The sequence below is a fragment of the Exiguobacterium sp. A1_3_1 genome, assembly GCF_048985645.1.
Taxonomy (GTDB): domain Bacteria; phylum Bacillota; class Bacilli; order Exiguobacteriales; family Exiguobacteriaceae; genus Exiguobacterium_A; species Exiguobacterium_A indicum.
The window spans coordinates 1-40,645 of sequence record NZ_WBYY01000007.1 but is presented as its reverse complement, the minus strand read 5'-3'; the positions used below and the strand labels follow the sequence as shown (position 1 = coordinate 40,645).

Annotated in this window: 42 protein-coding genes and 1 riboswitch; of the genes, 30 read left to right on the top strand and 12 right to left on the bottom strand. The window is 50.4% G+C overall.

Going from position 1 to position 40,645, the window contains the following annotated elements:
• The 13 genes from F8N00_RS01805 to F8N00_RS01745 all read left to right on the top strand — a co-directional run.
• A partial coding sequence (locus F8N00_RS01805) for a hypothetical protein (RefSeq protein WP_421017640.1) occupies nt 1-679 on the top strand: 679 nt, incomplete at its 5' end.
• A 110-nt stretch (nt 680-789) separates the two neighbouring features.
• Entirely contained in the window at nt 790-1,950 is a 1,161-nt protein-coding gene (locus tag F8N00_RS01800; protein WP_023466966.1) for an ROK family transcriptional regulator, read from the top strand.
• Nucleotides 1,951-2,171: 221 nt separating this feature from the next.
• Complete coding sequence (locus F8N00_RS01795) at nt 2,172-2,654, top strand: hypothetical protein (RefSeq protein ID WP_050678941.1); 483 nt, start codon at nt 2,172-2,174, stop codon at nt 2,652-2,654.
• A 29-nt stretch (nt 2,655-2,683) separates the two neighbouring features.
• On the top strand, nt 2,684-3,994 hold the full coding sequence (locus tag F8N00_RS01790; RefSeq protein ID WP_050678942.1) for an ABC transporter substrate-binding protein: 1,311 nt from the start codon (nt 2,684-2,686) through the stop codon (nt 3,992-3,994).
• Nucleotides 3,995-4,066: 72 nt separating this feature from the next.
• Nucleotides 4,067-5,029 carry a carbohydrate ABC transporter permease gene (locus tag F8N00_RS01785; protein WP_029343340.1) on the top strand — a complete coding sequence of 321 codons (963 nt, stop codon included), beginning with the start codon at nt 4,067-4,069 and terminating at the stop codon, nt 5,027-5,029.
• Between the two features lie 13 nt (nt 5,030-5,042).
• The gene (locus tag F8N00_RS01780; protein ID WP_023466970.1) at nt 5,043-5,828 is read left to right on the top strand and encodes a carbohydrate ABC transporter permease; all 786 of its coding nucleotides are present in this window, start codon (nt 5,043-5,045) and stop codon (nt 5,826-5,828) included.
• Nucleotides 5,829-5,853: 25 nt separating this feature from the next.
• Nucleotides 5,854-7,848 (top strand): beta-galactosidase, encoded by a 1,995-nt coding sequence (locus F8N00_RS01775; protein WP_421017639.1) that lies wholly within the window; start codon nt 5,854-5,856, stop codon nt 7,846-7,848.
• 14 nt (nt 7,849-7,862) lie between these two features.
• Nucleotides 7,863-9,986, top strand: coding sequence for an alpha-galactosidase (locus tag F8N00_RS01770; RefSeq protein WP_035399050.1), 2,124 nt, complete (start codon nt 7,863-7,865; stop codon nt 9,984-9,986).
• Nucleotides 9,983-11,155 carry a galactokinase gene (locus tag F8N00_RS01765; protein WP_035399048.1) on the top strand — a complete coding sequence of 391 codons (1,173 nt, stop codon included), beginning with the start codon at nt 9,983-9,985 and terminating at the stop codon, nt 11,153-11,155. The genes F8N00_RS01770 and F8N00_RS01765 overlap by 4 nt, the downstream gene beginning before the upstream one ends.
• Entirely contained in the window at nt 11,156-12,154 is a 999-nt protein-coding gene (galE, locus tag F8N00_RS01760) for a UDP-glucose 4-epimerase GalE (protein WP_421017638.1), read from the top strand.
• 30 nt (nt 12,155-12,184) lie between these two features.
• Nucleotides 12,185-13,681, top strand: a complete 1,497-nt coding sequence (locus tag F8N00_RS01755; RefSeq protein ID WP_421017637.1) for a UDP-glucose--hexose-1-phosphate uridylyltransferase — start codon at nt 12,185-12,187, stop codon at nt 13,679-13,681.
• Nucleotides 13,678-14,682, top strand: a complete 1,005-nt coding sequence (locus F8N00_RS01750; protein WP_421017636.1) for an aldose epimerase family protein — start codon at nt 13,678-13,680, stop codon at nt 14,680-14,682. The genes F8N00_RS01755 and F8N00_RS01750 overlap by 4 nt, the downstream gene beginning before the upstream one ends.
• 130 nt (nt 14,683-14,812) lie before the next feature.
• Nucleotides 14,813-15,223, top strand: coding sequence for a VOC family protein (locus tag F8N00_RS01745; RefSeq protein ID WP_421017635.1), 411 nt, complete (start codon nt 14,813-14,815; stop codon nt 15,221-15,223).
• On the opposite strand, the gene F8N00_RS01740 is transcribed toward F8N00_RS01745, so the two are convergent.
• The 7 genes from F8N00_RS01740 to F8N00_RS01710 all read right to left on the bottom strand — a co-directional run bounded on the left by F8N00_RS01740 (nt 15,197) and on the right by F8N00_RS01710 (nt 22,050).
• Nucleotides 15,197-15,697, bottom strand: coding sequence for a methylated-DNA--[protein]-cysteine S-methyltransferase (locus F8N00_RS01740; RefSeq protein ID WP_058265562.1), 501 nt, complete (start codon nt 15,695-15,697; stop codon nt 15,197-15,199). The genes F8N00_RS01745 and F8N00_RS01740 overlap by 27 nt on opposite strands.
• 78 nt (nt 15,698-15,775) lie before the next feature.
• Complete coding sequence (locus F8N00_RS01735) at nt 15,776-17,173, bottom strand: dihydrolipoyl dehydrogenase family protein (RefSeq protein WP_058714020.1); 1,398 nt, start codon at nt 17,171-17,173, stop codon at nt 15,776-15,778.
• Between the two features lies 1 nt (nt 17,174).
• On the bottom strand, nt 17,175-18,392 hold the full coding sequence (locus F8N00_RS01730) for a dihydrolipoamide acetyltransferase family protein (protein ID WP_421017634.1): 1,218 nt from the start codon (nt 18,390-18,392) through the stop codon (nt 17,175-17,177).
• Nucleotides 18,393-18,405: 13 nt separating this feature from the next.
• On the bottom strand, nt 18,406-19,404 hold the full coding sequence (locus F8N00_RS01725) for an alpha-ketoacid dehydrogenase subunit beta (protein ID WP_421017633.1): 999 nt from the start codon (nt 19,402-19,404) through the stop codon (nt 18,406-18,408).
• Between the two features lies 1 nt (nt 19,405).
• Entirely contained in the window at nt 19,406-20,455 is a 1,050-nt protein-coding gene (pdhA, locus tag F8N00_RS01720; protein ID WP_058265565.1) for a pyruvate dehydrogenase (acetyl-transferring) E1 component subunit alpha, read from the bottom strand.
• Nucleotides 20,456-20,468: 13 nt separating this feature from the next.
• Nucleotides 20,469-21,611 (bottom strand): Glu/Leu/Phe/Val family dehydrogenase, encoded by a 1,143-nt coding sequence (locus tag F8N00_RS01715; RefSeq protein WP_133208336.1) that lies wholly within the window; start codon nt 21,609-21,611, stop codon nt 20,469-20,471.
• Nucleotides 21,612-21,648: 37 nt separating this feature from the next.
• A complete protein-coding gene (locus F8N00_RS01710; protein WP_023466986.1) occupies nt 21,649-22,050 on the bottom strand; it encodes a thioesterase family protein in 402 nt (133 codons plus the stop codon).
• A 331-nt stretch (nt 22,051-22,381) separates the two neighbouring features.
• Here F8N00_RS01710 and F8N00_RS01705 point away from each other — a divergent pair, with 331 nt between their 5' ends.
• From F8N00_RS01705 to paaX, 12 genes are all read left to right on the top strand, one after another.
• Nucleotides 22,382-23,659 (top strand): phenylacetate--CoA ligase, encoded by a 1,278-nt coding sequence (locus F8N00_RS01705; RefSeq protein ID WP_336449390.1) that lies wholly within the window; start codon nt 22,382-22,384, stop codon nt 23,657-23,659.
• 18 nt (nt 23,660-23,677) lie between these two features.
• Complete coding sequence (gene paaA / locus F8N00_RS01700) at nt 23,678-24,649, top strand: 1,2-phenylacetyl-CoA epoxidase subunit PaaA (RefSeq protein ID WP_133208338.1); 972 nt, start codon at nt 23,678-23,680, stop codon at nt 24,647-24,649.
• Nucleotides 24,650-24,663: 14 nt separating this feature from the next.
• On the top strand, nt 24,664-25,008 hold the full coding sequence (gene paaB, locus F8N00_RS01695; protein WP_023466991.1) for a 1,2-phenylacetyl-CoA epoxidase subunit PaaB: 345 nt from the start codon (nt 24,664-24,666) through the stop codon (nt 25,006-25,008).
• A complete protein-coding gene (gene paaC / locus F8N00_RS01690; RefSeq protein WP_214748542.1) occupies nt 25,005-25,790 on the top strand; it encodes a 1,2-phenylacetyl-CoA epoxidase subunit PaaC in 786 nt (261 codons plus the stop codon). The genes paaB and paaC overlap by 4 nt, the downstream gene beginning before the upstream one ends.
• Nucleotides 25,791-25,804: 14 nt before the next feature.
• A complete protein-coding gene (paaD, locus tag F8N00_RS01685) occupies nt 25,805-26,299 on the top strand; it encodes a 1,2-phenylacetyl-CoA epoxidase subunit PaaD (protein WP_336449389.1) in 495 nt (164 codons plus the stop codon).
• Between the two features lie 15 nt (nt 26,300-26,314).
• A complete protein-coding gene (locus F8N00_RS01680) occupies nt 26,315-26,638 on the top strand; it encodes an EthD family reductase (protein ID WP_023466996.1) in 324 nt (107 codons plus the stop codon).
• The gene (locus tag F8N00_RS01675; protein WP_336449388.1) at nt 26,616-27,395 is read left to right on the top strand and encodes an enoyl-CoA hydratase/isomerase family protein; all 780 of its coding nucleotides are present in this window, start codon (nt 26,616-26,618) and stop codon (nt 27,393-27,395) included. The genes F8N00_RS01680 and F8N00_RS01675 overlap by 23 nt, the downstream gene beginning before the upstream one ends.
• Nucleotides 27,396-27,400: 5 nt before the next feature.
• On the top strand, nt 27,401-28,909 hold the full coding sequence (locus F8N00_RS01670; protein WP_421017632.1) for an aldehyde dehydrogenase family protein: 1,509 nt from the start codon (nt 27,401-27,403) through the stop codon (nt 28,907-28,909).
• Between the two features lie 74 nt (nt 28,910-28,983).
• The gene (locus F8N00_RS01665; protein ID WP_421017631.1) at nt 28,984-29,850 is read left to right on the top strand and encodes a 3-hydroxyacyl-CoA dehydrogenase; all 867 of its coding nucleotides are present in this window, start codon (nt 28,984-28,986) and stop codon (nt 29,848-29,850) included.
• Nucleotides 29,847-31,055 (top strand): acetyl-CoA C-acyltransferase, encoded by a 1,209-nt coding sequence (locus F8N00_RS01660; protein WP_421017630.1) that lies wholly within the window; start codon nt 29,847-29,849, stop codon nt 31,053-31,055. The genes F8N00_RS01665 and F8N00_RS01660 overlap by 4 nt, the downstream gene beginning before the upstream one ends.
• The gene (locus F8N00_RS01655; RefSeq protein ID WP_421017629.1) at nt 31,052-31,819 is read left to right on the top strand and encodes an enoyl-CoA hydratase-related protein; all 768 of its coding nucleotides are present in this window, start codon (nt 31,052-31,054) and stop codon (nt 31,817-31,819) included. Before F8N00_RS01660 ends, F8N00_RS01655 begins: the two co-directional genes overlap by 4 nt.
• Before the next feature lie 73 nt (nt 31,820-31,892).
• Nucleotides 31,893-32,777, top strand: coding sequence for a phenylacetic acid degradation operon negative regulatory protein PaaX (gene paaX, locus F8N00_RS01650; RefSeq protein WP_023467002.1), 885 nt, complete (start codon nt 31,893-31,895; stop codon nt 32,775-32,777).
• A 56-nt stretch (nt 32,778-32,833) separates the two neighbouring features.
• On the opposite strand, the gene F8N00_RS01645 is transcribed toward paaX, so the two are convergent.
• Nucleotides 32,834-33,373 carry a gamma carbonic anhydrase family protein gene (locus F8N00_RS01645; protein WP_023467003.1) on the bottom strand — a complete coding sequence of 180 codons (540 nt, stop codon included), beginning with the start codon at nt 33,371-33,373 and terminating at the stop codon, nt 32,834-32,836.
• Nucleotides 33,374-33,464: 91 nt separating this feature from the next.
• On the opposite strand from F8N00_RS01645, the gene F8N00_RS01640 reads away from it, so the two are divergent.
• From F8N00_RS01640 to F8N00_RS01625, 4 genes are all read left to right on the top strand, one after another.
• Nucleotides 33,465-34,403 carry an NAD(P)H-dependent flavin oxidoreductase gene (locus tag F8N00_RS01640; RefSeq protein WP_023467004.1) on the top strand — a complete coding sequence of 313 codons (939 nt, stop codon included), beginning with the start codon at nt 33,465-33,467 and terminating at the stop codon, nt 34,401-34,403.
• Nucleotides 34,404-34,540: 137 nt separating this feature from the next.
• Nucleotides 34,541-34,969: a DMT family transporter gene (locus tag F8N00_RS01635; RefSeq protein ID WP_023467005.1), complete on the top strand. Its 429-nt coding sequence runs from the start codon at nt 34,541-34,543 to the stop codon at nt 34,967-34,969.
• A 15-nt stretch (nt 34,970-34,984) separates the two neighbouring features.
• Nucleotides 34,985-35,653: a Crp/Fnr family transcriptional regulator gene (locus F8N00_RS01630; RefSeq protein ID WP_023467006.1), complete on the top strand. Its 669-nt coding sequence runs from the start codon at nt 34,985-34,987 to the stop codon at nt 35,651-35,653.
• 12 nt (nt 35,654-35,665) lie between these two features.
• Nucleotides 35,666-36,148 carry a DMT family transporter gene (locus tag F8N00_RS01625; protein WP_174315987.1) on the top strand — a complete coding sequence of 161 codons (483 nt, stop codon included), beginning with the start codon at nt 35,666-35,668 and terminating at the stop codon, nt 36,146-36,148.
• 53 nt (nt 36,149-36,201) lie between these two features.
• Here F8N00_RS01625 and F8N00_RS01620 read toward each other — a convergent pair whose 3' ends face one another.
• From F8N00_RS01620 to F8N00_RS01605, 4 genes are all read right to left on the bottom strand, one after another.
• Nucleotides 36,202-37,422: an MFS transporter gene (locus F8N00_RS01620; RefSeq protein WP_174315988.1), complete on the bottom strand. Its 1,221-nt coding sequence runs from the start codon at nt 37,420-37,422 to the stop codon at nt 36,202-36,204.
• Nucleotides 37,423-37,436: 14 nt separating this feature from the next.
• Complete coding sequence (locus tag F8N00_RS01615) at nt 37,437-38,036, bottom strand: winged helix-turn-helix domain-containing protein (RefSeq protein WP_075642670.1); 600 nt, start codon at nt 38,034-38,036, stop codon at nt 37,437-37,439.
• 231 nt (nt 38,037-38,267) lie between these two features.
• Nucleotides 38,268-38,798 carry a peptide-methionine (S)-S-oxide reductase MsrA gene (gene msrA / locus F8N00_RS01610; protein WP_023467010.1) on the bottom strand — a complete coding sequence of 177 codons (531 nt, stop codon included), beginning with the start codon at nt 38,796-38,798 and terminating at the stop codon, nt 38,268-38,270.
• A gap of 95 nt (nt 38,799-38,893) precedes the next feature.
• Nucleotides 38,894-38,997, bottom strand: a riboswitch (SAM riboswitch).
• Between the two features lie 62 nt (nt 38,998-39,059).
• Entirely contained in the window at nt 39,060-40,238 is a 1,179-nt protein-coding gene (locus tag F8N00_RS01605; RefSeq protein ID WP_174315989.1) for a M20 metallopeptidase family protein, read from the bottom strand.
• A gap of 77 nt (nt 40,239-40,315) precedes the next feature.
• On the opposite strand from F8N00_RS01605, the gene F8N00_RS01600 reads away from it, so the two are divergent.
• Nucleotides 40,316-40,609, top strand: coding sequence for a putative quinol monooxygenase (locus F8N00_RS01600; RefSeq protein ID WP_174315990.1), 294 nt, complete (start codon nt 40,316-40,318; stop codon nt 40,607-40,609).
• Nucleotides 40,610-40,645: the final 36 nt, after the last annotated feature.

The following is a 40,645-nucleotide window of genomic DNA, read 5'->3' as shown; positions in this document are numbered from 1 at the left end:
TGATCGACGCATGCCATCGATTGAACTGGTCGAAAAGGATGATCACTATGAAGCGATGCTTGTTCCGAGTTATGACCATACGTATCCTTCGACACAAATCCGGACGATCCGCTTAGCGGATATCTCCGTCAATCTGATTGTGACTCCGCAAGAAACACTGCTTGTTTCTGCGCTTTTTCATAAACCGGTTCAAGTGACGGATATTGTTTCCTGGATGCAATTGTATACGATTAGTTTTGCCCAGTCGGATGATACTGGTTATTTCGTCGAACAAGCGGATGAAATTTTAGAAGTCGTCTTGTATCAGAAACATCCGATCGTCATCGCGACACGTGGTCAGGATCGATTGTATTACGATACGACGGGGGCGATCGAGGTCCGACGGGCGATGAATGAATCGGTCGGCGAGCGTCCGTTGCTTTATTTGAATGGGGAAGCCTGGTACGGTGTTCCACGTCTGACGTTTAATCGCATGAAGGATGAGTTACACGTCAACGGCACATTTTTATATGCGGACTATATGGATGCACACCACGGAAAAATCGGTTTCTTTCGCGAGAATGATCCGTCTCAACCGATTGTTTTGCTGGTCGGTCAAGCCATCGTCGAAATTGAACTGACCGAGAATCCGGACGGTTCACGTGTCTTGATCTTGGAACAACCATACGACGAAGCATGAAAGTGCACAAAAACCGTTCAGCAGATGAACGGTTTTTGTGTGAGACCGTGAAATCCCTTACAAAATATGCGAAGATAGTAAAGAGACAGACCAAAGGGGTTGAGGGGGACATGGCGAAAGAAACACCGCGTAATTCTAAATGGATGCGTTCTTATAATCGAGCACTCGTCTTGCGACTGATCCGGATGCATCAACCGATTTCGCGGGTCGAGTTAGCACAACGGACGAACTTGACGAAGCCGACGGTATCAAACATCGTCAGTGAATTGATTGCAGAACAACTCGTGACGGAGCGAGAGCTTGGGGTATCAAATGGGGGACGAAAACCGATCATGCTCGAACTCGTCGCAACAGAGCAATACGTCATCGGCATCGATGCAACAAGTCACCAATTCATCGGTGTCGTTGCGGATTTAAGTGGGAACACGATTCATGAGTCCGAAGCCGTGGGACGCTTTGAGACGAATGAAGAACTGATTGAAGCAATCGGTCGCTTATGCGAGACCTTGATTGCACAGACAAAAGGACGGGGAACGATTCACGGAATCGGGATCTCCGTCCACGGGATGGTCAATCCGGAGACAGGTGTCATTCTTTTTGCTCCACGATTCCATCTGCATGACGTTGAGTTGAAGGTACAACTCGAAGCACGTTTTGACTATCCTGTCTTCATCGAAAATGATGTCCGGGCACTCGCTTCGTTTGAGTTATTGTTCGGTGAAGGCGTCGGGGTCGAACAATTCTTCTATCTCTATGCTGGGGAAGGGATCGGGGGTGCTTATGTGCTCGACGGACAGCTTGTCGACGGACAACATCATATTACGGGAGAGGTCGGACATATGCGCCTTGATCTCGATGGTCCGATTTGCTCGTGTGGGAACCGAGGATGTCTTGAAGCGTTGGCAGGCGAAAAAGCATTGTTACGGGATTATGCTGTCGTTGATCCACAAGTCTCGACGCTTGCTGATTTGCGCAAGCGGTTGAACGAGGGAGACGAGCAGGCGGTTCGTGCGTATGAACGGGCGGGGGAATATATCGGAATCGGTGTCTTGAATACGATTCATCTTTTGAATCCACGCCGGATTTTACTTGGGGGACCGATGTTCGAGCTCGCACCTACGATCGTTGATCAAATCAAGGAACGGGTCGAGCACACGGCGTTGACCGCTGCTTCACGTGAAACCGATGTCAAGATGGTCCCGTGGGGTGAAAAACAGGGAGCACTCAGTGCAGCGGCCCTTGCAACGAACAGTTTATTTCAAACGATTTAATGAGCCGATTCCGTGTCTTGCGAACCAGCAAGAGATGGAATCGGTTTTGTTATTCAAAAATAATTTAATGAAACCGTTTACAAATTAAAAAGTGATGTGCTATAGTCGGTGTAAAGTTAGATAATAAATTTAATTTACTAAGTTCATGGTCAACTAAGTGGAGGTGGATGCAGGTTAGCAGGGGCTAATCAAGCTGAAGCAGGAAAGGGAGGCATCGCGCAATGGAACCATACGATCCATGGGTTTCGTACCGTGAAGCTTTCGGGCGTTACGGAGCAATCCGCGGTTTTTATTTTCATCGGTCGACGCAACAGATGACAGAACAGGGTCCAGGCGATGTCCCGACAGACGAGCAGGATATCGTGCTCGTCCGACCACGACGTGACGGTGTGTTTCAATTCCGGATGTCATCGGTACAAGGGGTCCTGACGATCCGTTCATCCGAGCTACACATTCGAAAAAATGAGAGCGGATACATTGAATTACGCGCACTCATGCAACACATGCGCTCTGCCGGTTGTTTAACGCTCGGTGGGGAGTTATATCTCTTCGTCCGACCGGACGTTGATACGCTGGCGTACCGTCTTCGATTGATTGCCCGCGTATTGATTCAGCTACAGGGAATGCCGATTCAGACGAAAGTGATCGAAGAATGGTGCAAACAAGCACAAATTGAAGGGGAACACGCTAGACGATACGCTTGACTACTTACACATATAAGGGGAGCTCTTACATGAAATTCAAAAAAACGAAACTCGTTGCTGCAGCATCAGTCCTAACATTATCCGCATTCCTTGCTGCTTGTGGTGGCGAAGACGAGCAACAAACGAAAACGAAAGACGGCAAGACGATCGTCACATGGTGGGGCTGGGCGCCACAACCAGAAGCGGGGAAAGCAGTCGTTGATGCGTTCAACGAATCGCAAGACAAATACGTCGTTCAATTCAAACGCTACAGTGAAGACTATGAAAAACAATTACAAGTCGCGATGTTGTCAGGTAAGGGTCCAGACATCATCGGTCTAAAAGAACCGATGATCCAGCAGTACAAGGATCGTGTCGTACCCGTTGATTCGTACATGGATAAAGCAGCAGGCAAAGGCTGGAAAGACAAGTTCGTCGAGCTTGGAATCGAACAAACGACACTCGACGGTAAACAATATGCAGTGCCAATCGGGTTCACAGGTCAAGCGTACTTGATGTACAACAAGACGATGCTCGACAAATACGGCGTGACACCACCGAAGAACTACAAAGAAACAGTCAGTGCAGTCAAGAAGATCAAAGACTCAGGCGATAAAGTCATCCCACTCATGCTCGGAGCAAAAGATGCGTGGATCGATATCGACGTCTACAACGTCCTCAGTCACCAAGTGGCACCAGGCTACATCCAAAAAGTTCTTTCGGGTGAAGCGAAGTGGACAGACGACGAGATGGTCAAAACAGCGCAAATCTGGCAAGACCTCTTCAAGGATAAAGTCTTCCAAGAAGGTGCACTTGGTCTAGCGACGTACAATGACGGGATGAACCAATTCTTCGATAAAAAAGCAGCGATGTGGGTTATCGGTTCATGGGAAGCACACTCGATGACGACGAAAGAGAAAAAAGAAAAATGGAAAATCGATGATGAGCTCGGATTCGTTCCACTCCCGAACTTAGCAGGCGGAACAGAGCAACCCGTCATCGCATCGATCGACATGGCACTTGGTGTCAACAAAGAGTCAAAACAACAAGAAGGTGCAGCGGAGTTCATCGCCTTCATGAGCCAAGGAAAAGGACAAGAAGTCTACATGGGTGAGTTCGAGATGGCACCTGGAATCAAGGACGTCAAAGTCGATTCAGATGCTGCCTTCACATCGGAAGGTGAAAAAGAGTCGTACAAGATGTTGAACGACACATTAGCAAAAGCGGTTGCTAGCCGTGGTATCCGGGATACGAAATTAAACGATATCCTCGGTAAGGAACTTCAAAACATCGCGACAGGACAAGATCCGAAAGAAGCATTACAACGCGTTCAAGACGCAGCGGATCAATCAGCGAAATAAGACTCGACAGTGAAGTGGTACGCCTGCGTGCCACTTCCTGATTTTTGGACTTGAGGAAAGTGGGGAATCCATATGCAGACAGAGCGACAGGAATTGCCGATTAAACCAAAAGCAGAACCGCTCCAGCCGGTAGCGACACGTACGCCTGCGCCAAGGAAGAAAAAGAACATGAAGCGGAACATGGTCGGATGGGCTTTCGTTGCCCCAATCGTCTTGTTCGTCGTCAGCTTCATCTATTATGGGATCTTCTATAACGCCTATAACTCGTTCTTCTCGTGGGACGGAATCTCGTTTGACAAAGCGTTCGTCGGACTCGACAACTATGCTGAGATGTTCCAAGATCCAGACTTCTATCTCTCGCTGAAGAATACGTTCATCTTCACGATTTTAACAGTCACGATCCAAGCCGGTATCGGTCTTGTCTTGGCGTACTTCCTGCATACACCGGGACCAATGCGGACGGCGATGAAGTCGGTCTTCTTCTTCCCGGTCGTCTTGAGCCCTGTCGTACTCGGTGCGGCATTCTCACAAATCTATGATTTCCAGTTTGGTTACATCAATGAGTTCCTCCGTGCAATTGGTCTCGGTAGCCTCGAACAGAACTGGCTCGGTGACCCGGATATCGCGCTTTATTCCGTCATTGCAATCAACATCTTCCAGTGGACGGGTTCTTCAATGGTCATGTACTACATGGCGATGTTGACGATTGAGAAGGAAATCTTCGAAGCAGCAAAAATCGATGGAGCTGGATTCTTCCGGACACTGTGGAGCATCGTCTTCCCGAACTTGAAAGGAACGACGTTCACACTTTCGATCCTCGGTGTCATCGGTGGTCTGAAGACGTTTGACTTAGTCTGGATCACGACAGCCGGCGGACCGGGATCGTCGACGGAGTTCATTTCGACTTATCTATTCCGGAAATCGATGTTGCAACAGGAAGTCGGTTACTCGAGTGCTGTTGCCATCATCCTGTTGACGATTGCCTTACTCATCACGTACTTCCAATTGCGCGTACAAAAGAAAATGGATAACTAAGGAGGAACGACCCATGGATGTAGAATCTAAAAAAAGCCGCTGGATGATCAACCTTGTATTGGTGCTGGCATCAATCGTCTGGTTATTCCCGATTTTCGTCATGTTCAAAGAGAGTCTCCGAATCAATGGATTCGACAACTATATCGCGACACTGCAAAACCCGAACTTCCCAACGTTCGTCTTCAACAGTTTCTTCGTTGCCTTCTTCATGATCATCATCTCGATCACGATTCTGGCATTCGCGGCGTTCGCCTTCTCGAAACTTGAGTTTGCTGGAAAACGCCTGTTGTTCAACATGGTCTTAGCGGGTCTGATGTTACCCGTCGCTTCGATGATCGTTCCATTGTTCTTCACGCTCCGTTCGTTTGACGGACTGAACAACCACTGGGGACTGATCGGAGCGGAAGTCGCATTCTTCTTACCATTCGGTCTGATGCTCATCAAAGGGTACTTCGATGAACTACCAAACGAACTGATGGAAGCGGCGTATATCGATGGAGCGACGATTCTTGAAGTCTTCTTCAAAGTCATGCTACCACTCGCAAAACCAGCGCTCGCAACAGCTTTAATCTATGCGTTCCTTAACTCATGGAACGAATACTTGATGGTTCTTACGTTCATGACGGATCCTGCCTATCAGACAGTGACGATGGCACCAAGTTTCTTCAAAGATGCGCTCGGTGGGGATCCAGGAAAAATCTACGCGTCACTTGTTTTGATCAGTTTACCGACGATGATCTTCTATATCTTCTTCCAACGTTTCTTCCAAAAAGGAATGACGGCGGGTGCAGTAAAATAATTGTTTTTGCGTAAGGGGGAGCACAATGTATTTAGGAGTCGATTATTATCCAGAACAAACACCACGAGCACTATGGGAGGAAGACTTCCGACTGATGAAGGAACTTGGCGTCAACGTCGTTCGTCTCGCGGAATTCGCTTGGTCGATGATGGAGCCGGAAGAAGGCGTCTATGACTTCAGCTTTTGGGATGACGTCATCGAACGCTTGAGTGCGGAAGGATTCGATATCGTACTCGGGACACCAACTGCGACACCACCGGCTTGGTTATGTACGAAGTATCCAGAAATCTTACCGGTCGATGAGAACGGTGTGACGATCAGCTTTGGTGCTCGTCGCCATTATACGGTCCACAGCGAAACGTACCAGCGTCTATCCGTCAAGATCACGGAAGAAATGGCGAAACGATACGGTCAACATCCTCGTGTCATCGGGTGGCAAACGGATAATGAATACGGGCATGAGAAATCGGATCGTTCTTACGGTGATGTCGACCGCGCTGCTTTTCAGCGTTGGCTAGCGAACCGTTACGGAACGCTTGATGCCTTGAACGAAGCGTGGGGAACCGTCTTCTGGAGTCAGACGTACACGGCGTGGGAGCAAATCCCGGTACCACGTAAAGTCTATCAGGAACACAACCCATCCTTGCTCGTCGACTTCGATCGCTTCTGTGCCGAAGGCTATACGTACTACAACAAATTACAAGTTGATGTCTTACGTCGCTACATTCCAGAGGACGTCTTCATCACGCACAATCTGGTCTACAGTGACATGGCGGTCAATCAACAACAAATGGCGCAAGACCTCGATTACGTGGCGTTCGATAACTACCCAGTCTGGGGTGGACTACCGGAGCCGAACCGGTTCGAGAAGATGGCGAGCGATCACGATCTGTGCCGCTCTTCGAAGCAAGGAAAAGGGTTCTGGGTCATGGAACAGTTGAGTGGCGCACAAGGCTGGAGTAAAATCGGTTACTTGCCACGACCAGGACATATTCGCCTCTGGACGTACCAAGCGGTCGCGCGGGGAGCAGAAGCGATCGTCTACTTCCGCTTCCGGGCTGCTCATTTCGGAACAGAGGAGTTCTGTCACGGCATCATCGATCATGACGGCAAACCGAAGCGGAAATTCGAAGAGGTCAAACAAATCATGACGGAACTGAATACGTATGGCGATGAGATCAACGCGAGCCGTTATGACGCGAAAGTCGGTGTCTATTTCGATCAAGAAAACGTCTGGGCGTGGACACACCAGCCACACAGTGATGCGTTTGATTTCCGGACGGAGTTCGTCCGCTTCTATGGTGGAGCGGTTCGTCAGCAAGTCGCAACCGACATCGTCTTCCCAGGTGATGATCTATCTCGTTATAAACTGATCATCGTTCCACTCTATTTCTTAACGAATCCAACGTTCGATGATGCCTTGATTGCGTACATGGAACAAGGCGGTCACGTCATCTTCACGTACCGGACAGGCGTCAAGGATGCACGGAACCATGTCGTACCGACGACGTTACCAGGTAAGTTCGCGCCGTATGCGGGCATCGAGATCGACGAATACGAGTCACTCCAATCCGTTCAGCAACATCAGGTGACAGGCATCGGCGAGATGGCAGGACAATCCTCAACAGCCCGCCTCTGGTGTGACCTCATTACACCCACGACAGCAGAGACGCTTGCTGTTTATAAAGATACGTTCTACGAGGGTGTAGCGGCTGTGACGCGCAATGCCTATAAAGGAATGATTACCTACATCGGCTCATCGATTGATGACGCGATGATTGATACGATTTACCGTCAAGCGTTCACTGAGGCCGGCATCGAGATGATCGAGGCGCCGGATCAAGTCGAAATCGTGCGTCGTCACGGCGAAAAACGTGATTTCCTCTTCTTGATGAACCATGACACGAAAGAAACGCGGGACGTCACGTTAGACGGAACATACAAAGCATTGACAAAAGATGAGACATATCGTGGAACGGTCCAGCTCGCACCACTTGAGACACTGATTCTGACGACGTAAGGAGGAAGAGAACCATGGCAATCTTTGAAGTAGCAGGACGTCGTTTCGTCGTCGAAGGGAAACGGGTCGCTCACGTCGTGACGGTCGGTGCGAACGGTAAGCTGATTCACACCTATTTCGGTGCCAAGTTACCATACCGGGATGATTATAAAGCGTTACCGAGTCCAGTCGTCGCGCACAGTTCGTTTGAATCACCAGACGGCGTCGCGACGTACGATTTCGTACCATTCGGCGAGATGTTGTATACGGAGCCAACTTTGAAATCGGAACGAGAGGATGGACAGCGGATTCACCAGTTCCAGTTTGAGCGCTCCGAACAGACGGAAACGAAATTGACACTCTGGCTGTTTGATCCCTTGCAGGAGATGCGTGTCGGGGTTCAGTACGAAGTGTTCGCTGATTACGACATCATCGGTCGTTCGATTGTCGTTGAAAACACAGGTCGATTACCTGTTCGTTTAACAGCAGCCCAGTCCTTTGCGATGGGACGCTGGCATCAACCGAATTTAAAACTGCATCACTTCGCTGGCATGTGGACAGGTGAGTTCAAGAAACAGATCACACCAGTGACACCAGGGCGCCAGACGATTGAAAGTCGACGTGGAGTGACAAGTCACCAAGCGAACCCTTGGTTCGCACTCGAGCAGGACGCGACAGAAGATGGCGGTGAAGTCGTCTACGGACATTTTGCTTATTCCGGTAACTGGGCGATTCACGTCGAACAAGATGCGTTCGGTTTCGTTCAGCTATCAGGTGGCATGAATCCGTTTGACTTCAGTTGGAAACTATCACATCAACAACAGTTGACGACACCAACGTTCTACATCGGCTATGCGGACGGTTTCGCGGATATGAGCGCCCATGCGCATGCCTTTCAGCGTGACGTCATCATGCCACGTGCGACCGATCGTCCGGTTCTTTATAACTCATGGGAAGCGACGTATTTCGATGTCACGGAATCTGGTCAACGTGAACTCGTTGATCTGGCAGCAGGAATCGGCTGTGAACTGTTCGTCGTCGATGACGGGTGGTTCGGTGAACGCCATACCGATCAAGCGGGACTCGGTGACTGGCATGTCAATCGAGAAAAGTTCCCGAACGGTCTTCAGCCTTTGATCTCGTATGTGAAACAACAAGGGTTACAATTCGGTCTGTGGGTCGAACCGGAGATGGTCAATCCGGATTCTGATCTATACCGGGCGCATCCAGACTGGATTTACCATGCGCGCGATGCAGTCCGGACGACGTCTCGGAATCAATACGTCTTAAACCTCGGATTACCAGAAGTCGAGCAATTCATTCTCGAGATGATGGACGACTTGCTGACACGTCACGCAATCGACTACATCAAATGGGACATGAACCGCGCCTTTTCAGAACCAGGTGTTCCAAAAGACCAGACGGATCGCCAACAGGAATTATGGAAACGTCACGTCGATGCGTTGTACCGAATCTTTGATGAATTACGTCGCTTGCATCCGACGGTCGACTTTGAAGCCTGTGCAGGTGGTGGCGGACGGATTGACCTTGGAATCCTCTCACGGACGGAACAAGTCTGGACGAGTGATAACACCGATCCACTCGATCGCTTACAAATTCAGTACGACTTCTCGTATGCTTACAACGCGAAAATGATGAGCTGTTGGGTGACGGACGGACCGAACTGGTTAAATGGACGCAACGTACCGCTTGCAACACGCTTTGTCTCCTCGATGCAAGGCACACTCGGCATTGGTGGTAACTTAAGCGAATGGTCAACGGATGAACTTGCGGAAGCAAAAGGCTGGATCGAGACATATCAAGCGATTCGTCCGACGATTCAACGCGGTATCCAGTATCGCTTATCTGCTTTTACACAACAGACGCCAAGCGTCATGCAGTATACATCAGAAGAAGAAACGGTCCTACTTGCGATCGCGCCACTTCGACAATACGGAACACATCAGTATCACTTCAAGCTAAAAGGACTCGACCCAGCAATGCGTTATCAAGTCGAGGACCGGACGTTAAGCGGCGCTTACTTGATGCAGCAAGGCTTGACATTCTCATACACGACGGACTATGAAGCCCGCTGCTTGCGGATTCAGCCAGTCCACCGTGCGCTCTCACTACTCGAATCAAAGGAGACGATCGTATGACAGACCAGACGTTAGAAGAACAATTTGAACAGCGGTTTGGCTTACCGTCGACGCATCGCTTCTTTGCACCAGGACGGATCAACTTAATCGGCGAACATACGGATTACAATGGCGGTCACGTCTTTCCATGTGCGTTGACGTTCGGTACGCATGCAATCGCACGAAAACGAGACGATCAACGCTTCCGCTTCTACTCACTGAATTTCGAGCAAGACGGCATCATCGAAGTCGCGCTCGACGAACTTGCGTATGACGCGACGCACGGTTGGGCGAACTATGCGAAGGGTATGATTACAGTCTTACAGGAAGCAGGATACCGAATCGATACGGGATGTGACATCCTGATTCAAGGTGACATCCCGAACGGGGCAGGTCTTTCATCATCGGCTTCGCTTGAACTCGTCATTGGTGTCTTGCTCGATCGATTATACGGATTAGAGATTCCACGTCTTGATCTCGTCCGGTTCGGTCAACAAGTCGAAAACCGTTATATTGGCGTCAACAGTGGCATCATGGATCAATTTGCGATCGGTATGGGAAAAGCAGGAGCGGGATTGTTGCTCGATTGTGAGACGCTCGATTATACGTATGCCCCACTCGATTTGACAGGATATACGATCATCATCATGAATACGAACAAACGCCGTGAACTAGCGGATTCAAAATACAATGAACGCCGTGCAGAGTGTGAAGCAGCACTCGCTTATCTCAATCAATTCACGCCACGGGAAGCACTCGGACAATGGACGACGTCAGAATTCGCAAAAGTGGCGTGGGAAGAAGAAATCTTGATGCGTCGAGCTCGCCATGCGATTTCAGAAAATGAACGAACGCTTCAGGCGCTAGCGGCACTCGAAGCGGGAGAATTGACGACGTTCGGTCAGTTGATGAATGCGTCACACGTCTCGTTACGCGAAGATTATGAAGTGACAGGGATTGAACTCGATACACTCGTCGAAGCCGCTTGGGAGCAACCGGGCGTACTCGGCGCACGGATGACAGGTGCTGGTTTTGGTGGCTGTGCGATTGCGATCGTTGAAGACGAGGTAGTCGATGCGTTCAAACAATCTGTCGGCGAACACTATGAAGCACGGATCGGATACCCGGCGACGTTCTATACGGCGACGGTCGGTGATGGAGCACGTGAAATCGAACGGGAGGTCATCTAAATGGCAACGTTAGTCGTAGGTGGAGCTGGTTATATCGGCTCCCATGCCGTCTATCAATTGATTGATGCCGGAAAGGATGTCGTCGTCATCGACCATCTGCAATCCGGTCATCGTGAAGCGGTTCACCCGCAAGCACGTTTATATGAAGGAGATATACGCGATCGTGCTTTTCTCGATCGCGTCTTTACGGAAGAGACGATTGAACAAGTCGTTCATTTCGCTGCTTTTTCACTCGTCGGCGAGTCGATGACGGAACCATTACGCTACTTTGATAACAACGTTTACGGGACACAAGTGTTGCTCGAAGCGATGATTGCTCACGACATCAAACAAATTGTCTTCTCTTCGACGGCAGCGACATACGGTGAACAGGAACAGATGCCGATTCTCGAAACAGCGGAAACGAGTCCGACGAATGCATATGGCGAGACGAAGTTGATGATGGAGAAGATGATGCGCTGGTCTGAACAAGCGTATGGCTTACGTTACGTTGCGTTACGTTACTTCAATGTCGCCGGTGCGCGTACAACGGGGGAAATCGGAGAAGACCATACACCAGAAACACATTTGATTCCGCTCGTCCTTGAAGTCGCCAACCGACAACGGGCAGAAATTTCGATCTATGGCGATGATTATCCAACGCCGGATGGCACATGCATTCGTGATTACATCCATGTCGAGGACTTAATTGACGCACATGTGCGGGCACTTGATTATTTAGCTGATGGAAACGAGAGTACGGTCTTTAACCTCGGTTCAAGCCAAGGATTTTCCGTGCGGGAAATCATCGAGGCAGCCCGTCGCGTGACAGGACATCCGATTCCAGAACGAATCATTGAACGTCGTGCAGGGGATCCGAGTATCTTAATCGCTGGATCCGCCAAAGCAAAAGAAGTTCTCGGCTGGATACCACAACGCACCGATATCGAAACGATCATCCGTGATGCTTGGAATTGGCATGCGCACAACCCAGAAGGATACCGGACGAGCGTTCGTTAATAGAGAGACAGAAAGAGGAGAGTGACGGCGATGAATGAACTCATCCAACAGTTAGTAGCACAAGCGATCCAGGAACGCTTGATTGAACCGGAAGATGCGATCTATGCCCGAAATCGAATTCTAGCACAAATTGGTCAAGCCGATTATGAAGAACAGGCAGACGTACCATCACGTCCAATTCCGGATATTTTGGACGACATGATTGAAGTGTTGATCACAAGCGGACAGCTACCGGCGCGCCTTGAGGATAAAGAACAGTTTGCTGCAGACGTGATGGATGTCTTCGTCGCCCGTCCGTCTGACGTGACAGCGACATTCCGGCGTCTGTACGCTGAATCACCAGTAGCGGCGACGGATTACTTTTATCAACTCAGCCAAGCGAGTAACTACATCCAAACAAAACGAATTGCTAAGAATAAACGCTATCAAGCGGATACGGCTTACGGGACGATTGATGTCACGATCAACTTATCGAAGCCGGAAAAAGATCCACGTGAAATCGCAGCAGCTCGGACGGAGGCACCAACGGCGTCGAACTATCCAACGTGTCTGTTGTGCGTCGAAAACGTTGGCTACGCGGGGCGTGCGAATCATCCAGCCCGTGCGAACCACCGGATTGTTCCGTTGACACTGACGGAAGAATCGTGGGCATTGCAGTATTCACCATACGTCTATTACAACGAACATAGCATCATCTTGTCGCAGGAACATCGTGACATGGTCATTAATCGGGATGCGTTTGCACGTCTGCTCGCCTTCGTCGAGCAGTTCCCACATTACTTTGCTGGTTCGAATGCGGACCTGCCGATCGTCGGTGGATCGATTCTGACGCATGATCATTATCAAGGTGGACGCTATACGTTTGCGATGGACCGGGCAAACGCATTAACATCCTTTACGTTCCCGGATCAGCCGACAGTCACTGGCGAAACCTTACACTGGCCACTGAGTGTGTTGCGTCTGAAGAGTGAAGATGCGTCGGCACTACTCGATACTGCGACGACCGTTTATGAGACGTGGTTGACGTATACGGATGAGAGCCAAGAGATCCGTTCACATACCGGTGAGACGCGACACAATACGGTGACGCCGATCGCCCGTCAACGTGATGGACAATTCGAGCTCGATCTCGTCTTACGGAACAACCGGACGTCAGCAGAACATCCGGACGGTATTTTCCATACGCATGCCGATATTCACCACATCAAACGGGAAAATATCGGTTTGATCGAAGTGATGGGACTGGCAGTCTTACCGGCACGCCTGCTTCAAGAGTTGCAACAGGTCGAACAGTTCATCACAGGTGAAGTCGACGAAGTGGCAGTCGCGCATGCTGACTGGGCGCAAGAACTAAAACAAGCGTATGACGGTCAAGATGTCACGATGTACGTCGAGCAAGCGGTCGCTGCGAAATTCGTACGTGGTCTCGAGGACTGTGGCGTCTTTAAACAGACGGAAGCAGGTCAGGCGGCGTTCGGACGATTCGTTCAACTCGTGACGCGCCAACCGGTGGAGGAACAACGATGACACAACTACTTGAGAAAGAGTTGATCCGACATACGTTACGCCAGGAAGGCATCGAAGTGACACTCTGGAACTACGGCGGCATCATCCAAGATATCCGGACGACTGATCGGGAGGGGCATTTGGAAAGTGTCGTCCTCGGTCTTGAAACGGTGAAAGATTATCAACAGCATTCGCCTTACTTCGGGGCAATCGTCGGACGCGTCGCTGGTCGAATCGGACAAGCACGCTTCGAAGTAGCGGGAGAGGTTTATCCGCTAGTCGCAAACGACGGTGCGAATCATCTGCATGGGGGGATTCACGGATTCGATCAAGCATGGTTCGATGTCATTGAAGCGACGGATACATTGTTCCATTTGCGCTTGAACAGTCCGGATGGAGAAGAAGGTTATCCGGGAACGGTCACACTCGACGTGTATTATCGATTAGAGGGAACGACACTGACGCTTGAGATGACGGCCGTGACGGATCAGACGACACCCCTCAATCTGACGAATCATACGTACTTCAACTTATCGGGAAATGCGAAGCGGGATGTGTTGGATCATGTCTTGACGTTACCAAGCGACTGCTACTTACCGGTCCAGCCAGACGGCTTGCCGACAGGGGAACAACGGGACGTCTCCGGAACCCCGTTCGATTTCCGAAACGGTCAGTCGATTCGTGACGGGATTACGCTTGAGCATCCCGAGACGATTGCAGTTGGAAACGGCTATGATCATCCCTTCGTATTACGGGATGACATACTTCGACTTGAAGATCCGGTGTCCGGTCGTTTCGTCGACGTGACAACGAATCAGCCGGCGGTCGTGCTCTATACTGGAACGCAACTGCTGACTGATTATACGGTTCATGGTGTTCCGGCTCGACCATCACTTGGTCTATGCCTTGAAGCACAAGTCCATCCGAATGCAGTCCATGAATCTGCTTTTCCATCAATCTTGTTGTCACCCGGTGAGACCTATCACTGGAAAACAGCTTATCGCTTTGGTGTAGTGTCTTAATGGATTCGAAGAAGAAGCCCCATTTTCCATGTTCGGTTGGACAGGAAAGTGGGGCTTTTTGTGTATAGAAGGAAATCGGGAAGAAAAGTGCGAAAGGTGATACTAAACCACAATGAAAGGAGGGCTTTCCATGCAGTATGCCGCTACTCCTTGTCTCGTTTTTGCGGGACAAGCCAAGCAGGCGATCGTGTACTACGAAAACGTATTTGCGATGACACGTCGGCGTATCATAATGGATGAAGCAGGAGATACCGTCTACCACGCGCATTTATCCAATGGGGCGTTTGAATTGATGCTCTGGGACGAGAGTGACGCACCGAATACCTCTTCTTCGCTCCATCTGTTGTTGACTTTTACGTCGCTTGAAGAGCTCGAGCAAGTGTATCTGCAATTAACGACAGACGGTCAAATCGTCACACCCCTTGCGGTAGCAGACTTTGGAGGTTGGTATGCGCAAGTCCGCGACCCGTTCGGGATTCTGTTCGCTCTATCTTTCAGCGAAGGGGGACGAGAATTAGAGGCGTTGCTCGAGCGCGAGTAGTGTACGCTTCATATTCAGACCACCATGATAGCCGAGCAGATCGCCTTTTTTGCCGATGATCCGGTGACATGGGATCGCGAGCAGTAATCGGTTTTTTCCGATTGCTGTGCCAATCGCGCGAGTCGCGTTCGGTCGAAAGAGACGTTCCGCGATATCGGAGTAGGTGGCGGTTTGACCGTACGGAACCGCGCGTAAAGCATGCCAGACTTCAAGTTGAAACGGGGTACCGACTGGTGCGATTGGAAAGGACAGTGTCGTCGACTGCTGATTCAGATAAGCCAGTAGCTGCTCCGTATACGGAGCAAGCGCGGTGTCAGAAGCAACCCGCTCGGCTCGGGGGAAGTGTTTCCGCGACCAGTCGTCGAATAAATCCTCCGGTTCATCCCAAGCGCCGACATAACAGAGACCATCTGCTGTAGCAGCGACCGGAAACGTATGCGTATTCCAGTGCAAACGAGTGAAGTACAGTTCCATGACATGTTTTCCTTTCTACGCGAAATGAAGTGATGAATCCAAAAGAGGTGCTTCTGACGCAGAGGCACCTTTTTTGGATTACGCGCGCGAACCGACTTGTTGACGTGGTGGAAGATGGATCGATTGACCAAATAAGGCTTCCATCGATTCCGTCAAGGCTTCGCTTCGACTCGGATGGGCCATGACAGGGAAGAGGAGATCCTCCCGTTTTGCTGTCAGTTCCAGCGCTTGGGTGAATTGTCCGACGAGACGATGAGCATCGTCCCCGATCATGTGAATACCAAGGATCAGTGATGTCTGCTCGTCAGCGATGACCTTGACGAACCCACTGCCACCTTCGATCGTAGTCGCTCCGTTTGCATTCAGCGGGAACTGTCCGCTCTGAACAGCATGTCCGGCTTCGACCGCTTCTTGTTCTGTCATCCCGACCGAAGCAATCGGTGGGAAGGTCCGTAGAACCGTCGGGTAATACGGTGTCGTTGAATCGACGTCTTGACCAGACAAGTGAGCTGCCGTTCGCTTCGCTTCATGAATCGCACGGATGGCGAGCTGTGGACCTGGTGTCACATCACCGATTGCGTAAATATGCGGTTGATTCGTTCGTCCAGTTGCGTCAACTGGAATCGTCCCGTCTTCTGCAAGCGTCACACCGATCCGTTCGAGACCGAGTGTCAAACTGTTCGGGATCCGGGAAAGAGACTGGAACAGATAGGCACCCTGATAGGCGACTTCTTCTCCGTTTTTCATGACGGTGACGGTCGCGTCCGATGAAGCCTCGATACGTGTCACGACATCCGACACGAGACGGATTTTTTGTTTTTTGAATGTCCGCTTCAGTTCCTTTTCAAGGCTAGGTTCGAGTGACAATTGATCCGCGAACAACGTCACCTCTGTCCCAAGTGCATGGAAACAGGCGGCCGCTTCGAGTGCTAACGTGTCAGATCCAATGATCAATAAGCTCTCTGGTAGTTGCTCGAGTTGATAAAGCTGTTCGGCATTCAAACGGCACGCTTCCTCGTGCTGGATGCTGTGACTACCGGTCGCAATGATAACGTCTTGAAATCGGTACGTATCGAACTGATGTCCCGATTCGACGCCGATCCGGTCCTCTGACAGGAAGGAGGCTGCACCAGAGATATGCTCAATCTGGTTCGCCTGACAGAGGGCGACCACTCCTTGACGTAATTGCTGCACGACACGATTTCGGTAAGCATTCAGTTTGCTGAAATCATGGACAGCAGAAGTGTTGAATCCAAGGTCTTCAAGATGCGGCAAGCGTAACATCTCTTCTGCCGCATGCGCATAGACCTTGGACGGGATACAGCCTCGGTTCAGACAAAGTCCACCGAGTTCAGCTTGTTCAATCAATGTAACGTTTCGACCGCCTTGTGCAGCACGGATCGCTGCCGTATAACCTGCGGGACCTCCACCGATGATCAGAAGATCCCGTTCTTGTGTAAGTTCGCCAACAACCATGTTAGATCAACTCCAGAAGTAGGGTAGTCGGATGTTCAATCAGTGACACGAATCGGTTCGTAAAGGCAACAGCCGTTGCCCCGTCTGCGACACGATGATCGAACGACATCGACAAATTCATCATCGAGCGAACGACGATTTGATCGTTCTCGTCGACACAGGCTCGTTTTTTCGTCTTATGGAAGGCAATCAGTGCTGTCTCCGGATAGTTGATGATCGGTGTTGCTCCCGTACTGCCGAGCGGACCGACATTACTCATCGTAAAAGTGCTTGTTTTTAAATCCGCTGCGCGCAAGGCACCGTTTTGAGCACGTTGTTGCAACGCGACCAATTGTTCATGCAGTTCCGTCAGTGAGAGCTGATCGGCATGACGGATGACCGGAACCATCAACCCGTCCGGTGTTTCGGTTGCCATGCCAAAGTGGAAATCCTGCTCTAATCGAATACATGCATTTGCTTCATCGAGTTTGGCATGAAAGACAGGATACTCTTTTAAGGCAACAATCAAGGCTTTAATGAAGAAGGCGTTGACGTTGATGTTTCGTCCAGCTGCTTTCCATTCGGCACGTAGTGCAAGCAAACGCGTCATATCGACTTCTTCGAAGTGAGTGACATGGGGAATCGTGTACAGCGACCGGGTCATTTTTTTCGCGATTTGCTTGCGAATGCCGCGGAACGGAATCGTTTCCGGTGAGGTCTCTTGGTACGTGACCTCTTCAATGATCGGCGCAACTGATTCTTGTGGAGCAGTAGCAGTCTGGACGAAGCGAAGCACATCGTCCTCCGAGACTCGACCTGATGGATCGGAAGCCGTGACAGTTTCGATATCAATCCCGTGATCACGAGCGATTTTTCGTGTATATGGTGTCGCAAGGACCCGTTTTGCTGGAGAAACTTGAAAAGGTGGGGCGGTGACAGCAACCGATGCTGGTTCAGGAGCGGGCGACGCTTCAGGTGTTACCGCGACCGGCATGTCGGAAGCGTTACTTGCTTCGATGTGCAATAACGTCGTACCGACTTGCACCGTCTGACCGACCGGGATGATGATTTCCTTGACGATTCCGGAGACGGGAGCCGGTAGTTCGGCGACCATCTTATCGGTCGCGACCTCGACGACCGGTTGATCCGTCGTGACATGGTCTCCGACTTGAACGAGATAATGGGCGATTTCACCTTCTGTCATTCCTTCACCGACATCATGCAATTTAACTTCGATCATGGCATTCAGCTCCTTAAAACTCGACCGTACGCTGAATCGTCGCAAGGACACGTTCTGGCGTCGGAATGTAATGGTCTTCTAGGGCGAACAGTGGAACCGGAACATCAAAACCGGTCACGCGGGCAATCGGTGCCCGTAAATAAAGAAACGCCGTATCATTAATCAACGTCACGAGATCATTACCGAGACCACCCATTGCTGCGGCTTCATGCACGATGACGGCACGACCGGTCTTTTGAACGGAAGCAGCGATCGTTTCCCGGTCGAGCGGATAAAGCGTTCGTAAGTCGAGGACTTCGCAAGAGATACCGCGTTCCTTTGCAGCAGTTGCTGCCTTTTGGGCTACTTGAACCATTGCTCCCCAGGCGATCAACGTCACGTCCGTCCCTTCGCTGACGCAGCGCGCTTTTCCGATCTCAACGGTATACGATTCGCTCGGTACGACTTCTTTGAATGAGCGGTAACTGCGCATCGACTCAAGGAACAACACGGGATCTGGATCTTCAATCGCAGCAATCAATAACCCTTTTGCATCGTATGGCGTCGCCGGGCAGACAACCTTGAGACCAGGCATCGATGTAAAGAGTGCTTCTGTGCTGTCGGAATGGATTTCCGGTGCCCGGATGCCGGCACCATAAGGCGCACGAATGACCATCGGCACACTGTACCGTCCCATCGTTCGCATCCGGATCCGGGAGACGTGCGTCATGATTTGTTCATAGGCAGGGTAGATGAAGCCGAGAAATTGAATCTCGACGATCGGTTTAAAGCCATTGATGGCAAGACCGATCGACGTACCGACGATGCCGGCTTCACTGAGCGGTGTATCGACGATCCGGTCTTCCCCGAACTCTTCCTGTAAGCCGTCCGTCGCTCGGAAGACACCACCGTTTTTTCCGACGTCTTCTCCAAGGACGAGGGTTGTCTCATCCTCCGACAATTTTGTCCGCAGGGCATCCGTGACAGCTTGAACGAGTGTCATCTCTGTTTGACGATTGATTGGTGTTGCCATCTCATTTCCCCCTTGCTAGCAGATACGCTTCTTTTTGTTGCTGGACATCAACCGGTAAGGTCGCGTACGTATGGTCAAACAGATCATTGACGTCTGGTGCCTTGAATTGCTCCATCGCAGTTACTGCAGCTTCGATTTCTGCCTGGTGCCGTTCCTGCAGCTGTTGCATCCAGGTTTCGTCAAAGTAGCCTTGATGTTTTAAGAACTGTTCAAGTCGATCGAGCGGATCGACCCGGTCACGCGAGCGAGCTTGATCACGGTATTTCGTTGGATCATCTGCTGTCGTATGCGCACCAAATCGCCATGTGACGGCTTCAATCAATGTTGGTCCACCGCCAGAACGGGCACGCGCAACGGCTGCTTGCATCGTGAAATAGACGGCAAATGCATCGTTCCCATCGATCCGGACGCTTGGCATCCCGTAGGCGATCGCTTTTTGTGCAATCGTCTCGGAATGCATCTGTTTTTCGATCGGAACAGAAATCGCGAATTGATTGTTTTGGTTGAAGAGGATAACCGGTGCTTGGAAGACACTGGCGAAGTTCATCCCTTCGTGGAAGTCACCTTCAGACGTCGCCCCGTCACCAAAGTAGGCGACCGCAACGTTCGTCGTACCTTTTCGTTTTTCCGCCCACGCGGCACCGACGGCATGCGGAATTTGCGTCGCAATCGGTACGGCAGGAGGGAAGATGTGTTTCTCAGATGGCACGCAACCTTCGACACGACCGTTCCAGTAGAGAAGGGTCCGCACCATGTCGGCACCGAACGTCAACGTCGCACCGTGATCCCGGTACGTCGGGAATAACCAGTCCTGCTCTGACAACGCCAGTGCACTACCGACTTGCGCCGCCTCTTGTCCTTCGAACGGTGCATAAGTGCCGAGGCGCCCTTGGCGTTGTAAGTTGATTGCCTTCCGGTCGAACGTACGGATCCGATGCATCTGTTCATACAGGGTGAGGGCGAGCTCTTTCGTCAGATCGTGTTCTTTTGAGGCATCGATGATACGACCTTCTTCATCGATGATGCGTTGAATCGGAAAATGTTGCTCCATGTCAGTCCCTCCTTCAGTGGTTACGGATATCCCATTTTGGTTTTGTCGTATTCGTGAAGATATTGTTGTGTTTCGCCCGGATCTGCATCCGTTTTTCACACATCCGGTTCGCCGCTTCGACCGTCGTGATGTTTTCTGCTTGCGACTCCTTGAAGACTTCGAGCACGGCGTCATAGATGTGACGCGTCTTCAGGAGAACCCGTTCGTGATTTGCTCCGTACAGTTCGTCAGCGACTTGGATCAATCCACCACCGTTAACGATATAGTCTGGTGCATACAAGATGCCGCGGTCCATCAAGACGTGCGCGAGCTGTTCATCTGCAAGCTGATTGTTCGCCGAACCACAGATGGCTTTGCACGGTAAGAGAGCAATATTTTGGGCGTGAATGACACCACCGTATGCACACGGAACAAAAATATCAGCATCCGTCAGATGGATTTCGTGAGGCGAGACGACGCGAACCGTGCCAGGAGCCATTTCAGCTTGGGTTACGATTGCTGCGAGTGCGGCTTCATTGACGTCAGAGACATAAATCGTCGCCCCTGCGAGCAACAGTTGTTCTGCGACCTTAAAGCCGACTTTTCCGAGTCCTTGGATCGCATAGGTTGCCCGACTTAAGTCGTCTGAACCGAAGAGCGTCTCGATCGTCGCTCGAAGCCCGTAAACGACACCTTCAGCCGTCGGAATCGATGAATCACCACTACCACCAAATGCTTCCGGAATGCCGACGATCCGTGATGTTTCTCGGCTAGCATGGACGAAATCATCCATCGTCGTGCCCATGTCTGTTCCCGTGTAGAACCGACCACCAAGCGAATCGACGAAGCGACCGAAAGCACGGAAAAGCTCCGGTGATTTATCCGTCGCTGGATTACCGATGATGACAGCTTTACCACCACCGAAATCAACGTCAGCGGCAGCGCATTTATACGTCATACCGCGTGACAAACGCAGCACATCGTCGAGTGCTTCATCAACAGAAGCGTAAGGCGCCATTCGACATCCGCCGAGAGCAGGACCGAGCGTCGTATCGTGAATCGCGATGATGGCTTGTAACCCCGAGACAGGATCGTTGCAAAAGACGACTTGTTCGTGACCAGCGATTTTTTCCATGATCGAGAGCGTTGGATTTGTAGATGGATTTAACATGTTCATAGTAGAGTCCTCCTCTATCAAATATAAGTAAGCGCTTTCATTTTGTTGGAACGTTATTTTGTAATTTTTCTTGAATCCGGCTTTTTTCTAAAATGAATTGTGTGACTTCCCCTGTACCGATGATCGTTTGTCCGTCTCGGACTTCGATGCTAGCATCAACGCGACGTGATGTCATCGCAGTTACTGTAGCGGTAACGATCAATCGTGTTCCTTCAGCTGCCATACCAAGATGCTTCAGTGAAACTGCACCCCCGACACCTTCTTCACCAGCTTCTAAGTAAGGCAAAATCAGTTGACGTGCTGCCCATTCCATGTGATAAACCATCGAAACGGTGGAGTATGCAGGATGAACGAGCTGACCTTCAAATCGTGCAAACATATCTTCTGAGACGACCGCTTGAATCTCTGCTGTATCCCCGACAGCTAATCCTAGTTTCATCGTGATCCCCTTTCACAACACCGAATCTTTATTCAATCAAGTGGTCTTACCAAAAATAGTATAACACTTGTCACACGATATTTTATCAACCCGTTACAAAATGAGCAAATCATTTCAGAAATATTTTCCAAAAAAAGACTGTCTATCATGAAATCTCTTGTTCTAAGCCAATTATTTTATTGATAAAGTGCGTTGAAGTGATAAAGTGAGAATCGTTTGGGAGCATTTAACAAAACAAGATTGACAACATTGTGAACGTGTCGTACGTTAAACATATAACTAAAAATAAACGACCGTTTTATTATTGTATACATGATGAGGAGGTGCAGGTATGTACGATCAACATCACGAAACGATGGATGCTCAAACGCGGGAGCAGCTACAGATGGAGCAATTACGTCAAACGATGGAACACGTCACGCGTGTCCCGTTCTATCAAGAACGCCTCCAGGCCTTACAGATGACAGCGAATGACTTTCAAACGATTGAGGATCTACGAAAGTTTCCCTTCACACGTAAACAAGATTTACGCGATCATTATCCGTTCGGGCTATTTGCCGTCGAACGAGAACAGATCACCCGGATTCACGCGTCGTCTGGAACGAGCGGTAAACCGACCGTCGTTGGTTATACGCAAGAAGATTTAGATGACTGGGCCGGTGCCGTGGCACGCAGTTTAGTCTTAGCTGGTGGATCACCAGCCGATTTGCTACACAATGCGTATGGTTACGGACTGTTCACAGGTGGTCTCGGTCTTCATGCAGGTGCCGAAAAACTAGGCATGACGATCCTACCGATTTCCGGTGGCAACACGGATCGCCAAATCACGTTGATCGAAGATTTCCGACCGGATGGGATCTGTGGGACACCTTCTTATATCTTGCGATTAGCAGAACGCATGATCGAACGGGGCATCGATCCACGAAAGACAAGCATGCGTTACGGCATCTTCGGAGCTGAACCCTGGTCGGAAGAGATGCGTCAGACACTCGAACAGACCTTTGATCTACAGGCATTCGATATTTATGGACTCAGTGAAATCATGGGACCAGGTGTCGCGATGGAATGTCAGGAGCAGGCAGGTCTGCATATTATGGATGACTTATTCATTACGGAAGTCATCGATCCCGTTACGGGGGAACCGGTACCAGATGGCATGGTCGGGGAACTCGTTTTTACAAGCTTGAAAAAGAAAGCGCTTCCAATTATTCGCTACCGGACGGGTGACTTAGCATCGATCACGCATGAGGCGTGTGCTTGTGGTCGGACGACGACACGGATGTCACGTGTCAAAGGTCGGACAGACGACATGCTGATCATCCGAGGGGTCAACGTCTTTCCGTCAGAAATCGAGCGAGTCTTGCTCCAACAACCGGACGTGACGCCACATTATCAAATCCATCTCGTGCGTAAAGCGGGACTCGATGCCGTTGAGCTACATATCGAATTCGAAAATATCTCGGAGCAACAAAGGCGTTCGATATGTGACGCTATCAAGTCGGAATGTCTCATTTCTATTGATCTCGTCTGTCACCCGCATCAAGGGTTACCACGATCGGAAGGGAAAGCCGTTCGAATCGTTGATCGACGCTCGACATCACTCGTCTGATTCAAAGGAGGAACTAGCATGTATGATGCAACACAACTGTTCGAACCCGTCCAACTGACGGAAGAGGAAAAATTGGCTCGCTTTAAGGAGCGGATCGAGCGAGGTGAAAAAATCGAAGCCGATGACTGGATGCCTGCTTTTTACCGGGACACGCTGATTAAATTGATTTCGATGCACGGTATCAGTGAAATCATGGGTGCACTTCCGGAAAAAGAATGGGTTCCAAAAGCACCATCACTTCGCCGGAAGCTCGGCATCATGGCGAAGGTCCAGGATGAGATGGGGCATGGACAACTGTTGCTTCGTGTCGTCGAGGATTTGATGAAACCGTATGGCAAGACACGCGGGGATTTGATGGATGATTTGTTCACAGGACGATTGAAGTTCCACAACGTCTTCCACATGCCGACGCGGTCATGGGCTGATGCCGGGGTGATCGGTTGGCTCGTCGATGGCGCGGCGATCATCACGCAGACGAACATGCTCGGTGCTTCATATGGACCTTACGCACGGGCTTTACAACGGATCTGTGCGGAAGAGGTCTTCCATGCGCAACACGGAGAGTCGATCATCATGGCACTCGCGGAAGGGACACCGGAACAGCGGGCGATGATTCAGGAATCACTGGATGAGTGGTGGGAATCCTTGTTGATGTTCTTTGGACCAGCCTCGAAAGAGACGACCGGGACATCGAAACAGGACGTGACGATCGCCTATAAGATTCGGACGAAAACGAATGAAGAGTTACGGCAAAACTTCTTTACGAAGTACGTACCACGGATTCGTTCACTCGGACTCGTCATTCCGGATCCGACGTTACGTTTTGATGAAGAGACAGGGCAGTGGGAATATGCACAGCCAGACTGGACAAAATTCAAGACGATCATCCAAGGGGGAGGACCACGTTCGAAAGAGCGACTGGACTTGCGCCGGACATCTTATGAAAATAACGCCTGGGTACGGGATGCACTCGCTGAAACGAAGGCATGAGAGGGGAAAGCACGATGAACGAGACGTTTTATCACGAATTCGAAGTCTTTAGCAAACGGACGCCGAACGCGGCGTTCACCCATCAATTCAGCTTGCTCGCTCCGAATAAGGAGATGGCACTGTTGATGGCGCAAGAAAACTTCATGCGCCGGGAACCGGTCGTCGACATCTGGGTCGTCAAACGCGAAGATATCCGTGGTTTGTCACCCGATGAGAAGCAGATGTTACAACGCCTTGATAATAAGGACTACCGGACGACGAAAGGGTACGGCTACTTGAAGAAAAAATGGCGTCATTACGAGCAACAGATGCTCGATGAAAAAGAGATCATGTCTTGGCAAGGAGGCGATTCCAAATGACGGAACACGAACGGACGGCACTCGCCTCCTTACTCTATCAACTCGCGGATGATGATTTCCTTTACGCGTATCGTGGTTCGGAATGGCTCGGACTCGCACCGCATATCGAAGAGGACGTCGCTTCGTCTTCGATTGCGCAAGATTCAATGGGACACGCGGCGATGTATTACCAACTCCTCGAAGAACTCGGCGAAGGAAATGCTGATGCATTAGCTCATGTCCGACTAGCGCATGAACGGAAGAATTCGATTCTCGTCGAACGTGTCAACGGACCTGGCTACTACATGGAGAAGCCTGAATATGACTGGGCATTCGCCGTCGTACGGAACTATTGCTACACGGTCGCGAAAAAGATCCGGATTGATGCTTTGAAGTCGAGTAGTTACGAGCCACTCGCTACGGCTGCCGTCAAGATCAACATGGAATTGTACTATCATTTGCTGCACTGGCAAACGTGGTTTACCCAGCTTTATCAATCGACGGAGACGGCGCGGCAGAAGATGGATGCAGCCCTAGAAAAAGTCCTCTATGACTTCGGTGACATGTTCGATTATGGCGAACACGGTCAATTGATCGAAGAGATGCGGTTGATCGAAGGGCAAGGGATTTTACTCGATCGTTGGTATCAGACGATCACACCGTTACTCGTCGAATTGAACGTGACACTTCCGGAAATGCAGATGACGCGTAACGGGCGGGACGGCGATCACACGGAAGATTTGAACGACGCGCTTGCGACACTCGGAGAAGTCTACTTGATCGATCAGACGGCGACGTGGTGAAAGGAGAGGGAAGCATGACGACGACACTCCAGGATGCAATCCGGGAAGCCCTGAACGGGGTGAAGGATCCGGAAATTGATAGCGTCAGTATTTTAGATCTTGGCATGGTCGAGACGATGGACGCGGAGGCGACGGAGCATGGTTACCTGGTGCGCGTCACGCTTCTCCCGACGTTCCTCGGTTGCCCGGCGCTTGAAATCATTAAAAAAAACACCGAATCTGCCTTGCAGGTGATTCCGAATGTCGAACAGGTCGACGTCCAGTTCCGATTTGATCCACCGTGGACATCGGACCGGATCACGGAACAAGGCATGCAAGGATTGAAGGCATTCGGGATCGCTCCCCCTCGGCTCGAGCAAGGGAAGTGGGAGATTGACTGTCCGTACTGTGGATCGACGTACGTGACGATGGAAAACTTATTCGGACCGACCGCTTGTCGAAGTATTCTCTACTGTAAATCGTGTAAAAATCCATTCGAGGCGATGAAACCCGTCTCTACTCTCATGTGAAGGAAGGTAATCAATATGGCAAAATTAATCGCACTTTACAAACATCCGGAAAACAAGGAAGCATTCGATCAGCATTACTTTGAGGTCCATGGTCCATTGACAGCAAAAATTCCAGGACTGCAAGAAATGAACGTCACGAAAATCGTCGGCTCACCAATGGGCGGAGACGGAAAATATTACTTGATGTGCGAGATGGTCTATGAAAGTCAGGAAGCGATGCAAGCAGGCATGCGTTCGCTCGAAGGAAAAGCGTCCGGGAAAGACTTGATGAGCTTTGCGGGGGATCTCGTCACATTGATGATTGGTGAAGATGTCCATGCCGACACAACAGTACGTTAAGACGGAAATGGTTGATCGGATCGGTCGGATTCGACTCGACCGAACGGCACGATACAATGCGCTGAACCGGACGATGGTCCGGGAAATCGTCGAGGCGATGGAGACGTTTGACCGCGACGAACGTGTGACGGTCATCGTTTTGACGGGAAACGGAAAGTCGTTTTCGGCAGGTGCCGATATCGAGGAGATGCTCGAGGCGACACCGATCTCGATGGAACTTCTCGATCCATTCGCGGACTGGGACCGGATCAGTCGAATCAAAAAGCCGATCATTGCAGGTGTCCACGGTTTTGTTCTCGGCGGCGGTTTTGAACTGGCACTCGCTTGTGATTTAATCTACGCCGATCCCGCGACTCAGTTCGGCTTTCCAGAAGTCGGACTCGGCGTCATGCCAGGAGCAGGCGGGACGCAGCGCTTGACGAAATGCATCGGTCGGACGCGAGCGCTCGAGTGGCTCTTCACCGGCGACCGGATGAAGGCAGAGGAAGCGGAACGACTCGGTATCATCAACCGGGTGACGGCTGATGTCGAAGCGACGGTGCTGGCGATGGCAGAGCGGTTATCGAATCAACCGAGCATGGCGTTGCGACTGATCAAGGACGCGGCAAACAAAGCCGTCGATTTATCGTTACAGGATGGGATGGAGCACGAACGCCGTAACTTCTATCTCTTGTTCGCGACAGCCGATCAAACAGAAGGCATGCAAGCATTTCTCGAAAAACGATCACCGATTTTCAATCAACAGGAACAGGAGTGAATACAATGTCGACAGTACATGAAAAAACACTTGAAATGAAACGGTCCGTCTATCATTTGCTCATCAACGGCGAACAGGTCGAGGGCGCAACAGGCGAGACGTTCAAAACATACAATCCGGCAACAGGCGAAGTGATCGCGGAAGTCGCAAAAGCATCGAAAGAAGACGCCGATCGCGCCGTTCAAGCGGCACGCGATGCGTTTGATCACGGGAAGTGGAAGATGTGGCCGGTCGGGCGTCGGGCACAAGTCTTGAATAAGGTTGCGAGCATCATGCGTTCCCGCTTCAACGAAATCGTCGAACTGGAGATTCTTGATACAGGGAAATCACTGGCAGCGGCGCAAGGACAAGTCACGCAAGCGATTGAAGACTTTGAATTCTATGCGGGTGCGATCGTCGGTCATCGTGGTGTCGTCAATAACGTACCGGGACAATTCCATAACTACACGGAAAAAGAAGCAGTCGGTGTCTGTGCACAAATCATTCCGTGGAACTATCCGTTGATGATGGCAGCTTGGAAAGTCGCACCAGCAATCGCAGTCGGTTGTTCGGTCGTCGTCAAACCAGCGACCTTGACACCGTTGACAGCGATCATTCTCGGTGAGATTTGTCTAGAGGCCGGCGTACCAGCAGGTGTCGTCAACGTCATCCCGGGATCCGGACGCGAGATCGGCAACCATCTTGTCGAGCATCCTCACGTCGATAAAGTCGCCTTCACGGGTTCGACGCCAGTCGGTAAAGACATCATGGGACGTGCGTCTGAGACGCTAAAACGGGTCACACTCGAACTCGGTGGGAAATCACCGAACATCGTCTTTGAAGATGCGGACGTGACAGCAGCTGTTGATGGTTCATTGTTCGGGATCTTCTATAACAGCGGTCAATCGTGTGAAGCGCGCTCGCGCCTGTATGTCCACGAAGAGATCTACGAAGCGTTCATGGAACAATTCGTCGCGAAGACAAAACAACTCGTCCTCGGTAACCCATTCGATAAAGGAACACACGTTGGAGCGATCATCGACCAACAGCAAGTCGACGTCATCGATGGATATGTCCAGTCGGCGAAAGCGGACGGCGCAACGATCGTCACAGGAGGTCATGCTTCAGCACCAGAAGGATACGAAAAAGGATTCTGGTACGCACCGACGATCATTACCGACGTCACGCACGAGATGAAAGCGGTCAACGAAGAAATCTTCGGACCGGTCGTCGTCGTCATGCCGTTTAAAGATGAAAAAGAAGCGATTCGTCTAGCAAACGATACATCGTTTGGACTCGGCTCAGCTGTTTGGACGAAAGATGGCGCGAAAGCGACACGTGTCGCCAATCAAATCAAAGCCGGCATCGTCATGGTCAACTGTCCGTTCTCTGCCTTCCCGGGTACACCGTTTGGTGGCTATAAACAATCGGGCTTCGGTCGTGAACTCTGTATCGAGACGCTTGATCTGTACACGGAAACAAAAAGTATCTTGTCGTATTACGGCAGTCGTCCACTCAATCCGTTCGGACTATAAGCAAGAGGGAAGGCTGGAGTTCCGTCGGGAAGTCCAGCCTTTTTTAACAGCACAGGGGATAAGGGGGAATTTAGATGGTAGAACAAATCGTCGTCGTCGGATCCGGCGTCATGGGACGTGGCATCGCTTATGTGGCCGCACACCGCGGATTTCAGGTGACACTCGTTGATATTAAAGAAGAATATGTTCAAAGTGCCTATCGAGAACTCGAACGCATCGCAGAGAAAGGCATCACGCGAGGGAAGATGTCCGCGAATGAGGTCGAGGGATTGTTCGATCGGCTGCGTCTGTCGACCGACCTAGCTGAGGCGGCACAACAAGCGGATCTCGTCATTGAAGCAGTACCGGAACAACTGAGCATCAAACAGCAAGTCTTTGAAACGCTAGAAGCACATGCACGTCCGGACTGTTATTTTGCGACGAACACGTCGACGATGAGTCCAACGGAAATTGCGTCCTTTACGAACCGGGCGGACCGGGTCATGGCGATGCATTTCTTCAATCCGGTCCATCTGATGCCACTGATCGAGCTCGTTCGTGGTCTTGAGACATCGGATGAGACGGTTGCAGCTCTTGAACAGGTAGCGCGTCAGATGCAGAAGGAAACGGTCGTCATCCGTGAGTTTCCTGGGTTCGTGACTTCGCGGATCAGTGCGCTCGTCGGAAACGAAGCGTTCTACATGTTACAAGAAGGACTCGGGACAGCAGAAGAGATCGATAAAGCGATCAAACTCGGCTTAAACTACCCGATGGGACCATTCGAACTCGGGGACTTGGTCGGACTTGATACTCGGCTCCACAACTTAAAGTATCTGCATGAGAAGCTCGGCGAAAAATACCGTCCGGCACCACTACTCGAACAGTATGTCAAAGCGGGTCGACTCGGTCGTAAGACAGGTCGTGGCGTCTATGACTATACGAATCGCGAGGTGACATCATGAAACGGGTCGCCATCATCGATGCCGTTCGGACACCGATCGGTCGCTATAACGGCGCGTTGCGTCAGGTTCGTCCAGATGACTTAGGAGCACGCGTCATCGAAGCGTTGCTTGAGCGTAATCCACAAGTCGATCCGAAGACGATCGAGGAAGTCATTTTTGGCAATGCGAATCAGGCGGGAGAAGACAATCGTAACGTCGCCCGGATGTCGGGACTACTAGCTGGTCTACCGGTCGAAGTCGCTGGTACGACGATCAATCGCTTATGTGGGTCAGGGCTCGACGCTGTCATCGCGGCGGCACGAGGGATTGCCTTAGGTGAAGGCGATATCTATATCGCTGGTGGGACGGAAAGTATGACGCGTGCACCGTTCGTTCTCGCGAAGCCGGATCAGGCCAACCCACGTGGCAATCAGACGATGTACGATACGACGATCGGTTGGCGCTTCGTCAATGATCGTTTAGCAGATCAATACGGAACGGATTCGATGCCGGAGACAGCTGAGAACGTCGCCCGTCAGTACGGGATCTCACGCGAAGCGCAGGACGACTTTGCGTTCGAAAGCCAGCAACGCGCAAAACGAGCCATCGAGGCAGAGCACTTCACGGACGAACTGGTTGCGGTCACACAAACAGACCGGAAAGGTAACGTCAGCGTCTTCGATCGTGATGAACATCCTCGTCCCGAGACGACACGTGAGAAACTGGCGACACTTCGTCCGTTATTCCCAAATGGTACCGTGACGGCGGGGAATGCATCTGGTGTCAACGACGGTGCGTCGGCGTTGTTATTGATGAGTGAAGAAAAAGCAAACGAACTCGGTTTGACGCCGCTCGGGTATTACCGGGCGAGTGCGACGGCAGGGGTCGAACCTGCCATCATGGGGATCGGACCGATCGACGCGACAAAAAAAGTTCTCCGGCGGGCAGGGTTGACGGTCGAACAGCTCGATCAGATCGAGTTAAACGAAGCCTTTGCGGCTCAAAGTCTTGCCTGTATCGAAGTACTTGGTTTACCAAGCGAAAAAGTCAACGTCAACGGTGGTGCGATCGCTTTCGGTCATCCACTCGGTGCGAGTGGGGCGCGGATTTTGACGACATTATTGCATGAGATGCGCCGGACGAACCGGACGTATGGTCTCGCGACGATGTGTGTCGGAGTCGGACAGGGTATCGCACTTGTCGTCGATCGGGAGGGACTCGTATGATTCACTTAGAACGAGAAGGCTATATCGCGATCGTCCGGATTGATCGTCCAGAACGTTTGAACTGTCTCGATTATCCGACGCTTGTCGCTTTGCAAGAACAGGTCGATACGTTATCGGTCGACCCGGAAGCGCGGGTCGTCCTGTTTACGGGAACGGGGAAAGCATTTAGCGCCGGCGCCGATTTAAAAGAACGCGTGCATTTAAACGAAGAAGAAGTCCGGCGCAATGTCCTTGCGATTCGGAACGTCTTCACTTCGATCGCACAATTGCCGCAACCAACGATCGCAGCCGTCAACGGTCACGCGCTCGGCGGTGGGTTCGAGTGGATCCTTGCCTGTGATTTCCGTTTTCTCGTCGAGGATGCACTCGTCGGCTTGACGGAGACTAGCTTCGGAATCATTCCGGGAGCTGGTGGAACTCAGCGCTTGCCACGACTGATTGGGGAGACACGGGCAAAGGAATTGATCTTCACGGCGAAAAAAATCGATGCGATGACAGCAGAACGGTACGGACTCGCGACAGCCGTCGTTGCCCGGGAAGCGTTGATGACGACGTGTCTTGAGTTTGCTAATCAGATGTTACAGAACGGACCAATCGCCTTGCGCCAAGCGAAACGAGCGATTGATCAAGGGCGGGATGTCTCACTCGAAGAAGGACTACAGCTCGAAACGGAAGCCTATGAAGTCGTCATTCCGACGGCTGATCGTCAGGAAGCGCTACAAGCCTTCGCTGAAAAACGACCACCGCGCTTTGAAGGAAGATGAGGATGGTCGACGTTTGAAATAACCCGTATACTAACGATACACACTATGAACGACTGAAGAGAGAGTGAATACCATGAGTGCGAACACCCAATCGATGATCTTTACGATTTACGGCGATTACATTCGCCATTACGGCAATCAAATCTGGGTCGGGAGTTTAATTCGACTCGTCAAAGAGTTCGGACATAACGAGCAGGCCGTTCGGGTCGCGGTATCCCGAATGGTTAAACAAGGCTGGCTCGTCTCCGAGAAACAAGGAAATAAAAGCTTCTATTCATTAACACCACGTGGGGTGGAACGGATGGAGGAGGCTGCACGGCGGATCTACAGATCAACACCGCACGACTGGGACGGGAAATGGCGGACGTTGATGTACACGATTCCGGAGGACAAGCGGCAGATTCGCGATGAGCTCCGTAAAGAACTGACGTGGAGTGGGTTTGGTAACTTATCGAACGGGGTTTGGATTTCACCGAACCCGCTTGAAAAAGAGGCGGAACGATTGATCGCGTCGTATGAGATCGAAGAGTATGTCGATTTCTTCGTCGGTGAATACCATGGTCCGAAGCAGGATCAATCCCTCGTCGAGCGCGCGTTTCCGCTGGAGGAATTGCAGGAGCGTTACGAGACGTTCATCACGGATTACAGCCGGCAATACATCGTCCATCAGAGTCAGCTCCAACTCGGAGAAATGACGGATGAACAGTGTTTCGTCGAACGGACGATGCTCGTACATGAATACCGGAAGTTTCTGTTCACGGATCCCGGATTACCGCAAGAACTGTTACCGGACGCTTGGAGCGGGCACCATGCGGCGCTCTTGTTCGAACAATATTACCGATTGCTCGCACAACCAGCGAGTCGGTTCTTCGAATCGATCTTTGAAGAGACGCATGATGTATCCCAACGCAGTGCCTCGTACGACGCGGCGGAACATCCGCTGTTTGCAGAGCGGTGAGCATTTATTCGAATGAAAAGAGCGGGACGGATCAGTTGATCCGCCCCGCATTCGTGTCATTCAGATATATTCTGTTCAGCAGATTCTGCGAGAATGTTTCGGAAGGCATATCCTTTATCGACATAAGAATCAATTGACTCCTGAATCATCGCAAGATCCGCTTCTGTTAGTTCACGCACGACTTTACCGGGTGAGCCGATGATCAGCGAACGGGGTGGGAAAACTTTTCCCGATGGAATTAGCGTATTCGCCCCGATGATGCATTCTTCACCGATCTCTGCATGATCAAGAACGGTCGCACCCATTCCGACGATCGAACGACGTCCGATTTTGCAACCGTGTAAAATTGCGTTATGTCCGACCGTTACTTCATCTTCAATGACGACGGGTGCCCCTTCATAGAGATGAATCGTCGCATTGTCCTGGATACTGCATCGTTTCCCAATTGTAATCGGTCCTTCGTCACCGCGTAAGACAGCGTTGAACCAGACGGTAGACTCGGAACCGATCGTGACGTCTCCGATCAGATAAGCGCCAGGAGCGATGAACACATCGGAGGCGACGTTCGGATGAATCGATTGATACGGAATCTTCATAACAGAATGACCTCGTTTCTATAATAAGATGAACTACTATTCATTCCATGTCAGTATAGCATGTGAGTGAAGGCGAGAACGGAGGAAAGACATGTTTCCGATTTGTGAGCTCTTTAAAATTCGATATCCTTTGATCCAAGGAGGAATGGGTAACATTAGTCATGCGGCGCTGACGGCAGCGGTTTCGAATGCCGGGGGACTCGGAACGCTCGGGTGCGGGACATTGTCGGTCGACGAAGTGGCGTCGCGGATTCGCGAGACACGAATGCTGACGGATCAACCATTTGCCTTGAACATTGCGATTCGTGTGTCTCCCTATACAGAAGCACTGATTGATCTCGCGATCGCAGAAAAGATTCCGGTCGTCTCCTTGTCGGCAGGAAATCCAGCACCTTACATAGCGCGACTTCAAGCTGCTGGCATCAAAACGATCGCGGTTGTCGCTTCAGTCAAACAGGCGTTAAAGGCAGAACAGGCAGGCGCTGATGTACTCGTAGCGGAGGGAGTTGAAGCGGCAGGTATCAATTCACCGCTCGAGTTGACGACGCTGACCTTGATTCCGCAACTCGTCGATCGGATCAACATTCCGATCCTGGCAGCGGGTGGGATTGGTGACGGGCGTGGACTAGCAGCTGTTCTGTTGCTTGGTGCGGCTGGTGCCCAGCTCGGAACACGATTGATCGCGACGGAAGAGGCGAAGGTTCATTCGGCATACAAGGCGCACTTAATGGATGCGACCGATACCGATACACGCATCATCGGACGTTCCGTCGGATTCGTCCGACGTGTCCTTGATGGTCCTTACGTCGAACGACTCACAGCAGAGACACCTGCTGCTTTTCTTGATCAGACGAATGAGTCGTATCATATTACGGGCGCTCTTGAGGGCGATGAGGAGAAAGGGTATGTCAACGCTGGACTAGTTGCGGGATTGATTCATGATGTGCCGACTGTTGCGGAGTTGTTTACGCGCATGATGACGGAAGCAGAGGAACAGCTGAAGCAAACGACGACTCGTTTTACGACATGAGCATATAGTGAGGGACCCGTGATTCCACTTGTGGACAGCGGGTTTTTTCATGTTTTTTTGAAAATGGGACATTTGTCCTTTTCAAGTAGGGCACGAGTAAGGTCTACTCTAGTGTAGAGATTAAAGGAGGAGATGACGTGCAAGGAGTCATGTTTGCTTTGATGAGCGGTCTGTTCATCGCCCTGCAAGGCATATTCAATGCGCGCCTTGCGACAGGCGTCGGACCGTGGTTGTCCGTATTGATCGTCCACTTTGTTGGTCTGATGGGTTGTTTAGTCATTTATAGTTTCGTACGAGACCGGAAAATCGGTGGCTTCCGTCAGTTACCGTGGATTTATGCGAGCGGCGGTTTGATTGGTGTGCTAGTCGTCGTAACGGAACTGACAGCAATCCAAAAACTCGGGATGACATGGGCGATGTGTTTATTACTCGTCGCACAGATTTTATGTGCGTTTGTGATTGATTTAAAGGGATGGTTCGGTGTCTTAAAAAAACAAGGAAATCGTGGTCAATGGGTTGGTGTGGGTCTCATGCTTGCAGGAGTTGCGATTTTCTCACTTGCCTAAAGGGGGGAAATGAACATGGAAACCGTCATTCAACAGTATGGACTGGATACGATTTTGACGGAAGAGACGCGCGCTTGGTTGCGTCAAGAAACCTTCCAAAAAGGGGAACTCCTCTGTACGACAGGGGCAGCGATCGACCGGATGTACTTCATCGTCGCAGGCAAAGTTAAGATATCTGCTGCCTCGTCAGAAGGGAAACAACGGATTCTACGATTCAAGACACCACTGACGGTGATCGGTGACGCTGAGTTCATCAATGAACGGGAAGTGCTGAATACGGTCGAAGCAGTGACCGATGTCGAGGTGTTGAGCGTACCGTATGCGATTTTACGCGAGCACAATACAACGAACGTCTTTCTGCAATTCTTATTACGCACGATCACAGCGAAGTGGTATGCCGACTCGAAATCAGCGTCGCACCATGTGTTGTATACAGTTGAAGAGCGATTTGCAGGGTATTTGTTATCGATCGCTTCTGAAGCCAGTGACAGTTTATTTTATCAGGAGATGCGGACGTCGAACTTACATGACGTCGCCGACTGGCTTGGAACGAGTTATCGCCATCTCAATCGGATCATCACGAAATTGTGTGAAGAGGAGATTCTCGTTCGACGACGCGGGAAAATCATCATCGTTGATCTGGAGAGGATTCGCGAGAAGGCGAACGGCAATAGCTATGAGTAAGGAGGAACGAACATGGTAATAGGCATCGTGTGTGCCGTATTGGCAGGGATGTTGATCAGTTTACAGACGGTATTGAACGCCCGGATGAGTGACGCGTTCGGTGCTTGGGCGACAACGACGCTAGTCTTCTTCGTTGGCTTCATCGGAGCAAGTGTCACGTATGTTCTGTTTCGTGGTGGAACAATCGGACAGATTCAAAACGTATCGCCACTCTATTGGTTTGGTGGACTTGTCGGTGTCGGCGTCGTTTTTTGTGTCATGCGTGGGATTCAGTTACTTGGTCCGTCCGTCGCGATCTCTGTCGTTCTGATTTCGCAGTTAAGCTTTGCTCTTGCTGTTGATACGTTCGGCTGGTTCGGTTTACCACAAATTGATTTATCGTTCGGTCAGCTCTTCGGTCTCGCCGTCATGGTATGTGGGATCTTCGTTTTGAAACGGTATCAAGTCGTCGCGCCGGAAGAGAAGGCGGCGGATCAAGTAGAACGTGTTTCGTAATAACCGAATACAGAACGAGGACGGTGGTATTCCAATCCACTGTCTTTTTTTGACTAGTTTTTGACCTGGATCATGCGTTTTCTAAAGTAAAGCGAGAGGACAAGGATGAGAAGACCACAGTACAACATGATCGTCGTGATTGAAACATGAAACGACAGTAGAAAAGAGAGAAGCGCATAAGATAATGGAACGAGACCGTTTGACGCGGCATTCACGACACTCATGACACGTCCCATCGTCTGTTCCGCACACTGAGACTGGATGAACGTAATGAAGCGAATATTGATGATGGAAGAAAGGACACCAAGTGATAACAGGATGATCAGGTACAACGAAATCTGCTGGACTTGACTAAGCAGGAAGAAAAGCAAACCTAAGGCGCCAATCAATCGGACCGATGAGGTAAGCCCGTTTTCTTTCTTCTGCGTTAAACCACTCCAGAGCGCCCCTCCGAGCATTCCCATTTGATAAGCCCCTTGCATATAACTTAAATCCATCGCATCTCCTTGGAGCACATCATGAACGAGTAAGGGGATTCCGAGTAAGAGTGGTCCAAAGAAAAAGAAATTGACACAGATGACAAGAAAAAGTGTCTGCTTGAGTTGCTGAAGGTGAAAGACGTAATGTAGCCCTTCTTTTAGTTCAAAGAGAGCTGAATGCTGAAGCGATCGCTTGATCTTAGATTCACGAATACCATACGTGAAGAGAAGCGTCAGACAGAGTGTGCCGAAAATCACGAGAAAGACGTGCGAGTAAGAAGAATGGCTGAGGATGACTCCACCAAGAATCGGACCTGAAAAGAGGGCGATTTGATTAGATGTTTGAATCAGTGAATTGGCTTTAGTGAGTTGTTCTTTCGGAACGAGTGTAGGCAGTAAGGAAGCATTCGCCGGCGAAAAGAATGCATCCACACTACCGAATAGCAAGGCGAATACTAAAATCGTCAGCAATGTAAGCTGATCGGTATGAAGTAATGCGAGAAGACAGAGAATGAAACTGATCCGTAAAGCGCTCGAGATGCGCATGATCGTCGAACGTTTATAGCGATCGGATAGGACGCCACCGAATAACATGAGAAAAATACGGGGTAACAAGGTGGCCATGAGGATGAATCCGAGATATGACGCCTGGTTTAGCGTATGGATGACATACCATTGTTCAACAAACAGATAGGTTGATAGGGAGAGGGCAGAGCACATACCGGACCCCCATAAAAATAAAAAAGATGGATTTTTAAACAGCGATTGTTGCGTATCCATTTCAACAGGCAGCATATGGCACCTCCGGTTTAGACGTCGTCATTCTCAAATAGTGGTTCATCAATTGCAAAGGCAGTCGTCATGATATAGAAGTGTTTTTTATCTTCTTCGTCTAGTGAAGGGGACTGTGTGAACTCGTCCAATAGAGCACGATATTTGGTAGAAAATTGCCGAAAATTGGCTTCAGACATCGTCAGTTCCTTTTGAAGCGATAAGCTCATCCAGTCTTCAACGTTTGAAGACACAGGAGAAAAAGCAGTAGTTGGAGCGGTGAGGACGCGTGTCTTTGCTCGGTCCAATACTTCGAGATACGACTGCCGGGTCGCTTCATTCGTCTCGACGAAGTTCAGTAGATGATCGGCAGGAATGTAGCCTCGAGCAATCGCTTGATAGTATTTCAATAGATTGCCGCCCTGTTCTTCCGTCCGGACGAGGCGAATCAAGTCATGCTTTTCAAGTTCTCGTACATGATAGAGGATCTTTGCGCGGGATAACGTCAGCAAGTGGGCTAACTGATGTACCGTATGTGGTTTTTCGACGAGAAACATGAGGATTTTTGTTCGTAACGGATCACTGATCACTTTTAACTGTTCATAGCTCTCTAATATGTGAATCGCTTTTTGTTCCATGCAATAATCTCCTTTTTAACCGGTTAATTTTTATTAACCGTAAAACAAAAGACTTCATTTGTAAACGATTACAAATTTATGTGAGGGTGTTGGTAAAGAAGACATCATTTGTTTACATACAAAAAGACTGACTCCAGTGACATCTCGGTCATCCTCCACTTTCTACTGGAAAGTAGGGGAAGAACGAGATGTTTGAAATCAGTCTCAGCTACTGTATGTGGTTCGAGGTGATTAGACCGTCGTCGTATCTTTCCATTCCTGCTCGATGAAAGCATCGCGACCAGAAGCAGCACGATCTTTTTTATAGTGTTCTGGATTTTTCTTATGGAAGTCTTGATGGTACTCTTCCGCCGGATAAAATTCAGAAGCGGCATCGATCCGCGTTACGATTGGTTGTTTGAAACGATTGCTTGCAGCAAGGGCGTCACGGGAAGCGATTGCTGCTTCATGCTGCGCATCCGTATGATAGAAAATCGCTGGTGCGTACTGCGTGCCACGATCTTGGAATTGACCTTCTGCATCCGTCGGATCCGTTTGTGGCCAGTAGAGTTCGAGCAGACGCTCGTACGGGAATAGGCTCGGATCAAACGTGATTTGGACGACTTCGAGATGTCCCGTCGTTCCTGTTTTGACTTGCTCATACGTCGGATTGTCGACGTGACCGCCCATGTAACCTGATACGATTCCCTCGATTCCTGGTAATTCTTCAAATGGTGTCACCATGCACCAAAAACATCCACCTGCAAATGTTGCTTTTTCCATCCGTCTCTTCCTCTCCGTGGGAAATTCCCATTGTATGTCTGACAGCGAGAAAAACGAAAACGACTCCTTCGCTTGGTTGCAAAAGGAGTCGCCGCTTTTTATCAACCAAAGCTTTCGCTTTGCTGGTCGTAGCACCTTGCTATGCGCAGGTTGCTGGGACGTCATCGATCCAGATCTCTCGGTCCACTCTTGATAAGGGTATATGAAGTTGATGTCATTCGTTATCATTGTTGTGATGATACCATTCACACAGAAATAAAGTCAATCCTTAGGTTTCAAGGCACGTAAAACCGTCGCTCCGAGTGTCTTCGCACCAATCAACAACGCCTGTTCGTTGATTTCGTACTGCGGATGATGCTGTGGATAGTTGACGCGACCGTCCGTATATCCGGAGCCAGTAAAGAAATAACTTCCCGGGACATGTGTTAGATAATGCGCGAAGTCATCCGCAGCCATCATTGGTGTGAGTGCCCGGACGGATGTTTCCGGTAAGAAAGAAGCGGCTTCCTGAACAAGTTTTGTCTCGTCCGGATGATTCCAGAGCGCCGGGTAACCAGTCGTGAAGTCGATTGAATAGGTGGCACCAATACCGGCACATGTCGTTTTGGCGACAAGATCGACTTCTTGCCGGAGCTGATGCCGCAATGTCTCATTGAACGTCCGAATTTCACCGACGATGCGTGCTTCACCCGTGACGATGTTCGGTGCCGTTCCCGCATGGAAGGATCCGATTGCGAGAACAGCCGGCTCGAACGGATCGACCCGTCGACTGACGAGATGCTGTAAGTTACAGACGAGCTGCGCTCCAGCGACGAGCGCATCTTTTGTTTTGTGCGGTGCTTGCGCATGTCCACCTTGACCATGAACGATGATTTCGAATTCGTCGATTGCACATAATGTATGTCCTTCCCGAAACCCAATCGTACCGACTGGTAAATCATTTTCGAGATGTGTCGCAAAAATCGCATCGACATCTTCGAGGACGCCGGCTTCGATCATTTGGATGGCTCCGCCAGGAAAGACCTCTTCTCCATGCTGATGGATGATTCGAATCGTTCCTTGCAATTGATCGCGTAACGGATAGAGTGTAGCAGCAAGGGCCATCACCATCGCCGTGTGACCATCATGCCCGCAAGCATGCATGACACCGGGATGGATCGACCGGAAGGCAAGCGTCGTCTCTTCTTGAAGTGGTAAAGCATCGAAATCTGCACGGACCGCAATCGTCGGACCAGGCTGTTTGCCTTCGATCGTCGCGACGACACCACGACCTCCGACGGCTGTTTGATAAGGGATGCCCTGCTCCGCGTAAAAGTTTGCAATTCGTTCTGGTGTGCGGACTTCCTGGAAAGAGAGTTCCGGATGTCGATGAAAATCACGACGTAACGCGATCATCGTCGGTTCGAATTGTTCAAGTGCTTCAAAAAGTTGAGTTTGCATCTTCAAGCTCCTTTGACGTGTGTCTTTTCGTGAAAATGGGTACAGATACAGGTAATCACGAAAGGGGATAATGAAACATGGGAGAAATCGTCGTCAACGCTATACTTACAATCAAAGCAGGACTCGCGGATCAAGTTTTCCCGATTCTACAAACGGTCTATCATGCCTCACAAAAAGAAGAAGGATGCTTACGTTATTCCTTGCACCAATCGATCGAGGATGAGCATCAATTCATGCTGTATGAAGTGTATCGGGACGAAGAGGCGCTTGAAGCGCATATCGCATCCGATCATTATAAAGCATACCGTGAACAGATCGAGTTATACTTGATGGATCGACAAGTAACGAAATACGTCGAGATGACATTCTGACGTGTTGCGATAAGAAGAGACGAAGCCGTCGAATTC

Coding starts and splice junctions, on each gene's coding strand:
- F8N00_RS01800 (WP_023466966.1), top strand. CDS start 790: ATGGCGAAAGAAACACCGCGTAATTCTAAATGGATGCGTTCTTATAAT.
- F8N00_RS01795 (WP_050678941.1), top strand. CDS start 2,172: ATGGAACCATACGATCCATGGGTTTCGTACCGTGAAGCTTTCGGGCGT.
- F8N00_RS01790 (WP_050678942.1), top strand. CDS start 2,684: ATGAAATTCAAAAAAACGAAACTCGTTGCTGCAGCATCAGTCCTAACA.
- F8N00_RS01785 (WP_029343340.1), top strand. CDS start 4,067: ATGCAGACAGAGCGACAGGAATTGCCGATTAAACCAAAAGCAGAACCG.
- F8N00_RS01780 (WP_023466970.1), top strand. CDS start 5,043: ATGGATGTAGAATCTAAAAAAAGCCGCTGGATGATCAACCTTGTATTG.
- F8N00_RS01775 (WP_421017639.1), top strand. CDS start 5,854: ATGTATTTAGGAGTCGATTATTATCCAGAACAAACACCACGAGCACTA.
- F8N00_RS01770 (WP_035399050.1), top strand. CDS start 7,863: ATGGCAATCTTTGAAGTAGCAGGACGTCGTTTCGTCGTCGAAGGGAAA.
- F8N00_RS01765 (WP_035399048.1), top strand. CDS start 9,983: ATGACAGACCAGACGTTAGAAGAACAATTTGAACAGCGGTTTGGCTTA.
- galE (WP_421017638.1), top strand. CDS start 11,156: ATGGCAACGTTAGTCGTAGGTGGAGCTGGTTATATCGGCTCCCATGCC.
- F8N00_RS01755 (WP_421017637.1), top strand. CDS start 12,185: ATGAATGAACTCATCCAACAGTTAGTAGCACAAGCGATCCAGGAACGC.
- F8N00_RS01750 (WP_421017636.1), top strand. CDS start 13,678: ATGACACAACTACTTGAGAAAGAGTTGATCCGACATACGTTACGCCAG.
- F8N00_RS01745 (WP_421017635.1), top strand. CDS start 14,813: ATGCAGTATGCCGCTACTCCTTGTCTCGTTTTTGCGGGACAAGCCAAG.
- F8N00_RS01740 (WP_058265562.1), bottom strand. CDS start 15,697: ATGGAACTGTACTTCACTCGTTTGCACTGGAATACGCATACGTTTCCG.
- F8N00_RS01735 (WP_058714020.1), bottom strand. CDS start 17,173: ATGGTTGTTGGCGAACTTACACAAGAACGGGATCTTCTGATCATCGGT.
- F8N00_RS01730 (WP_421017634.1), bottom strand. CDS start 18,392: ATGATCGAAGTTAAATTGCATGATGTCGGTGAAGGAATGACAGAAGGT.
- F8N00_RS01725 (WP_421017633.1), bottom strand. CDS start 19,404: ATGGCAACACCAATCAATCGTCAAACAGAGATGACACTCGTTCAAGCT.
- pdhA (WP_058265565.1), bottom strand. CDS start 20,455: ATGGAGCAACATTTTCCGATTCAACGCATCATCGATGAAGAAGGTCGT.
- F8N00_RS01715 (WP_133208336.1), bottom strand. CDS start 21,611: ATGAACATGTTAAATCCATCTACAAATCCAACGCTCTCGATCATGGAA.
- F8N00_RS01710 (WP_023466986.1), bottom strand. CDS start 22,050: ATGAAACTAGGATTAGCTGTCGGGGATACAGCAGAGATTCAAGCGGTC.
- F8N00_RS01705 (WP_336449390.1), top strand. CDS start 22,382: ATGTACGATCAACATCACGAAACGATGGATGCTCAAACGCGGGAGCAG.
- paaA (WP_133208338.1), top strand. CDS start 23,678: ATGTATGATGCAACACAACTGTTCGAACCCGTCCAACTGACGGAAGAG.
- paaB (WP_023466991.1), top strand. CDS start 24,664: ATGAACGAGACGTTTTATCACGAATTCGAAGTCTTTAGCAAACGGACG.
- paaC (WP_214748542.1), top strand. CDS start 25,005: ATGACGGAACACGAACGGACGGCACTCGCCTCCTTACTCTATCAACTC.
- paaD (WP_336449389.1), top strand. CDS start 25,805: ATGACGACGACACTCCAGGATGCAATCCGGGAAGCCCTGAACGGGGTG.
- F8N00_RS01680 (WP_023466996.1), top strand. CDS start 26,315: ATGGCAAAATTAATCGCACTTTACAAACATCCGGAAAACAAGGAAGCA.
- F8N00_RS01675 (WP_336449388.1), top strand. CDS start 26,616: ATGCCGACACAACAGTACGTTAAGACGGAAATGGTTGATCGGATCGGT.
- F8N00_RS01670 (WP_421017632.1), top strand. CDS start 27,401: ATGTCGACAGTACATGAAAAAACACTTGAAATGAAACGGTCCGTCTAT.
- F8N00_RS01665 (WP_421017631.1), top strand. CDS start 28,984: ATGGTAGAACAAATCGTCGTCGTCGGATCCGGCGTCATGGGACGTGGC.
- F8N00_RS01660 (WP_421017630.1), top strand. CDS start 29,847: ATGAAACGGGTCGCCATCATCGATGCCGTTCGGACACCGATCGGTCGC.
- F8N00_RS01655 (WP_421017629.1), top strand. CDS start 31,052: ATGATTCACTTAGAACGAGAAGGCTATATCGCGATCGTCCGGATTGAT.
- paaX (WP_023467002.1), top strand. CDS start 31,893: ATGAGTGCGAACACCCAATCGATGATCTTTACGATTTACGGCGATTAC.
- F8N00_RS01645 (WP_023467003.1), bottom strand. CDS start 33,373: ATGAAGATTCCGTATCAATCGATTCATCCGAACGTCGCCTCCGATGTG.
- F8N00_RS01640 (WP_023467004.1), top strand. CDS start 33,465: ATGTTTCCGATTTGTGAGCTCTTTAAAATTCGATATCCTTTGATCCAA.
- F8N00_RS01630 (WP_023467006.1), top strand. CDS start 34,985: ATGGAAACCGTCATTCAACAGTATGGACTGGATACGATTTTGACGGAA.
- F8N00_RS01625 (WP_174315987.1), top strand. CDS start 35,666: ATGGTAATAGGCATCGTGTGTGCCGTATTGGCAGGGATGTTGATCAGT.
- F8N00_RS01620 (WP_174315988.1), bottom strand. CDS start 37,422: ATGCTGCCTGTTGAAATGGATACGCAACAATCGCTGTTTAAAAATCCA.
- F8N00_RS01615 (WP_075642670.1), bottom strand. CDS start 38,036: ATGGAACAAAAAGCGATTCACATATTAGAGAGCTATGAACAGTTAAAA.
- msrA (WP_023467010.1), bottom strand. CDS start 38,798: ATGGAAAAAGCAACATTTGCAGGTGGATGTTTTTGGTGCATGGTGACA.
- F8N00_RS01605 (WP_174315989.1), bottom strand. CDS start 40,238: ATGCAAACTCAACTTTTTGAAGCACTTGAACAATTCGAACCGACGATG.
- F8N00_RS01600 (WP_174315990.1), top strand. CDS start 40,316: ATGGGAGAAATCGTCGTCAACGCTATACTTACAATCAAAGCAGGACTC.